Origin of the sequence: Aestuariispira insulae (assembly GCF_003385955.1) — a bacterium.
Classification (GTDB): Bacteria; Pseudomonadota; Alphaproteobacteria; order UBA8366; family Aestuariispiraceae; genus Aestuariispira; species Aestuariispira insulae.
The window spans coordinates 57,672-113,926 of sequence record NZ_QRDW01000012.1; the positions used below are offsets into that span (position 1 = coordinate 57,672).

The window sequence follows — 56,255 nt, forward strand, 5'->3', positions numbered from 1 at the left end:
CTTCAAAAACAAAACCCAGTCGGGATCAGATCAACTGGTCGGATAGGTTCTGGGATAATCCGTCTTACCCGACGGCGGCTCCGGCGAGGCCTTCTTCCCACAGGCGCCCAGCGGAACGGCCAGCATTAAGACAGCGATCAGAACCGTCAGCTTTTTGATCATAGGAAACGCTCCCGGGCGGCGCTGGCCGCCGCCTTCACATTGGCCGGTGCCGTGCCACCAAAACTGGTTCGGCTATTGACCGAGGCATCGGCAGAGAGGACGGAAAAAACATCATCGGTGATACGCGGCTCAACCGTCTGCATGTCCGCCAGGCTCAACGCATCCAGGGTCACCCCCTGTTTTTCGGCCAGCGCCACCAGGGATCCGGTCACATGATGTGCATCCCGGAATGGCAGGCCCAAGACACGCACCAGCCAATCGGCAAGATCCGTGGCGGTTGGGAAACCATCCACCAGGGCCGCACGCATGCTTTCCTTGTTCGGCTCCATATCCTCGACCATGCCCGCCATGGCAGCAACCGCCAGGGACAGGTTGTCCGCCGCATCAAAGGTAACCTCTTTGTCTTCCTGCATATCCTTGCCATAGGTCATCGGCAGGCCCTTCATAACGATCAGCAGGGCATTCAGCGATCCGATGATCCGGCCCGGCTTGGCCCGGATCAGTTCGGCCGCATCGGGATTTTTCTTCTGCGGCATGATCGAAGAACCGGTTGTGAAGGCATCGGTCAGATGGACAAAATTAAACTGCTGGGAGGCCCATATCACGATCTCTTCGGCCAGCCGCGAAAGATGCACCGCCGTGATCGAGGCAGCCGCCAGAAACTCCATGGCAAAGTCGCGCGCAGCCACCGAATCCATGGAATTGTGGGTCGGGCCGTCAAAGCCCAGCATCTGTGCGGTTGCGTGCCGGTCGGTCGGAAAGGATGTTCCCGCCAGCGCCGCCGCCCCCAGCGGGCATTCATTCAACCGCTTGCGGCAATCAGCGAGACGCCCCCGGTCCCGGCCGATCATCTCAACATAAGCCAGCAGATGATGGCCAAAGGTCACCGGTTGCGCGCTTTGCAGATGAGTGAAGCCCGGCATGACCACATCGGCATGTTTGTCGGCCTTGTCGATCAGGGCCCTGTGCAGGGTCTTCAACTGCGCTTCCAAACCGTCGATGGCGTCGCGCAGCCAGAGGCGGAAATCCGTTGCCACCTGATCATTGCGGCTCCTGGCGGTATGCAGCCGGCCCGCCGGCTCGCCAATCAGCTCTTTCAGCCTGGCTTCCACATTCATATGGATATCTTCCAACGAGGCTTTAAATTCAAATGCGCCGGCCTCAATCTCTGCCAGAACCTTGTCCAGGCCCTGGGTGATGGCGGTACCATCGGCTTCGCTCAAGATCCCTTGTTTCACCAACATGGCGCAATGAGCCTTGGAACCGGCAATATCCTGCGCATACATTCGCTTGTCGAATCCGATGGAAGCGTTAATCTCTTCCATAATCGCGGCGGGTCCGGCGGCAAAACGGCCACCCCACATTTCGTTTGCAGTCATTGAATAAAACCAGGTAGCTGATGAAACATTGTTATCCAAACCGGCTGAAACTCGCAGGCATCAAGACGGTTCTAGCCCTTTTAGCGATCTTGTCCCTGCTTGGCTACCCTGTGCAGGCGGATAATTACCCGCCAACAGTTGGAAAAATGCGCGGATTTGTGCTCCTGAAGGAACCGGTTGCCGCGCCGGAGACCCCGTTTTTTGATGAATCGGATGCCGTGCGCCATTTCAGCGACTTTGGCGATCAGGTCCTGTTGGTAAATTTTTGGGCCACCTGGTGCGCGCCCTGCGTTAGGGAAATGCCCGATCTGGACCGGCTGCAGGCTGACATGGGCGGTCCCGACTTTCAGGTGATCACCATCAACCAGGACATCAAGGGCGCGGCAATCGCCGGTCCCTTTCTGCGGGATCGTCTCGGCCTTGAAAACTTGACGCTTTTTATCGACAAAAAAATGAAACTGGGCCGCGCCTTCAAGGTTCGCGGCCTGCCAACCACCTTCCTGCTGGACCGGCAGCACCGAGTGATCGGAAGTTATGCAGGTCCTGCGGATTGGGCATCCGAAGATGCTAAAACATTGATCCAACATGTGATCGACAGTTCGCGGTAATATAATCCGATTATTCATAAATCGGGAATTTCTGCCCCTGAACCATTGCAATGGCATGGCAAAAACGGAGATAATGGCCACGAACCGGGAGGGGTTTGGAGCTACATGATCAGTCTTATGCCATTCAGCCACAACGGTGAAAGCAGGCGGTATCGCTTTGCTGCCCTTTCTTTCCTATTCTGTTTCCTGATCCTCACAGGGGCCGCTTCGGCCGGCCCCACTATGGACCGGGTCCGTGATGACGGCGTATTGCGCTGCGGCCTGACCCTTACCGGGAAAGGGCTGACAACCCGTGACGCAACCGGTCAATGGCGCGGGTTTTTCCCGGATTTCTGCCGGGTGGTTGCCGCCGCCGTCATCGGCGATGCCGAAGCCGTGGAATTCTACCAGGTGGATGTGGTCAGCCGGTTCGATGCCTTGAAAAATGGCGATATCGATATCCTGATGGCCAATACAACCTGGACCGCACAGCGTGACGGCGAGCAGGGACTGGCCTTTCCTGCCATTTATTATTACGACGGCACCGGCTTCATGGCACTGCAAAGTGTGGGAGCCGTCCAGATCTCCGATATTGCTAAAGCAACGGTCTGTGTCGGCAAAAACACCACCACGATTGAAAATGTCCAGGAACTGATTAACAACGGCAACAAGGGGCTGACCATTAAGGCCCTCAATTCTCTTGAGACACAACTGGAAGCCTTTTATCTTAAAAAATGCGACCTGATCGCCTATGACAGATTGGGCTTGATCGCCCATCAGGCCCGCTTTGACGGGCCGGGAGATCCACCGATTGTCTTTCCCGACGTAATTTCAAAAGAACCGCTGGCACCTGCTGTCCGGGATAACGACATGGCATGGTTCGATGCAGTGCGCTGGGCGATCCATGCGACCATCATTGCTGAGGAGCTGGCTTTATCGAGCCAGAATATCGAACATAGGCGCGACAGCAAGAGCACGGAAATCCGCCGCTTTATCGGTCAGAAAGATCAGATCGGTCATGGACTGGGCCTACCGGACGACTGGGCCTTCCAGATTGTCCGTCAGGTCGGCAATTATCGGGAGATTTTCGAACGCAATCTCAGCCATACCCTGTCACCAGCCGGTGGTCGGGGACTGAACCGGCTTTGGTCTGAAGGCGGTCTTCTTTTCGCGCCTCCTATCCGATAACACAAGGCGCGGGGCACATGCGTTTTTCAGGCGTTTCTCTTAAGCTCGGTGGCGGCATCAGCATCATTGTCGCGGCAACTATCGCTGCCGGAATAACAACTTTAATCACCCTCAACACCCTGCAAAACGGGTTTGAAGGCATTGCCCGCGATCGTCTGCCGGCCCTGGTGGCAGCGGGCCATCTGTCCGGCAGTGCACAAGCCTTGAAGGGTAAAGGGGTCGAGCTGATCGCAGCACGCACACCAACAGATCGCGAACGGGTTAAAAACAGCATTTCCGATCTCCTCAGGGCGCTCGAGGAAGATATTGCAGAGCTGCATTCCCTGGAACAGCAAGATTTGTTCAACCGCGCCGTTGCCGAAACGTCAGGCTCCGGTGCCTTCACCACCCGGACCATTCAACCGGTTCTTGACAGGCTCAAGGACAATTTCGACCGGCTGAATGAGGCATCTGCAACCATCCATGATGCCAACACCACATTCCAGCATCACAAAACACGCATCAGACAGCTTGCAATGGAATTGCAGGACCTCCGTGCCGCTATCGGAGATTTTGGTGCACCGGCCGGCGGAAATAGTCCTGAATCCAACTGGAGCCATCTGCAGCTTCGGGTGATCAGCATACTGGCCAATCTGGATGACCTGAACAGCCTACCCAGGCTGCGCAGACTATCCACCAACCTGGACCGCCTATCCGAACAGCTGGCTGCGGCTTTTGACCGCTTGGAGCCCCCCCAACAACAGGCACGCCTGCCCGCTCAACAGAAAGTTATTGCGATGATCCAGGCGCAAGACACCCCGCTCAAGGCACTGGAACAGCTGTTATTGCTGCGGAATCAACAGGCGGGGATCCTGGTGGCCAACCGCGAATTGTCCAATCAGCTGGCGTCCTTGGCCTCAGGATTGCTAACCTGGCAGGAAAACGAAATCATCCGCGAAGGCAACTCCTTTGCCGCGCTGATTTCCAGCCGCTCCAATATCGTGCTGATTTCCGCTGCTGCCTCTCTGCTGGTGGCGATGATGATCCTCGCCTATCTGCGCCGTTCCATTCTGCGCCGCCTTTCCTTATTGAAAAAGAGGATGCTCGATTTCATGCAGGCAACCTCGGATTCTCCCGATAAATTGCTGAAAAAGGGGGATGAGATTACAGAAATCGGCCATGTTCTCGATCATTTATATCAGCAGATCCAATTACGAGAGGACAATCTGCGGGCCGCGCGCGACCAGGCGGAAACCATGGCCAAGCGGGCGGACATGGCTAATCTGGCCAAATCTTCTTTCCTGGCCAATATGAGCCACGAACTGCGCACGCCGCTTAATGCAATCATCGGCTTTTCCGAAGTGATCAAATCCGGAATCCGCCCCGGCATGGAACAAGAATATGCAAACGACATTTATCAGTCCGGTTCCCATCTTCTCAGCCTGATCAATGGCATCCTTGAGCTCTCCAAAATCGAGGCCGGCCGACACGAGCTTGTACCGGAACAAATCAACTGCGAAACTCTCGCGATGGAGGTTGAACGCTTTTTCTCGCTGCCGCTGCAAGACAAAAACCTCAAGCTTGTCATCGACTTCGATAACGATCCGGTCATTCTGGCCGATGAGATGGCGGTGAAGCAGATCCTGGCCAACCTGATTTCCAACGCCGTCAAATTTTCCAATTCCGGCTGTGAAATCCGCGTTTCCGGTTCTCGCGATCAAACCGATTATCTGATCAAGGTCCGGGATGAGGGGATTGGCATCGCCGAAGAAGAGTTACTGTCCGTCCTGGAGCCATTCCATCAGGAAGAGCGCGGATATACGCGGGATTCCAGCGGTACAGGCCTGGGTCTATCAATCGTGAAAGGTCTTACCGAACTGCATGGCGGCCAACTGACCTTATCCAGCCAGAAAGGGTCCGGTACAACAGTGACCGTGCGCTTGCCGCTGCGCGACAGTTTCCCCGGCCCCGGCAATGACTAAGCTCTAAGCCTGTGTCGGATCATCAACGGGTTGGCCGCGGTTGATCCCCGGAATAGTCATAAAATCCACGACCGGTTTTCACGCCCAGCCACCCGGCTTCAACATATTTCACCAATAGAGGGCAGGGGCGGTATTTTGCGTCCGCCAAATCCGTATGCAGCACATTCAAGATAGCCAGACAGGTATCCAGCCCGATGAAATCCGCCAGTTCTAGGGGACCAAGCGGATGCTTGGTGCCAAGCTTCATGGCGGTATCGATAGCCGTCACCGTGCCAACCCCTTCATAGAGGGTATAGATGGCTTCATTCACCATCGGCAACAAGATACGGTTTACGATAAAGCCTGGGAAATCCTCGGAAATGGCGACCGTTTTACCCAGCTGTTTTTCGGCAAAATCCCGGCATTTCTCAAAGGTGTCCTCGGATGTCGCCAGGCCTCGGATAATCTCAACCAGCCGCATCGCCGGCACCGGTTTCAGGAAATGCACACCGCAAAACCGGTCCGGCCGGTCCGTATTGGCGGCCAGCCTTGTCACGGAGATAGAAGACGTGTTGGTGGCAATGATCGCGTCATCGCGAAGATGGGGGATGAGGTCGCGAAAAATCTCGCGTTTCAGCTCTTCATTTTCCGTAGCTGATTCGACAACAAGATCACAATCGGAGAACATCGCGTAATCGCTGCCGGTTTCAATCCGGGACAAGGCCGCGTCCTTGTCCTCAGGCGAGATGCTGTCCCGATCGACCTGGCGGTCCAGGTTTTGCGAGATGAGGTTAAGCGCTTCATCCAGCGGGGCTTTGTCCACATCCAGCATTTTTACCACCGCGCCGGATAATGCACAAATATGGGCAATGCCGTTGCCCATCTGACCCGCGCCGATCACCCCAATGGTTTTGAACATGCTTGTCCCCTGAAACCTAACCGTTTTTCAATTCTCTTATGCCCTTTGCCGGGACGGAAAATCTGGCATCCACCGTCCGACGGCCTAGCCTAACGGCTTCACCATGATGCGTCCATGTCCGAATTGCCGCAGGCCAGCCTTTTCACTTGCCTAGGCCCGGCCTCGGGGCGGTGATTTATACTGGCTGATTTCTTGGTGTTCCGCGACCACCTGATCCAGGATCATCTGCATAAAACGATGAGCAAAATCCCGATCCAGACCATATTCCATCGCCAATGCCGTCCGGTTTTCCATGATAGCGGCCTCCCGGGCCTCATCCAGGGCGGGCAGTCCGGTCTTGCGCTTGAATTCACCGATCAATCGGGAGATTTCAAACCGCTCCCCAAGCACTTCTATCAGCTGTTCATCAAGCTGGTTGATCTGGGCGCGCAGGTTTAGCAGTTGATCGGGGGGGGCAGACATGGGCACTCTCAACAAGGAAACGACAACAAAACAGTATTATGCCACTGATATACCAGATTTGTCAGCAATAGGGGTTGGTCGCGACAAGCTCAGCATGTTAGGAGAGAATGATTAAACATACCGGAGTACCCAATGACCATTACCGATGCCCAGATCGAAGCGGGACAGGCTGTCTATTCCAGTCGCACACTCAAAATATACGACATCCTGGTTCTGGGACTTTCAAACCGGTTTATCTGGCAATGCTCCACATCAACCATTCTCGCCTTCTACAACCAATTCTACAGCACCAATCATCTTGATGTCGGCGTAGGAACAGGTTGGTTCCCGGCGCATGCTAAATTGCCAGGCAGCGAACCTGTAGTCACATTGTTGGATCTTAACCAGGGCTGTCTTGATTTTGCCGCACAGCGCATCGCAGAGGCTAACCCGTCAATCAATCTGCAAAAAATCAAGGCGGATGTTTTCAAATCCCTTCCCAATGACGGCCCGTTCCAATCCATCTGCCTGGGCTATCTCCTCCATTGCCTGCCCGGCTCTTTGCCTGACAAGGCGATTGTCCTGGACAACGTGATGTCCCTGCTCGCGGAAGAAGGCACATTGTTCGGAGCAACCATCCTATCCGGCGGGGTGAAGCGCGGCTGGGCGGCCCGCCGCTTGATGGCATTTTACAATTCCAAGGGTATCTTTACCAATGACCGGGACTCACTCAGCGACCTGAAAAAACTGTTAGAAGAGCGATTTTCGCATGTAGACATTCGGATTGAGGGCTGTGTCGCCCTGTTCCAGGCTTCCGGACAACGTCGCGAAACCGCCTAGTCGATTGGACTGACAACGGGTAACTGAAATCGTTTCGCGATGTTTGAATAGGTGCCATTCTCCCGAATTCGCTGAAGACCCATGTTAAACGCCTGGATGATACCGGCTCCTTCCGGATGATCTTTTGCCACGATCAGATGCAAACGGTTTCGGCCCACGGGCGGCTCCAGCACTCTGAAATCTGAGCGCTCCAATCCAATCTCATCAAGCGTGTTGAACATTGGCAGCTCAACGTCATAGATCATATCCACCCGGCCGAAAGCCAGCTTACGCAGGTTTGACACCCGGGTTGGGGCCGAACGGAAGTCCAGATCGGCTTCCAGAAACCCCAGAGGGGCCGCATTATCCTGGATCACGCCAATTGAGAATCCCTTCAATTCATCCCAGTATTCGTATCGAACCAATGGAAACTGTGCCTGGACCAGCAGAACCCCACGAACTTCCCAGAAACTATCCGAATAGAGATAAACCTCTTCTCGTTCCGGGGTCCGGAAGGCAGCCGCCACGCCATCTACCTTGTGCAAACGCGCAGATACCAAAGCCCGGCTCCATGGCAACAAACGGATTTCGGCCTCACGGCCCGACGCCTGAAATGCAGCAATCACCAGCATATTCGCCATGCCCTGACCCGGCTGGTCCGCATGGGAAAAAGGCGGCCATGCGTCATCATTGGCAATGACGATATCCGCTGCCCGGCCCACTGACATCATCATAAGGCCAACCAATACCACAGCGAACAAACGACAATACATAGAACCCCCCCCGTGCCAGATTGGGTAGCGTTGATTCCGTCAACTTTAGCACATGACGGAAAATTCTGCCTCATTGTAGCTCATGCCGAATAAGATCGGTGAGTCTCACTACATCCAGCGGCTTGGTGAGATATGATTTGAACCCGGCATCATGTCCCAGTTGAATATCATCCTCCATGGCAGAAGCGCTGATTGCAACCACCGGGATAGCGCGTGTCTCCTCATCAGCCCATAATCGCGCTTTTGCCAGGAAACCGTTTTCACCGGGAAGGTTGATATCCATCAGGATCAGATCCGGCTTTATACTCTTTGCAAGCTCTATCCCCATCTCCGCATCAGGTGCCGAAACCAGGGCTACATCCGGTATTTCAGCCAGAGCCATCTCAACCAGGGCAATATTCGCAGGATTATCCTCTATATACAGGACCAAGCCACTGTTGGCTTCAATATGATGCTCCTCCTTGAATGAGTGTCCGTTATAGACCGGTTTTCCCAGCTTTGGCAGCAAGTCGTAAACAGGGAAGTCCATCCAAAAAGTCGTACCTTGACCCACCAAACTTTCACAACGGATCTCTCCCCCCATTTCTGTGACAAGCTTACGGACAATGGTCAAACCGATGCCCGTTCCCTCAATCGTTTCCCGATGATTAGGTAATCGGCTGAAAGGCTCGAAGATGGTCTGGATTTCATGCTCTTCAATGCCATACCCGGTATCGGAAACAAAAAGACAGACTGTGCCAGTAGGTTCTTCAAGGCATCCAAACTCCACCCTTCCCCCCTGGCGGTTGTATTTTATGGCATTGCCAATCAGGTTCACCATGACCTGTTTCAGGTGGTCCCGGTCCGCAAGAATCCTCTTGTCCGTGCGTCTTTTCCCCTCAAGGATAATCTCTTTTTCCTGCGCCACACTCCGCATCAGTTCTAGCACTTCCTTAAAAACCTCACTGGGCCAGATTGGTTCCATTTCCAGATCAATCTGACCCGCCTCGATTTTGGAAAGATCCAGCAAACCTGCAATCAACCCAAGAAGATGCTCGCCACCAATTCGGATTTGGCGCACACATTTTTCTTGCCGTTCCGAAAGGGGCTCTTTTCTGCTGTTTTCAAGGATTTGGGCAAAACCGATAATCGCGTTTAACGGCGTGCGCAATTCATGGCTCATCGCCGAGAGGAACTCCGTTTTTGCCTGGCTTGCTTTTTCCGCCCGATCGCGGGCCTTCTTTAAATCACGTTCAACCACATGCCTGCTGGCCAATTCCCTGGTCAGGTCATCATTCAGTTTTTCAAGCCCCTCATTGCGCTTGGCAAGTTCACCGGAAAGCAGCTTGTTCGTTGCCGCAAGATGGCCTTTGGCATCAAAAAGCCGCTTGAGCAAAATACGGCATTGCCGGGAAATGCTGCCTAACTCATCCGGGCGCGACAGCATTTCATTCGAAAAAACAACTTCCTGCATGGCGATACTGTCAAGAAGGCCGGAGCGAAGCTCGGCGAGGGGCAACAGAAACAACCGTTGTGTAATGTGGAGAGAAGCAAAAGTCAGGAAAGCCGCCACAATGACAACCAAAAACAAGACCATCCCAATATAGTCCAGAAGTTGCCCAAAAACGGGGGTGCTATCCAGGCGCACGACTATTTTCATGCCTTCCGGCAACGTTGTTCCGGTGATACCGAATTCAATGAAACCATCTTGATCCAGGATATTCCCGTGATGATCAAACGCCGAAAAATCAAAATCGGATTGAACCCGATCGCCAATGCTGATCACCGGATCATGCTGTGACGGCATGATGGCAAGGCCGACAATGCCATTCAGACCCAAAAGGTCGGAAATCAACCGTTCGATACCGCTTGAGTCCACATTGGAATGATCCACAGCCAACTCGACCAGATGTCCCGCCTCATGGATCAGATCTTCGCGCAATTGTTGGTAACGGAACACCGCGGAGGGAATAAGGATCATCACCTCAATGAAGATCAGGGACGCAAAAATATAGCCAGCATATCGCCAGGCCAGGCCGGAGGTTTTGGAAAACTGAAATGAGGTCATCACGTCGCCATGCGAGCCTGCACCCGTCAATCTGCGTAGTTTTCTTTGATGTTGACCATCTTATGGATCGAATCGCAGAAGATCTTTGCAAGCTTGGGATCAAAATGCCGCCCGGCCTGTTCCCCGATAAAGGCGAGGGTGTCCACAATTGACCAGGGTTCTTTGTAGGGGCGTTTGGAGGTCAAGGCATCAAACACATCACAAATAGCACACACCCGGCCAGCCAGGGGGATGGCATTGCTGGACAACCCATTGGGATACCCGCTGCCGTCCCATTTTTCATGATGGGTCAGCGCAATTTCCGAGGCGGTTTTCAAAAGACTTGAGCTATGCCCCCGCAAGATCTCCGCACCAATTATTGTATGTGTACGCATGATCTTCCATTCTTCATCATCCAATGGTCCAGGCTTCAGCAGGATGCTGTCCGGAATACCGATCTTGCCCACATCATGCATTGGGCTCGCCTGAAGAATAAGCTCGGCAAACTCCTCGCCGAGGTCGGCGTCCAGGGACAGTTGCCTGCACATCTCGCTCATCCGAACCACATGCATGCCTGTTTCACAATCCCGGTATTCCCCGGCGCGACCGAGCCGATTGATCACTTCAAGTTGGGTTTCCCGGATCTCGGTATAGGCTTCCTGAAGCTCTCGGGTCTTTTCATCCACCTGGCTGGCCAGATCATCCGCCTGCCGCTGTTTTCTATTATAGAGCGAACGGACCTCCAGCATATTTTCAATCCGGTTCAGGGCCTCAACCTGGTCAAACGGTTTGGTCAGAAAGTCCTTTGCCCCGCTTCGGAGCGCCTGCAGCTTGGTCTGCGAATCCTGCTGGGCGGTTAACACCAGGATGGGCAGATATTCGTCCACACAGCCATCCGACAGGTTTGACATAACGTCAAAACCGTCCATGCCGGGCATACGAATATCCAGGATCAGCAAGTCAGGTTTAAATTCTTTGTAAATGGCGATCGCTTGGGCCGGATCAGTGGTCGAGATCACATTGAGGTAGCCTTCCTCATTCAGCATCATCTCGATCAGTTCAACATTGGCAGCAACATCATCGAGGACCAGAATCTTCGAGTTTTTGTATTTTGGCTCTTTGCTAGACATGATTTCCTGTCCGCACTCCGCCTGGAATGGAATTACCGTCACGTCGCTCTCCCTTTGTCCCAAGCCAAAAGGAACCGACACTATATATTAGCAAGTCTTTAAAAAATGGTAACTGGGGCATAGCGCATGCCGCACAACGGAAAAGGGCCTCGGATCAAACCGAGGCCCTAAACCAATACAGATAGTCTTTGTCCGCCGAAAGCTTAGTCCAGCTCTGCTTCCAGGGCCGGGACCGCTTCGAACAGGTCCGCCACCAGGCCGTAATCCGCGACCTGGAAGATCGGGGCTTCTTCGTCCTTGTTGATAGCGACGATGACTTTAGAGTCCTTCATACCGGCCAGATGCTGGATCGCGCCGGAAATACCGACAGCGATATAGAGTTCCGGTGCAACCACCTTACCGGTCTGACCGACCTGGTAGTCGTTCGGCACATAACCGGCATCAACGGCCGCGCGGGAGGCACCAACAGCGGCACCCAGCTTGTCAGCCACTTTTTCCAGCATGGCGAAGTTATCGCCGGACTGCATGCCACGGCCACCGGAAACCACCACACGGGCAGAGGTCAGTTCCGGACGCTCAGATTCGGTCACAGCCGCGCTCACGAAAGAGGAGATGCCTGCGTCACCGGTACCGGCAACAGATTCAACAGCCGCGGAACCGCCTTCAGCCGCCGCCGGCTCGAACGAAGTGGTGCGGACGGTGATGATGTTGGTGCTCTCGGCGGATTGAACGGTCGCAATGGCGTTACCGGCATAGATCGGGCGCTCAAAAGTGTCCGCAGAGACAACAGCGGTGATCTCGGAGATCTGCTGCACATCCATCAGGGCCGCAACGCGCGGCATGGTGTTTTTCGCAGCCGTAGTCGCCGGGGCCCAAACATTTTTGTAGCCTTCAGCCAAGGCAACGATGACAGGTGCCACATTCTCCGCCAGCTGGTGGCCGTATTCCGCGCCATCCACGGTGACAACCTTGGAGACACCAGCCACTTTCGCAGCCTGTTCGGCAACAGCGGAAACGCCTTCGCCGATAACGGCGATGGTGATGTCACCACCGGCAGCCTGGGCAGCGGTCACGGTGTGAAGGGTGGCAGCTTTCAGTTCAGAATTATCGTGTTCTGCGATGATCAGGTTGGTCATTCGTCCCGCCTCCCTCAGATAACTTTTGCTTCGTTTTTGAGCTTTTCAACCAGCTCAGAAACGGAACCAACGATGATGCCTGCGGCACGTGCCGGCGGCTCGGAGACCTTCAGGGTCTTCAGACGCGGGGTCACGTCAACGCCGTAATCAGCAGCGGCTTTGGTATCCAGCGGCTTTTTCTTGGCTTTCATGATGTTCGGCAGGGACGCATAGCGCGGCTCGTTCAAACGCAGATCAACGGAAACAACCGCCGGCATGTTCACCTTAATGGTCTCAAGACCGCCATCCACTTCACGGGTGGCTTCCATGGAGCCGTCACCCAGCTCGATCTTAGAAACGAAGGTCGCCTGCGGCCAGCCGGTCAGAGCACCCAGCATCTGGGCGGTCTGATTGCTGTCGTCGTCGATCGCCTGTTTGCCCAGCAATACCAGGCCCGGCTCTTCCTCGGCGATGACGCCTTTCAGGATTTTGGCAACCGCCAGCGGCTCAACTTCGCCGTCAGCTTCAACCAGGATGGCGCGGTCAGCGCCCATGGCCAGTGCGTTGCGCAGAGTGTCCTGGGACTGGGCGGTGCCGATGGAAACAACCACAACTTCGGTCGCCTTGCCGGCCTCTTTCAGTCGGATGGCCTCTTCAACGGAAATCTCGTCGAAGGGGTTCATGGACATTTTCACATTGGCGGTTTCAACGCCACTTTCGTCGGCTTTAACGCGAACTTTGACGTTGTAATCAACAACCCGCTTTACCGGAACGAGAACCTTCATTGGCCAGACCTCATTTCAGCTGGATATTTCAAAACAGTTAAACTCGGCAGGATTTGTAGGACCCTGTAGAAGCCCAAGTCAAGTGCGGAATCCCAAGTTTACGCGGATTCGCTCAATGATGACGCGGTGAGATCAATCCGAGGCGTTCTCGGTATAATCCAGATAACCCGCCACCAGATTTTCCCGCCAGACCGGTCCGTCCAATTCGCCCATCGGCGCCACCGCCCAGCGCCAGATCCTGTCCGGACCCGGCATTTCAATGCCATAGAGCGGGTCACTTTGGGAAATCACCCGGCCAGTCGGATCTTTTTCCTCCCATCGGCGGTCGGTGATCAGGCAGCGAACCCCTTGGAAACCCTGGAGCCAATCCAGATGCGCCCGGATCAGATCATGACCGAATTGATCCAGCGCCTCATCCTCGGCCAGCCCCTCTTCCTGGAGCCAATCCAGGAAGGTCACCGGCAGCTGGCTGAGCAGATTGAGCGAAACCACCAGGTCGATATCGGGAAAAATATGATAAAGATCCGGCACCGGCACCGGGTCGGGCAGCGTTTTAAACGCGTATAATTCCTCACCGACACCTGTGATGTCTGCGACAATTTGTAGCACATTAGGTAACTTAGATGACCTATTGGTAATTGGGTGAACGATATCAAGCAGGATTACCCGATCGAATCGATCCGCCAGCTCTTTCAACGGCAGATCCAGGCACGCCCCCGATCCGGCCACCAGGGCGGTCCTTGTCTGTTCGCACCCCTCCACCGCCTGAAGGATGAATTTTTTGCATTCCTTCTGATGCGGTTCCCAGGCGGCGGCACAGCGTTTGGCCCGGGCATCAATGGCCACAGATTCCGCGACAAAGCCCATCTTCTTGGCCCATTTCGGACAGGGCGTCAGGGTGGATTTGATCAGCTCGACTAACATGGGATCTCTCCCGACAGGTTTTTATGCGTTGCTGTTGGAATAAAGAAGGGCAAAGGCCAGACTGACCAGCATCACCCCCACCGCCAGCTTTTTCTGAAGGCGGATATAGCGCATGCCCTCCGGGGTGAAGACCAGCTCTTTATGCTTGAACATGCTGTCTTTATGCATGAATTTCATCGCGTCTTCGGTCCGGTGGCGCATGGCCAGCAGCTGGCAGACCAGCGCACCCAGCACGAACAGGGCAAACAGGCCGCCCAGCGCGATTTCAAGCATCATCGTGATTTCCGGGTCCATGTCTCAACCTTTCCAAGAGATACTATTTGTGCCGTCACCGGTTGGCCCCCGGGATCCAGAGTACATCATCCCGGCCCTGATTATTACAATGGCGGCCCAGGACAAAGAAAAGATCGGACAGGCGGTTCAGATATTTAACCGCTTCCGCATTCACATCCTCCGCCGCCGCCAATGCAGTGACCAGCCGTTCGGCGCGTCGCGACACAGTGCGGACCAGATGCATCTGCGCACTGGCCCGCGAGCCGCCCGGCAGGATAAAACTGGTCAGTGGGGCAAGGGCTTCATTGTAATGATCGATCTTCTCTTCCAGCCAGGCCACCTGGGCCGCAACGATGCGCAGCGCGCCGTTTGACCGTTCGGTCCCTTCCGGCGTGCAAAGATCCGCGCCCAGATCAAAAAGATCATTCTGGATCCGGCTCAAGAGCGCATCCAGCTCCCCTTCGACCTCGAGCCGCGCCAGCCCGATCACCGCATTCACCTCATCCACCGTGCCATAGGCCTCGACCCTGAGGTCATGTTTGGGTCGGCGCTGGCCGTCGCCCAGCGAGGTTTCGCCCTTGTCACCGCCACGGGTATAGATCTTGGTAAGCTTGACCATCGGGGCCTCTCCAACCTGTCAGGAAAAAATGTTCACTCGCGGTGCGGTGTATGATCACCCGGCCGCTTGCCGCCGCGCAGCGATGGCGTACGGGACGCCCGGCTGCGCCGGTCAGCGAAACTCAAAACATTACTACGGTTCTCCGCCGCCGCCGGTTCAGCGGCCCGGGCCGCCTCCACTTGGCGCGCCAGCTCATCCAGCGCGATCTGGCCGACCACCGTATGCCCGTTCATCGGAAAGGAGGCATTGAAACCGCCATGTTTGTGCCGGGTCACCGAATTCGGCCGGCGTTTATAAACCCAGAGATCGGGCATGATATTCTCCAAAGGCAGCGCACTTGTCAGTCTGCTCTTAAACCTGATCAAGATTTGGCAGATTACCAGGGCCCAGACAAGAAAAAGCGTTTGGCGGCCTGACGAGCAACCCAAATAGGATACCTAATCAGATAGTTTAAACCCATCCGCTCCGGCTGAACCCATCCCAGATCAGTTTCGCGCCCGCCACGAACAGAAGCACATAGCTCACCTGGTAAAACAGTTCCTGACTGATCCGTTTGTGCAGCACTAGGCCCAGCCAGACGCCGAGCGGAACCAGAGGCGAGAGGATCAGGGAAGTGGTCAGGTTGGTGAAATCCAGCTGCCCCAGCCAGGCATAAGGGACCAGCTTGGTATAATTAACGATCAGGAAGAAAACCGCGTTGGTGCCGACAAAAAGGGTTTTATCCATCTTTTGCGGCAACAGGAAAAATTTCACCGGCGCGCCGCCCGCATGGGCGACAAAGCTGGTATAGCCCGCGGTCAGGCCGCAGAGCCGCCCGATCCAGCGTTTTGGCGCGACGCCTTCTGTGGCTTTTGCCGTGCGGAAACCGTTGAGCGAGAAAATCAGCGCGATTGTACCCAGCAGGATACGCAGGCTGTTTTCATCCACATAGCTGAAGGTCAGCGCGCCGATGCCGATCCCAATGAGCGCGCCCGGCACCAGGGTCCAGAGGTTCCAGCGATCCCATTGATGTCGATAATTGTAGATCACAAACAGATCGATCGCACACAGGATCGGCAGCATAATGGCCGCCGCCTGAACCGGGGAGATGGACACCGCCAGCAGCGGCACCGCGATCATCCCCATGCCGCCAGAAAGGCCGCTTTTGGAAATACCAACAAGAAGAACGGCCGGAATGGCCAATAGATAGATGAGCGGGTCAAAAGCGATCATGAATATCCTTGGGGCAGGATGGAGTGAAGGGGCACTATGTCCCTGAAAAACCTGTTCAGTCCAGATAGTTGTTCACGCAACAGCCGTCACCCCAGACCCGATCAAGGGTCCAGGGCGACAAACCGACTTGCAGCGGCAAATGTTACAGCGGCGGCTGACGGCTCAGCAGGGCCGAACGATAATCAGCCAGATCCTCAATCGGTGTGGGGACATGCCCCATATGAACCTCGCCCGACGCCGCCCGGCGGCGCCAGAAGATTTCCCGCAGCCGCCATGAAAGGGGCAGCATGGCGGAAAGTTTGATACCGCCCTGCGGACAGCTTGGGCAAATTGGGGCCTGGAGGGTTCCTGTTGTCATTTTTTGAACTCCTGCACTCAGTGGCAATCTCTGTGGCCTTCTTTATCGCGCAGCTTTAACCTCTTTAAAATTGACTAATTCCGTAAGTCAGTATTCATAATTGAATAACGGGATGATGCGGGGAACCCCCATGGACTGGAACCATATCAAGATTTTTGCCGCCGTCGCCAACCAGGGCTCACTGTCCGGTGCGGCCCGTTTGCTGGGCATGAGCCAACCGACGGTCGGCCGCCATATCGAAGCTTTGGAAAAGGCCTTGAACGTGCGCCTGTTCGACCGTGAGGCCAAAGGCTATGTCCTCACCTGCGCCGGGGAACGCCTGCTGCCGCAGGTGAGCGCCATGGAACGTGCCGCCATCACCATCGACGATATCGCCACCGGCACCGCGGACCGGCTGGAAGGGGTGGTGCGCATCACCAGCCCGGAAATGGCCAGCCGGTTTTTTGGCCGCCGCCTGGTGGGCCTGCGCCAGCAATTGCCGGATATCCAGATCGAGTTCCTGACCTCTAACAAAGTCTTGAACCTGTCCCGGCGGGAAGCCGATATCGCGATCCGGCCGGTCATGCCGGATCATGGGGATCTCAGGATCAAGCAGGCCTATATGGGCCAGCTGGCGGTATATGGCTGTTCAGACTATATCAAGGCCCATCCCCAGGCCCTGACCGAGGAACGGTATCAGGCCTGTGACTGGGTCACCATGAAACATGGCTTTGTCCTGAACCAGTTGGACCGGTGGCTGATGGAAACCAAGCGGATCCGGCATAACCCGATCCAGTGCACTTCCGTGCACACCCTTGTGGAGGCGGTCTTGGGCGGGGCCGGCCTGGCCATGCTGTTCACCAAACATGCCGACGAGATACCAGGCCTGATGCAGGCCTCGCCGGTGATACGCGAAATGGACCAGCAATTTTGGCTGGTCGCCCATGCGGAAGTCCTGGCCCAACCCCGTGTGCGGGCGGTTTGGGACTGGCTGGACACCATGCTGAGCGAGGAATTTGAGGATAGCTGACCCGGGTCAGCTGCCAAACTGGGTGACCGGACGATGCAGGTCCTCCTGGCCGGTATAGTTTTTGAAGGCCCCCACGGATTTCACCACCCGTTCCGCCACCTGCTGCGGGGTTTCATCAGGATGCAGGGCCATCAACACCTGGTTGGTATCCCGTTCCAGGGCCGATGCGGTTTCTTCCGCAATATCCTTAATATTATCAAGAATATCGGTCACATCCCCGCGCAGCTTGCCGCAGGTCTCCGAAAGTTCTCCATGGCCCGCCTCTTTCAACATCACTGTCATTTCAACGGAAATATCGCGTATCCGCTCCAGGTTACGGATCAGGAATTTATCCACATTCCCTTCCACCAGCGGATCCCGGCTGAGCGCTACCAAAAAAGCCATCTGGAAGGCATTGGCCTTTTGCCGCCGATTCTTCACCTGCGTCTGAACCTCGGCAATCTCACGGGCAAAGGAGACCGCATCCACCACCGCACCGATCAGTTTATTTTCCAGCATGTTCGGCACTTTGAACAATTCGGCACTATTGGCATTATTGCGTTCTTTCTTGCGCCGGTCCGGCCCCAGATAATCGCTGGTCACGACAAATTCCTTGCGGTCGAAGGCCACGGCATCAATCCGGTCAATCAGGGACTGGGTGGAAAAAGGTTTGACCAAAACCACATCGGGCCCGCTGTTAATCAGGTCGGTCACCTGGCGCTGGTCCGGGGTCCAGATGGTGGCGATGATCGGCACAAAGGGGTTGCGGCCCAGCTTTCCGTGCCGGATATCCCGGATCAGCTTCGGCACCGTTCGGCTCTCCCAGGTCAGGGATGAATCCAGAATCAGGATATCCGGCATATTGTCACCCGAAACCACATCATAAACCTGATCCAGGTTGCGCATGTCCCGGATCTGGCCATACCCCTGCCGGTGCAGGGCTGCACGCAGTTCCATAAGAAGCGGTGGCTGCGGTTCTGCAATAAGGAGGTCCACCCGGCTACGATTTTTACGATTTGATTTTTTCAATTGATTCTGGCCCCGACATGATACTGGTGTCACGCATGGCAATCGATTTCATGATCCCCTGCTTGATACCAAACTAACGGTTAGCGCTTAAAAAATATTTAACCCAAACAACGCGCCACCCTCCCTTGATCCCCCAACAGGGCAAGCCTATCTTTGATTGCAGAAATCAATCATGCAAAAGGGTTTGCTTCCCTGGAGATTGGAATCTCCGGGGGTTGGATTCCCCGGGGAATTGGACTCCGAGGCATGATATTCGGGGGGATGGCGCAATGACCGGTTTGATCCGGACGGTTCTGGTCTTGATGACCGCGGTTGTTTTATTGGCTGGCGGCGCTTTGCTGCTGGTGTTTGAAAATTTTGAGATCAGCGCCGCCCGGCAGGTGACCTTACCTTTCAAGCATGGCACAGACCGCTTGGAGGGGGACCTGTGGCTGCCAGAGGGCGAAGGCCCTCATCCGGTTGCCCTGCTGGTCCATGGCGACGGCCCCCAGGACCGGACTTCATCTGATGGCTATAATCCGTTGATCAACCATCTTTTGTCTCAGGGCATCGGCGTGTTCAGTTGGGATAAACCCGGCATTGGCCGATCCACTGGCAACTGGCTGACCCAATCGATGGCGGACCGGGCCGACGAAGCCCTGGCCGCGCTGGAGGTTGTTGCCATGCAGCCCGAAGCCCGGAAAGGGGCCATCGGCTTGATCGGCTTCTCCCAAGGCGGGTGGGTATTGCCGGAAATCGCGCTGAAATCCGATGCCCCCGCTTTTCACGTCATCATCGGCGGCGCGGTCACTTGGGCGGATCAAAGCCTCTATCTGACCCGCAAAAGAATGGAGGCAGAGGGCGTATCCGCAGATGAGATCACCCAGGCCATTGCGAAGGAACGCCAGGAAAACCAGCGCATTTTCGGTGACGCCCCCGCCGCCGACGGCCAGCTATCCGGCCGCGAAGGTTTTATTGCGCGCAATTTTCATGTGGATGCAAGGCCCGGCCTGGCCGCGCTGAGCCAGCCGTTCCTTGCCCTTCTGGGAAAAAAGGATCTGAATGTGGATACCCGGGAAAGCGCGCAGGTTTACCAGTCGATCCTGGCCCGGGCCGGTCATCCCGACTTCGAAATCCACCTGATCGATGGGGCGACCCACAGCCTGTTCCGAGCGGAAGACTACAATTTCCAAACGCCGGGCGCCTGGACCAGCGAAGCCCAGCTGCGTTTCTTGCTGGAAGGGCGGGACGCCTATGTGCCGGGAAGTCTGGAGACCCTGTCCGGCTGGGTCCGGCGTGTGACTGGAAGCCAGCCCCCTCCCAGCTAGGGTAAAACCCCAGATATCCGACATTTTATGTGATTTTCCACCCGGATTCATGATTTCACCGATACGCGAAACTGCGTTTAACTAGTCGTTGAATGATTGAAATTTCCGTGGGGGAAGAAATCATGTCATTGTTTAAACTGATCCGGTTTTGCGGCGTTATCCTGATCCTGGTTGGCGGCCTGGCCTATGTCACGTTGGATAACAAGGCCGATTCAAACATGGCCTGGAAAGCCTTCAAGACCGTTTGTGAACCCAATGTCGGCAAGGGCTATAACGGTCAGCGCCGGATGAAAACGGCTGCCTTGCAGATGGAACCTGGTGACGAGGGTGATAACCCGTTTGTGAAGGACAAGGAAGATGGCAGCCGCTGGTGGCGCTACGATCATGACGGGACCAACTTCAAGGTGGAAGTGGGCAAGCGCGCAAAATACTGCATGGTTCATGTGGATGTCTCACGCACGCTGTTGAAGGCAAAGATCCGCGAGGACGGCCATTATCGAAAGGCCGAGGGCTGCACCTTTGAAGGCGAGCGCATCAGCCGGCGAAAGCGCACCAAGGATATGTATGTGGAATTTTTCCGGCATAAGGAAGAACGTCGTCTTGTGCTGATCTCCATTTCCGGCAGCACCACGCCCGGCTGGTATCTCTACCGCGCGCCCTCCGCCGCGGCTGCCACCCGGGAGATCACCTCCGGCGGGCAATGTGACTGGCGGGATGAAGAAGGGGCTGCCTGAGGCAGCCCCATAACAATTTAGTTCATTAGGATTCCTGCACCCGTGCCAGCACCGCTTTCAAGCTGGCCACCGAACGGTCCAGGTTATGCAGTTTGTCCAGACCGAACAGGCCCAGGCGGAAGGTTCGGAAATCGTCCCCTTCATCGCATTGCAGGGGCACACCGGCTGCGATCTGCATGCCCTGGGCTGCGAATTTCTTGCCCGTCTGGATCTCCGGATCATCGGTATAAAAAACTGCGACACCCGGTGCGCCATACCCCGCCGCCGCCACCGATTTAAACCCATGATCCGCCATCAGGGCGCGCACCGCATCGCCCAGGGCCTGTTGTTCATCACGCACGCGGTCAAAACCATATGCCTCGGTCTCCAGCATGATGTCGCGGAATTTGATCAGGGCATCGGTCGGCATGGTCGCGTGATAGGCATGGCCGCCATTTTCATAGGCCTGCATGATCTGCAGCCATTTTTTCAAATCCACTGCGAAACTATTGGACTGAGAGGCCTCGACGCGGGCCTGCGCCGTCTGGTTCATCATCACCAGCCCGGCACAGGGTGAGGCACTCCATCCCTTTTGCGGTGCGCTGATCAGGATATCAACCCCGGTTTTTTCCATATCGACCCAAATCGTACCGGACGCAATGCAATCCAGCACAAAAAGCCCCCCCACCTCATGCACCGCATCGGCAACCGCGCCCATATACTCATCGGGCAGGATCATGCCCGACGAGGTTTCCACATGGGGCGCAAAGACCAGATCGGGCTTTTGATCCCGGATCGCCGCGACAACCTCTTCAATGGGGGCCGGGGCAAACGCGCCTTGCGATCCGTCTTCCACGCGCCTTGCCTTTAGGACCGAAGCACTTTCCGGTAATTCGGCGGCGTCCAGGATCTGGGTCCAGCGGTAGGAGAACCAGCCATTGCGGATCACCAGGCATTTCGCCCCGTCCGCTAGCTGGCGTGCGACGGCTTCCATGGCATAGGTGCCACCACCCGGCACCACAGCAACCGCATGCGCCTGATAGACTTTTTTCAGGGTTGCCGAAATATCGCGCATGGCCTTCTGAAAAGTCTGGGACATATGGTTAAGCGACCGGTCCGTAAAGACGACGGAATATTCCAGCAGTCCGTCAGGATCGATATCGGGCAGCAAGCCAGCCATTGTTTTTTTCTCCGTCTGTTCGATTGTTGTCTTAAATTTTTCCGCCTTCAGCAGTTACGGCCATCTTGAACCGCCCCATCAAACTCATCAGATCCGCTTCCGGCTTTGTCATGTCTGGATGAGACCTGGAACAACGGTAATCAAGGGGAAAACAAACCCGTTGCCCCCCTGGCAAGCACCTTTGTCTGAATCTGGCCCTAAAAAACGACTGTCATTTATTGGGCTTTTAATGCCAGATTAATTCACCAGATAGAAATGAATTCATACTGTTAACGGGGGGAATAATTATCATGCGGGAGATTTTCAGGTCCACCGCGCTTCTTTTAGCGACACTCATGTTGACGACAGTTGGGCATGCCAAGGATTACAACGCGGGATTGGCCAATATCGACATGACCGACCCGGAAACCCAAAAGCCGGTCCGCGCCCTTGTCTGGTACCCAACCCATGCCACCGGCCCTGCAGTGCAACGCGGCCCATTCAGGCTTGACGTGGTGGAAAATGCACCTGCGGCCTCTGGCCCGCATCCGCTGATCCTGCTCAGCCATGGCAATGCCGGCAGTCCGCTTGGCCACCGTGATACCGGCCAGGCACTGGCCGAGGCCGGTTTCATCGTCGCTGCGCCACTTCATGCAGGCGATAATTTTCAGGATCAAAGTTTGCTTGGCACCGATCTGCTACTGAAAAGCCGCCCCCGCAGCATCTCGGCCTTGATCGATAAAATAATCCATGATCGGCGGTTTCAGGCTGACGGGCAAAGGATCGGTTTTATCGGTTTCTCCGCCGGAGGATTCACCGGCCTGGCCCTGCTGGGGGCAAGACCGTCCCTTGGACAGATGGGGCTGCATTGCAAACTGCATACAGATGACGCCTTCTGCCAGTATGTGAAAGAAGATTTTGGTGCCCCTGACCCAATTGACGGCCTGGCGGATCCGCGCATCCGTGCCGCCGTGATCATGGCCCCCAATACCAGCCTGTTCAACGATGCGGATCTTCAGAAAATTGACAAACCGATGTTGTTGATGGCCGCGGAAAAAGACCAGATCCTGACCGCGCCATACCATGCGATCCGTGTCTCGCAGCTATCTCCGGGGGTCCGGGAATTCTGGATCATGGAAAATGCCCAGCATTTTTCCTTCCTTGCGCCTTTTCCGGAAGCCATGCGGGCGGAGCTGGGTGAGCTGGCGGAAGACCGCCCCGGTTTCGACCGTCAGGCAAGCCACCAGGAAATCAATCAGAAAACCACGGCTTTTCTTGAAGAGTTCCTTTACTGACAGAGCGCTGCGCTCAATGCGTTAAGATGGGAACAAGTGCTTTGACGCCCGTGCGGATTGTAACCTTCCTGTTTGCAGGATTAAGCTTTGCAACTGTCTTTCCCAGCGCGTGAGCCTGCCTGTCCATGGAAATCGTTGTTGAAATCGTCCTGCCCGTCTTTGGTGTCGTGATCCTGGGCTTTCTGGCGTCACGCCTGGGCTGGTTCAAAGGCGAGGCGGAAAGCGGACTGGCCAGTTTTGTTTTTAACTTTGCTGTGCCTTTGATGTTGCTCCGCTCCCTGGCGACAGCCCAGCTTCCGGAAACCGTACCCTGGGGCTTCTTCGGCAGCTTTTACATCGCCGCCGCCGCCATCGCGCTAACCGGTTTCCTGCTGGCGCGTTATCTGTTCGGCCGCACCTGGGGCGGACAGGTGATCAGCGGCATGGGCTATGCTTTCGGCAATAATGTCCTGTTGGGCCTGCCGTTGATCATGACCACTTTCGGGGACCAGGCGGCGCTGCCGTTTTTCATTCTTTTATCCATCCATGGCCTCTGCTTCTTCACCCTGACCACCCTGTTCCTGGAATTTGGCCAGAAACAGGCCGGATCCAGCCGCGCCGAGCTTGTCCGGCAGATGACCAAATCGGTTTTCACCAACCCGCTTTTGCTGGGTATTTTTGCGGGCTTGGCCCTGAACCTGACCAATATCAGCCTGCCGGTGCCGGTCGATGCCATTTGTTCCCTGATGCAGCAGGCGGTCACCCCCTGCGCGCTCTTCAGCCTGGGGGCCAGCCTGACCCGGTACGGCATTGCCGGGCGGCTCGGTCAGTCGGCGGTGATGATCAGCGCAAAGACAATCGTCATGCCCTTGATCGTCTACATGCTGGCGACACGGATCTTTGACATTGAACCGCTTTGGATGATGGTCGCCGTGATGATGGCAGCCCAGCCGACGGGCGTGATGACCTATATCTTTGCCGAGAAATACAAAACCGGCCAGGCGATTGCCACAACCTCCATTTTCCTCTCCACCGGCCTGTCGATTGTTACTTTGTCGGTGATCTTGTTCCTGTTTGATGTCCGCTGATTAAAGGGTTGCCAGCAACATTCCTGCCCGTTAACGTAATCGCCATGAAACACGCCTTCGCAATTCGGATTATTGGTCGAATTAGCAACCCGGCTCCCCGTGGGGACCGGGCAAATTGCTTTGACCAATATTATTCGGCTTGTGAAGGAAACGACCGTGACTGCTTCTAATACTTCTTTTTCATCTCATCCCGGCACTCCTCAGGGACTGCCCGCTCCTGTGGCCTGCTTTTCCGTGCATGCGAAAAGCGATCCCGGCAGCCTGCCGCGTGTGCTGGAACCCTTTGCCAAACGCGGCCTGGTTCCGGCCCAGGTCCATGTGACCCGGGACCGGGACGATAACGGCCTGCTTCAGATCGATCTGCAAATGGCGGATATGGACCTGGACACCGCCACCACCATCGGACGCAGCCTGAACCAGATTTTCGGCATCCAATCCGTCCTGGTCAGCGAAAAGGTAACCGGCTGAGCCCTCATGAGTTTCCTTGATCACATCCGGCACGCGAACAATGCGGATCTATCCCGTTACCTACCCTATCGGGCGGAGCACCGGACGCTGGGATGGATCCGCAGGGACCGGCTGGATCTTCTTCAAGGCTGGCCGGATGCCTTTCTGATCAGGGAGAGTGAGGTCCAACTGCCGGATTGCGGCGGTTTTGAGGGCCGCTCGGCCGCTCTGGCACAGGCGACCGGCCAATTGGAGGCGATGGGTGAAATTCCCGGTTGGCGGGAAGAACTTTATCCCGTAACCGATCGGTTTTCCAACCCTGCACTGGCCGCAGTGGAACGGGCCGCCTGCCCGTTCCTCGGCATCCGGTCCTGGGGTGTGCACATGACCGGCTTTGTGAAACGTCCCGACGGCTTGTACCTATGGATCGCAAGGCGTTCCGCCAACAAGCCGAACTATCCCGGCATGCTGGACAATATGGTAGCCGGTGGTCAGCCACTGGGGCTCAGCCCATTGGAAAATATGATCAAGGAATGTGAGGAAGAGGCCAGCATTCCCGATGACTTGGCCAAACAAATCCGCCCGACAGGTCTGCTGGCTTATTGCCACGAAGTTGACACCGGCCTGAAACCGGATCAGATGTTCTGCTTTGACCTGGAGTTGCCCGAGGATTTCACACCGGTCAATATGGATGGCGAGGTTGCGGAATTCATGCTGATGCCGGCACCGGAAGTCATGTCCATCGTCCGGGAAAGTGCGGCATTCAAGTATAACTGCAACCTCTGTTTGATCGATTTTTTCATCCGGCACGGATTGATCACACCGGAAACAGAACCGGACTATGCGGAAATCTGCCTTGGCTTGGCCGGCCTTGCCCACCAGATCGGGTGACTAACAACCGGCATCATTAGTATTATATTTTGATTAACCGTTATCCTTTACTCTCAGCATGCCTGATACGCCAACCCCGCAGGTCAGAATGAAAACCGAGATATTCAGGAAAAACAAAACCGCCTTGTTTCTGCTATGGGGCCTACTGTTGCTGTCATCAGTACCCAGCGCCTATGCGGACCATATATTGCCTGCGGCGGAGGGTCCGGTGATCTTGACCGTGACCGGCAACCTGCAACAAACAACCGATGGCCATCAAGCCTTACTGGATCTTGCCTTGCTGGAATCGATCGGGCTCACCACCATTGTCACAACCACGCCCTGGCATCAGGGCCGTGTGAAGTTTGAAGGCGTGCTGGTCCGTGATCTCATGGCCCATCTCGGTGTGGCCGGGCGCATGGCAACCGTCGGGGCACTCAATCAATATCAGGCCGACACTCCCGTGGCGGACTTCCTGGACCACGACGTCATTCTGGCACTTAAGGCCAATGGCAATTATCTGTCCGTTCGGGACAAAGGACCTGTTTTCATCATCTATCCCTTTGATCGTGACGAAAACCTTCGGAACGAAACCTATTTTGCCCGTTCTGTATGGCAGGTTAACAGCATGCGGTTCTTTGGGGATGGTGCCATTCTCCATAACGAAAAACACTGGTGGAACATGGAAACCATCCTGCTCGCGGCTGTCGCGGCTGCAATTGTCCTTTTGGCTGTTTTCCTTTTCCTGTCCCGTGCCCGGAAATCCTGATACAGGCGATCAAAGCATGGGGCATGACACAATTGTAAACTCAATAAAACGATTGATCCGGCCCTTACGCAGGCCCCTGGTCGGGTCAAGCATCACCATGCTGTTCACATTTGCATTGGGCATTCTGTTTCTGAGCGCCATTTGGATGGTGATTGTCCTAGAGCGAGATTCGAAGACACGGACATTCAGCGCCAGCGAAAGCACATTGTGGGCTTCGGTCCAACTGCAGACCGAACTCTACCGATTCCGGATCAATTTGGACGATATCATGGATACAGGTGAATTGGGGACTGTCGGCATCCAACAGCCATTTGATGTTCTGATAAGCCGCATGCCGATCCTCACATCCGGAGAGATCGGCGCGGATATTCAAAAAATTGTCCGGGCCCGGGAACTGTTCCACCAGATCCAGACCCAGCTCAACGAGATTGAACCTCTGGTGCCGCAAGTTCAGGCCGGAAAGTTGGAAGTCGGCTTTGTTATTGAACGCAAACTGCAAAATCTCGATTCCCTGGTTAACCGGTTCGTGCTGGCCGTGAATCAGGGCCATATGGAACGCATGGTTGATGAAAGGCGGCTGTTGACGGAAGATTTTTCTTTCTTGAAAAAGCTGATTTTCGGCTCCCTGGGCGGGATGAGCTTACTGCTTATCCAGCAGCTTTTTGTCCGGCGCAAACTGATACAGTCCAATAGCCTGGCGGAAAGATTGCGCCATCGTGCAGAAGAGGCCAACCAGGCCAAATCGGATTTTCTGGCGATCATGAGCCATGAGATCAGAACTCCCATGAATGGGGTGATCGGCATGGCCAGTCTGCTGCAGGATATGGACTTGGACAGCCGCCAGCGTTATTTGGCTAAAACCATCACCCATTCCGCGGAAGCCTTGATGAATATCATCAACGATATACTGGATATCTCCAAGATCGAAGCGGGCAAGCTGACCTTGGCCCCGGTACCATTCAGTGTGCTTGAAACCATCGAAAGCACCTTGGAGCTGATGATCCCGAAAGCGGCGGAAAAGAAATTGGGCCTCGCTTATTATGTCGATCCAGGCATTCCCGCATTTTTAAAGGGCGATGCAGGACGCATTCGCCAGATCCTGCTCAACCTGGTGGGCAATGCCATTAAATTCACCAAATCCGGATCGGTAACCGTCATGGTCACCACCCTGCCGGAGTTGGCGGAAAATCCTGACAGGCTGCGTCTGCGCTTTGCGATTCATGATACAGGAATCGGCATCCGACCGGAAAACAGGCATAAACTGTTTCAGAAATTTTCCCAAATCGATGTTTCCGATAGCCGTGAATTCGGCGGAACCGGCCTTGGCCTGGCCATCTCCAGGCGGCTTTGCAATCTGATGGATGGCCAGATCGGTGTGGACAGCCATTTGGGCAAAGGCAGTGAATTCTGGTTCACCCTGCCGCTGTCCGCCTGCGAGGTCGAAATCAGGCAACCGGATTCCTGGCCCGGACTGGGCAAGTCGATCCTGGTTCTGGATCAACAATTCATGGTCGCTGAATTGCTCGCACGCCAGCTGTCGGACATGGGCTGCCGGATCCATCCCATGCCGGTTCACTCTGCCGATTCGCTCAATGAGTTGCCCGATATGATACTGGTGGACAATGCCTCACTGGAACAGCCGGAACTCCACCAAATGATTGTTTCTTGGCATGCCCAGGGGGTTAAGACCCTGGCTTCGCACTCCGTTCCGAGCTTTGAACAGGCCGATGACGTGATTGACCGGGTCGTGCCACTGCCCTGCGGGCCGCTCACCCTTCGGCAGGCCGTTGCCGATCTGTATCTGGAAGGACCACAGTCTCAAAAAAAGGCTCCAGCAGCTGATCCGGTCAGCCTGCCAGAGATCAAACCCGCCAACCCCGAAGCCGACAAAGGCATTCATGTTCTTGTTGCCGAAGACAGTGTCAGCAATCAGGCTGTCGCCCGTCTGCTGCTGGAAAAGGCCGGCTATAAGGTAAGCTTGGCGGACAACGGGTTGGAAGCGTTGAAAGCCGTGCAAAGCCTACCCTTTGATCTGGTTTTGATGGATGCGCAAATGCCGGAAATGGACGGGTTGACTGCGACGAGACTGATCCGCGAGAGCGAAGCAACCGGACAACATATCCCTATCGTCGCAATGACAGCCAATGTGATGGACAATTTCAAACCGAAATGCATCGACGCGGGCATGGATGATTTCCTGACCAAACCTGTAAAGCCGGCAGAGTTGCGCGCCATGGTCCATCGCTGGACCAGTGGACGCAAAAACGGAACCGATGCAGACGAAACCGTAAACGATACAACCGCCCTTGAGGAACTGGTGGTGCAGCTGGGAGCTGACGAGGTCATGACCATGCTGCAAGATGTCCGGAATGATGCCTTGAAACAGTTGCAGGATATGGAAAAGAACCGCCGCCAGAAGAATTTCGGCGCGTTGGAGGCCAACGCCCATCGTCTGAAGTCCGCGGCGGCCTCTTTCGGTCTGGCCAGTTTGGCAGATCGGGCGCGGAAAATTGAGCTTTCCTGCCTGGAGAAGGATCACCAGCAAGCCCTGGCGCTTTGCGAGGGGCTCGGCAGCCTCCTGTCCAGCGATTACGATCAGATCATCAATCAGTTAGGCCAATAAGGCCAACCTGCTATAACTGTTGGAGGAAAGGAGAACGGGTTACGATTCCTTAACACCTCTCCCTTACTATCCCAGATATGGATACAGAGGCTGGCATGACTGACGACGATTTCCTATATTTCGCGGAGGATGAAGCGGATGAAATGCATCCGGTGTCGAAATCCGCGCAAAGCTGGAAAATCCTCGTGGTGGATGACGAACCGGAGGTGCACCGGGTCACCAAACTCGCCCTCGACAGCTTTACTTTTGCGGGCCGCCCGCTACAGTTCTTCAATGCTGAAAGCGCCATCGAGGCCAAGGAGATCCTTAATCAGCACAAAGATCTGGCCATGGTGCTTCTTGATGTGGTCATGGAAACCGACCATGCCGGCCTGGAACTGGCGAAATGGATTCGGGAAGATTTGAAAAACCATTTCATCCGGATCATTTTGCGCACCGGCCAACCGGGGCAGGCCCCGGAAACCGAAGTCATCGCCAATTACGATATCAACGATTACAAGGAAAAGACGGAGCTCACCTCCCGGAAGCTCTTCACATTGATGTATTCGACCCTGCGGTCCTACAGGGATATCATGGCAATTGACAGAAACCGCCAGGGGCTGGAAAAAATCATTGATGCCTCGGCCACACTGTTTGAACTGCAGTCGCTGCAGAAATTCACAAGAGGCGCACTGGAGCAGCTATCGGCCCTGCTGCATCTGAACGAAGGCGCGGTCTACGGGATTGAGGATGGACTGGCCCTCTCCACCAGAGGCGATGAAATCATCATCCAAGCGGGAACCGGAAAATTTTCCGATTGTGTCGGCTGTAAGTTGCGCGAAGTGATGGAGCCGGACCAGGTTTCCATGCTGATCCACTATATGAAACAGGGTAAAAACGTCCTGACTGACAAATATTATGTCGGCATTTACCCGACCCATACCGGCGGTAAAAATCTGCTCTATCTCAGCGGCCTAGAAAATGTCGAGGAGGTGAATGAGCATTTGATTGAGGTTTTTGGTCGCAATATCGGTGTTGCTTTTGAAAACCTGTATCTGTTGCGCCAGATTGAAGAGAATGAGCGCACCATGGTGACCAGCCTTGGCACCATGATTGAAGGCCGCGCCTCAAAATCCGGCGATATGTCGCGCATCGCCGACGTGGTACGTTTTCTCGCTAAAAAACTGGATCTGGGCGAACAAACCGTGGAGATCCTGGCACGGGCGGCCCCACTGCATGATATCGGCATGCTGACCGTACCGGAGGAGATCATCAACAAACCGGGTGATCTGACGGAAGAAGAACGCATTGCGATCCGGAAACATCCAGAGGTCGGATACGGCATTTTGTCCCAATCGAAACAGGATACCTTGCGCGCTGCGGCACTGATTGCCCGTGACCACCACGAACGCTGGGACGGCCATGGCTATCCGGCGGGCAAACATGGGGACAATATCCATATCTATGCCCGCCTGACCGCGATTGCCGATGTATTTGACGCATTACTCTGTCCTAGGGTTTACAAGAAAAACTGGAATATCGACGAAATTAAAAACTATTTCCGGCAACAGCGCGGCAAACAATTTGATCCCGACCTCACGGATCTGCTGCTGGCCCACGCCGATGAACTGGCCGCTTTTTATCCGGATAGACCCGAATGATCCTACTGCCTTAATCCGAACATGATTTCATGGTTTGGTCACATAGACTCTGTTGCCAAACACATGATTTATCTGGCATTCTGTGGAGGATACAATTTTAGTAATCTACTCGAACAGGTGGATCTACTGGGTAAAGAGGGGCATGACGCCGCAGCTTGGGGATGCGATTGGGGGAGAAATCAACTGACCATCATCACAGCATCGGCTCCAATTCTAATTAATTAACGAGGAGTGGTTACCGTGACCGTTAAATTCAGCGTTCCCGCCATTACACTGACCGCCATGTTGCTTGCCGGTTGTGCCAATACTTTCGAAAGCGTCAAAGAAAACCCGCCCGCCGGTGATTCCTTTGCCCGCTCACTCCATGCCGGCTATATCGAGCTCGCCGAATGGGAACGGGCGGAATATGACTGGATGGACGGCAGCAACTTCACCGACCGTGCGGCCATGGCAACTGCTGGAAACATTCCGAACCCGGAAGAGATTGCCGCACGCAACCTGCCGGGTGATAAAGTTGGTGAGTTGACCGATGCCCGCGCCCGCCTGATGGCAGCACTGGACGATGGCGCACGGACCAAAGCGCCGAAAACCGCCGCCCATGCACAGGTGATGTTCGACTGCTGGATGCAGGAACAGGAAGAAAACCGCCAGCCGGAAGATATCGATAACTGCCGTGGCGCCTTCCTGGCGGCCATGGACCGCCTGGACGAAATCATGGCACCGAAACCGATGGCAGAGCCGGCTCCGATGGAAGAGCCTGAAGAACTGCCGACCGATATCACGGTCTTCTTTGCCTTCAACAGTTCCGAACTGATGGGTGCTTCCAACTACATCATTGCCGAAGCTGCTGACGTCTTCAAAAACATGGGCGTCTCCCGGATCGTTCTGTCCGGCCATGCCGACAAATCCGGCGCGGATGACTATAACGCCAAGCTGGCCGAACGCCGCCTGGCAGCTGTCAAGGCGGCCTTGGTTGCCAAAGGCGTACCGGCCAACAGCATCGACACCCGATCCTATGGCGAAAAACAACCTGCCGTAGCGACCGATGATGGTGTGAAGGAACCGCAGAACCGCCGCGTTGATTTCCTTTTCATCAAATAAGCAAAACTGCTAAACAAAAAGGGGGGCTGGATACAGCTCCCCTTTTTCGTTTCTGCAGCAATTCAGGTATCCCATGTCCAACAGCGAATCCAACAACCGCAACGTCATCGGCACAGTCATCAAGCTTCTGGTCGCCTCGCTGGTTGTCGGCCTGCTCATCAATTGGCTGGAAATCACCCCTAAAGACGTGTTTGACAATTTTGGTGAAACCATTGCATCGATCTACCGTGCCGGCCAGAAAGCACTCAATTGGGCGTCCGATTACATAGTGACCGGTGCATTGATTGTTCTGCCAATCTGGGGTTTGGTGGTTTTGGTCAATTTCATCCAGAACAAAACCCGCCGCAAATAAAACCCGCGACTTCAAAGGAGCCAACCCATGCGACTGATCCTCGCCCTTCTTCTTCCCTGGCTGCAATTCTTCACGATCGGCCGGCCCTTCTCGGGCATTATCTGCCTGATCCTGCAGTTGACCCTCATTGGCTGGATTCCGGCAGCGATCTGGTCTGTTTATGCCTTAAGCCAGTATGAAACAGACAAAAAGATCCGTCAGTCGCACGGAAACTGAATGATGACATGCAGTTCCCGGATATAAACCGGGAACTGCATCATTCTTCAATTGGTCTATTTCCCGTGCTGGGATCAGGCCTCTACCAGCATCTGGATCGGCCCTTCGGCCTCGCCTTCAACCATCTGCATCAACGCAGCATGATGGCTGTCGTCAATTTCCGTCGTTCGGCCCTGCCACTGAATCTTTTGATCATGCAACAGGGCAACCCGGCGATATCTGTCTCGGATATTGTTCATTTCACCGGTGATTGCGATTGCCGTCACCTGGTTTTGTGCCACCAGATTGTCAACCAAACGGTCAATGGCATGGGCCAGGATCGGATCCAGACCGGCGGTCGGATCATCCAGGATCAAAATTTCCGGATTACCTGCGATGGCCCGGGCAAGCCCGACCCTCTTTTGCATACCGCCTGACAGATCAGCAGGAAACAGATCCGCAACCTCCGGCCCCATGCCGACCTGCGCCAGCAATTCCACCGCACGATCCTTTGCCGCCCTTCGCGTCAGCTGTTTTTCACTCAACAAGCGGAAACAGATATTCTCCCAAATCGGCATGGAATCAAACAGCGCGTTCTGCTGGAACAACACCCCGATCCGTTTCATCATCTCATCCTGGTCGGCCCGCGAAAGCCGCGTCACATCCTGGCCGTCAATTTCAATGGAACCGCCGTCGGCGTGATACAGGCCCAGCAAACATTTCAGCAAGACCGTCTTGCCGCAGGCGGATGGCCCGATCAACGCCAGCGAAGAACCGCGCGGCACCTCCAGATCCACACCATCCAGCACCACATGGTCATGGAAACGCTTCACCAGCCCTGTGACACGCACAGAAATTTCCCGATCAGCCGACATTGAACCCCTTATCCTTCTCTCCAATCCTGGTCCGAGACTATCCTTATTCACCGAGCCCGGAAAGTCCCTAACTATAGCGCCTTTTGCGCCGCTGCAACCGGCGTATCTGGAATCGCGCCGGATGAACCGCCTCCAGGAAATCCCGGGTCAGGCCACAGGGCCGGCCCACCATCAGGTCGACCAGCGCCGAGGCCAGGAACGGTGCCGTCTGCAAGCCCCGGCTGGCCAGGCCGGTCAGGCAATAGAGTCCCGGATGATATTGCGCCGCCGGATAGAGCCGCGCCGGTTTGCCGTGATGCAGATCACCGTAATTTTGGTCAAAGTAACCTTCATCCGGCAATGGCCCCATAACCGGCATATGGTCGGGTATCGTCGCCCGTAGCCCCGCGCGGCCAGGCATGCCGGACAGCGGCTGCAAATCTCCCAAGTTGGGAACAATTTTCCCTAACCCGTCCAGGTTCATCTGTTCATCTTCCGGATCGAGATCCCGCCAGCTCTCAGCTGCAGGGTCATCGCGCCAGTTGCCATAACTCGCCCCGGTGACATGGGCGACCTCGCCATCTATCTCCACCGGCGGACAGATATAGCCGCCGCAGGAAAGGCCGGTCTTCAACTGCGCGGAAAGTGTACTGGCCTTCACATGCGCGACCTGTCCGCGATTGGCATGAAGCGGCATATCCGCCATCGGCCAGAGACCGCGCATGAAAGCACCGCAGGCAATCACCACGGCGTCGGCTTGCGCAATCATATTTTCCGCCGCATCCAACAAATGCCAGTGCGTTCCTTCCCGCTGCAGCCGCTCGATCGTCCTGCCATAATGGACCGGACATCCCCCAATCAGGCCGGGCACAAGCGCGCGCGGTTTCAGGGCTCCCGCCTTTGGGAAATAAAGCGCTTCCCTATCAATCGGGATGCCCGCTTTTTCAGAGGCCTGTTCCGGTGACAACAACATCATTTGATCAACGGGCAGTCTTTTTTCCGCAATCAAACGGTTGAACCGATCCACATCCTCGCGCGCCCTGGCCAGTTGCATGACACCGCGCTGCGGCAGCCAAACCGGGTCGGTCCGGTCCAAACGGTCATAGTGGCGGATGGCAAACAGAAAGCTTGCTGCATTGAACCGGCCTTCCGGGCTGTTGGCCGCGGTAAGACGCGGCTGCACCAAACCGGTATGATTACCCGACCCGACGGTGGCAGCACGGTCCGCGCGCTCATAAATGGCACAGTCATAGCCGGCCTGTTGAAGGGCCTGAGCCACGGAAACGCCCGCAATCCCGGCACCAATCACCGCAACTGACGCGCCCTTTGGCAGGGGGATGGGCGGGGCAAACCAGGGACGACCATTCCAATTTGCTGTTGGTTCGACGAGACGCCCACGCAAACATTCCCGCTTGCGGCCAAAACCCGGCATTTTTGCCATGCCAAAACCGGCATCCGCCAATCCCCGGCGCACATGACCAGCCGCCGTGAAGGTCGCCAATCCAGCCCCGGGTTTAGAAAGCCTGGCCAATTGCGCATAGACCGCCGGCTGCCACATATCAGGGTTCTTGGAGGGGGCAAAACCGTCCAGAAACCAGGCGTCAACCGGTCCGGACAGTTGGTCCAGCATGGCCACCACATCACCAAACAGCAATGTTAGAGATACCCGCCCGCCATCCAGCTCGATCCGGTGAAAACCCGGATGTAGGGGAGGATAGGCCTCAATCAGGTCCGCCGCTTCCAGTGCCAGTTCCGGCCAGACAGCCAAAGCCTTGGCCAGATCCGCCTTGGCAAGCGGGAACCCCTCCACAGAAACATAGTTCAAGCGCGCTCCTTGCCGCGCTGTTTCCCGCCACAGATGCCAGGTCGCCAGGAAATTCAGGCCTGTGCCGAACCCGGTTTCACCGATGGAAAAATCCATCGCTTCCTGCCAAACCGCCGGTGCGCCAATCCCTTCCAGGAACACATAGCGGGTCTCTCCCAGGCCGGCTTCCGGATTGAAATAGATATCCCCGAACGCATTTGACTCCGGCATATTACCGGGCCGCCAGGTCAGGCTGGCGGGCTGGAGATCCGTTTTATCCCGTATCATTGTGTCGCGGTCTCATTCTGGGCGACCGGCTCTGTAGGTGCCTGCCCATCCGATCGTTTTCCCGTCAGGCCCAGTTCTTTCAGAGCCGCCTGAAAAGAAATCATGGGTACCGCCCGGCCGATTGCGCCACTCTTAATATTGCTGCTGTTCAGCCCGATCACCTTGAATGTCTCATCACGGGTCAGCATCAGCGGTCCGCCGGAATCCCCATGGGTGGTGAAACAATTATGTTCGATCAGCTTTTGCTTCATCGCCGCACTGCACCCCTGGTCGATGGAGATCACATGGCTGCGGTCTTTCGGATAACCGGTCAGCATGATTTTCCACCCTTCCTGCAAATGGCGCGCAATTGCATTGCCATCAGCCACCTGCCAGCCCAGATACCCCACCTGACGGCCGATCGGCTTTTCCAACTCGATCAGCGCCCAGTCGGTTTCCAGATTTTGTCTCGTCAGCCCTTTTGTCAGATCAAATCCCGGATGTTTCAAATAACGTACCGCAACAGAATGGGCCAATGGCTCTCCTTTATGATAGCCAGCCACAAAATGCACCAAGCCCGGCCGGATCCATTTTTTTGTCCGCATGCTGAACAGGCAATGGGCTGCGGTCAGAACAATCCTTTCCCCGATCAGAGCCCCCGTGCAATGGGCCCTGTCGCGGATTCCCGCCCATTGAACCCGTCCGACCGCGCTAAAAGGGTAATGCCTGGCATCCACCACATCACGGCCCTTGGTCAGACCGTCCGCAGAATTGCCGGCCAACACAGAGGATGCCGGGAAAAAACCAAAGAGAAGGAAAAGAAATAAGCGCATAAGGGCCGTCATGGCTGATACCCGATCAAACTCGCAACAGGGTGAGCACCTTACCCGATGTAGCCTGGCCGGTCACGACCACAGAAGCGGAAACGCACGAATCCCTCTCTAAGAGACTTTCGCTGTCACTTCCAAAGTGGAGATATCGAAACTGGTGTCAAGTTGCCGGATTTCCACATTGATCCCTTTGGATTCAAAACCATCCTCGGCAAAACCACCATAAAAACGTGCGACTATGGTATTGGTGTCGGACACATAAAGATCCACCACCGCCTCGTTCACCGTGCCATCGGGCAGGGTTTCATTCACGCGCAGCATAATCTTGCCCTGGTTGATCGCATCCAAAGCATCGGTGATGCCAAGGGAATTGATCCCGCTGAATTCCAGCCGGACCTCCTCCACCGCACCGCCGGTTTCCGCCAGGAAGGTCAGGTCGATATATTCCTCCGAATAGCCGGTGAGATTGCCTCGATCGGTCTGGCGGTTTTCCTCTTCCCCGGTCGCAACAGCGATAGTTTGATAAGTGCCGCGCCCATCATAGGTGCCATCCCCGCCCGGGTCGGTCAGTTCAATGATCGAAATGTGATCCAGGCCCGCTTCCGATGAGGCTTTGTAATAATAAGTCGAAAGCTCGGCTGCGGTCAGCACCACCGTGTCTCCAACCTCGGTCATGGTATTGTCCAACAGCGATCCGTTGGAACTGTCACCCAGCGCAGATCGCACGGAAACCGCATAATGGGTCGCCGCACCGGTTGTGGATCTTTCAATCAGATCAGAGAGCAGGATTTCCCGATCCGTCCGGATCCCAACTGAGCGCACAAACTGGCCGTTCAGGCTGGCATCAGTGGCCACCGATGAATAGGTGCTGCCAAAAACGGCTGTTTCCGAATCCCGTTTGGTAAAGTCCGATACCCGTGGGTCAACGTCATTTGCCGCTTCCTCAGCCTCTGCCGCGGCTTCTTCCGCCTCCGCCTGGGCCTGCAATTCCAGAAGCGCTTCCGCGGTCAGGGTGATCTGGACAGCGGTATTAAAAGGCGCAGACATCAAAATTCTTTCCGCATCATTCAGCAGGAAAGGTAGCCGGTCGATCGAGGCAAATTCCTGAAGCGTGAACATGGCGTTGCTAAACGCTGCATCCGGATCCCCAAAGCCACCATCCAAACCGGTATTCAGCTCGGCCAACAGCAGGAAATTCTGCAAACTCAGATTGTTGGGATGATAGAAAAGGGCGGGGGTATCAGCACTGAACCCGCGGCGTTCCACAGGCTGATTCAGCAGCCCCAGCGGTGCCATGGGGTCCAACGCGACCCGGAGCCCGCGCGCAATTGCTGATAGCCCGGATTGACGCAATCCGCTGCCGGCCAATGTGGAAAACACATTGCCTTGCGAAAACAGCGTCAGACTGGATGTCTCGACGGCCATTTGACTTCTGCCTTTTTATCCGGCGTTTCTGCCGGTCTCTCCTCAAGGGGCGCTTCTGTCCCCGGACGTAATTCTTACGTCTGCTATCTACTATAGCAGTTGAAAGATCAAAAAGCGAATCGCCCACACGGGGTTCCGTGCGGGCGATCGGCAGAAATATTAGGATACTGTGCGTCAGCCAAATCAGCTGCAGAGCGATCCGACTTTGGCCAGGCTGGCCGGCATGGCGTGGCCGTATTTTTCCGTCAACGGGCGCAAGATACGCTCCACCTCGGTCTGGCCCAACTCATCCATCAGGGCGCAGGGCGCCTTGCCAAAACGCAGTGCCAGGGACGCCCCCATATCGATATCGGCAGCAGACGCCACATCCTCATCAATGGATTGCAGAACCGGGAAGAAAGTGGCGGCACGCAGACGATCGGCAATCACCGCATCATTCGCAGCATTACCGGTCGCATCCTCTTCAATTTCAAACGTGTAATCGCTGTCGCCGCGCTCACTCAGCGTTTTGGAGATTCCATAAAATTCACCATGGGGCCCAAGATTGCGCTGGGCATGGAACATAATCTTCGGTTTGACCAGGTTCATGACCACAAAGGGCCCGGCCGCCACATCCATGCATTCCTGGGCAACACGATCGATCTGAGCCGCCGTGCCCAAACCTTCGTCCAGCAGACGCACCGCCTCATTGCCATAAGGCACAAAGAAACGGTTGATGGCAAAACCGAAACTGTCCTTGCAGGCAATCGGCTTTTTCGCGGTGTTGCGGCAAAACTCCATGGCCTGGTCAAAGATGGCCGGATCGGTCTTATCACCACGCACAACCTCGACAATCGGGTTGATTGCCGCCGGATTGAAATAATGCAGCCCCAGGAACCGGCTCGGATTATCCACCGTTTCCGCCAAATCGGATACGCGCAGGGCGGATGTGTTGGTGGCAATCACGGCATCTGCGGACACAACCGCGTTCAAGCGGCCAAAAAACTCCGCCTTCACGTCGAATTCCTCAAAGATCGCTTCTATGACCAGATCACAATCGGCAACAGCCGCCAGATCCGTGCTGCCGGACAGGCGCGCGTTGGCGGCATCGGCATCCGCTTCGCTCATTTTCGCCTTTTCCACGGCGCGTGCGTAAAACTTCGATGCCGCAGCCAGGCCACGATCAACGGATTCCTCGGTGGTATCCACCAGATATACTTCCACGCCCTGCTGAGCCAGACTGGTTGCAATGCCGGATCCCATGGTGCCGGCACCGACAATTCCTACCCGCTTGAATGTCATGATTTCTCCCTCTCACCCTCTGGCGGTTATTCGGTTCGCTGATATATGCGACGCGGCATCTTAATGCTGCGTCGCAACAGTGTCGAGGGAGAACAACGCTTGCAGGCACCGGACCCGCCGCTCGATGGAAGGCTGCCACACGCAATGTCGTTGATTGACAACCATGATTAAGTGTATCCAGAGGCATCATGAAAAAACCCGCCTCTCCTGTGAAGATCCTTAAAGACCGGGCCCAACTGCTCCATGCACGGGGACAGACGGGCGAGGCAGTAATGATCTGGCGCAATATCCTGCTGGCCCGACCGGATGATGTGGATGTTTTGCTGGCCATGGGACGCGCGCTTTTCGAGGCTGGCCGCATTGCCGAAGCGGAAGCAAGCCTGCGCGTCGCCGTCGAGCGCGCGCCCCAGCGGCCCGAAATCTGGATTGCACTGTCACAATGCCTGCAATCCTGGGGCAGTTGGCAGGAAGCAGAGGACTGCCTCCATAACGCCACCGCCCGTGCGCCAGACCGGTGGGAGGCTCACCAGGCCTTGGGCGCGTTGAAACTGGCCCAGGGCAGTATAATGGAAGCGATGGCTGCGTTTCAGGCAGCGCTGGATCGGAACAGTGATTTCGCCCCCGCCCGGATCGGTCTTGGCCGGGGCTGGTGGCTGCGTGGTCAGGCGGAAGAAGCCATCCGCCATTTCAAGGAAGCTGCGGAAAGCGCCCCAAAAATGCCCGAAACACAATTGCAGCTGGGGCTGGCATTATTATCCCAGGGCAAAGGGGCGGAAGGCTGGCGTGCCTTGGAGGGCCGCATGAATGCGCAAACACAGCTGAATGATCCTCCCATTCAACTGGATCCAAAGATAAAAACCCTGCCCTTGTGGAACGGACAGCCACTGACACATGAAACCCTGTTGGTCACCCATGAGGGCGGCTTGTGTGAAGCTCTGCAATTCAGCCGCCTGTTGAACCGGATTCCGGCGGAAAGGGTGATCTATCATTGCCCGGCATCTTTGAAGGCACTGCTCCAGGGATCGCACAGCAAAGCGGAATTTGTTTCCGATCATGAAACCGCCCCCGCCGCGGACCGGCGTGTGCCCCTGCTCAGCCTGCCCCATCTTCTCAATCTGGACCGACCGGACGACCAGAAACCCTATCTCCGGGCCGATCCCACCCTATTGTCCCCTTGGCGATCGCGGTTGGAAGGCGGGGTTAAGATCGGGATCGCCTGGAAAGGCGGCAGCCGGCCCTTTGACGCCGGTGAGCGTTATGTTCCGCTTGAGGCTTTCCGTCCGCTAAACGAATTGGAGGGGGTCTCCCTGGTATCGCTTCAAAAAGGCGATGGCCGCCAGGAAATGGACGCGGTTCCCTTCCCGGTCCATGATTTTGATTCCGAAATGGATGAAGAGCAGGACGCCTTCCTGGACAGCGCCGCCATGATCCAGGCCATGCCCCTGGTGATTGCCGTGGACGGTGCCATCGCCCATTTGGCGGGCGCGCTTGGCCGGCCGGTCTGGTGCCTGCTGCCACCGGATCTGCCCGAATGGCGTTGGCAGGCAGAAGGCCGCGACACCCCCTGGTATCCGACCATGGATTTGTTCCGCTGCCCCGACAGCGGCAACTGGGAAAACCTGATGCAGGAACTTGCCACCAGACTGCGCAGAATGATGGCGGGCGAAGATCCCGATACTCCCGCCCTTCCCCTTGATCTGCCGGAAAACGGGAAATAAATTCGGCTTGTGAACCCGGTTTACGCAAAGGGCAAATTGGGTCACAATCAGGCCACAAAACTCATTCATATAAATGTGTTAAGCAGTTGAGGACCGGCTCGCCGGTCCCTTTTTCAGAACAGGTTTAGGGAAAGATGATAGAACTCGATCACCTGACCAAGAAATTCGGCGATTTCACCGCTGTCGACGATATCTCGTTAAATGTGGAAAAAGGCGAGGTTCTAGGCTTTCTGGGCCCGAACGGCGCCGGAAAATCCACCACCATGAAGATGCTCACCGGCTATTTGGTGCCCAGCGCCGGCACGGCACGGGTCTGCGGCCATGACGTGCGTAAATCACCGGTCAAGGCCAAGTCCCATATCGGATATCTGCCCGAAGGAGCACCCGCCTGGGCGGACATGACACCCGACACATTTTTGAATTTCGCCGCACGCATCCGCGGACTGTCGGGTGGTGAGGCCGCCAGGGCCATTTCCGCAGCCATCGAGAATACCAGCCTGGACACCGTGTTAAACCAGCCGATTGAAACCCTGTCCAAAGGCTTCAAGCGCCGGGTTGGCCTGGCCCAGGCCCTGCTGCACAATCCGGATGTCCTGGTATTGGACGAGCCGACCGACGGCCTGGATCCGAACCAAAAACATGATGTGCGCGAATTGATCCGCGAAATATCCGCCAACAAGGCAATCATCGTGTCCACCCATATCCTGGAAGAGGTTGAGGCAGTCTGCAGCCGCGCTGTCATCATCGATCAGGGCCGTGTGGTCGCCAACGAAAGCCCGGCAGAACTTGAAGCGCGATCAGAGCGCCATAATGGGGTATCCGTGACCGTCCGCCCGGCCGATCTGGAGCGGGCCAAGTCCGCCATCTCCGGTGTCACCGGCATCGCGGGCATGAAAAACGAGGGCGAAGGTCAACTGTTTATTACCGTTCAGGGCCGCAAGCCTGTCGCTGCCGAAGTGGCGGAGACCTTGAAGGCCCATGGTATCGCCCCGATCGAATTTCTGGTCGAACGCGGACGCCTGGAAGAGGTGTTCCGAACCCTGACCCACAGCGACACCGCAGAGACTGCAAGCGCGGAGCAAAATTCATGAGCAAGACACTCACCCTGTTCCGGCGGGAGATGAATGCCTATTTCGCGACCCCGCTGGCGTATGTTTTCATTGTTATTTTCCTGATCATGGCCAGCAGCCTGACCTTTTTCCTGGGTAACTTCCTGGAGCGCGACCAAGCCGATCTGATCCCGTTTTTCCAGTTTCATCCCTGGCTGTTCATCCTGCTGATCCCGGCAATTTCCATGCGGCTTTGGGCCGAGGAAATCCATTCCGGCACCATGGAACTGTTGCTGACTTTGCCGGTCACCACCGCCCAGGCGGTGCTGGGCAAGTTTCTGGCGGCCTGGATTTTCATTGGTGTGGCTCTGATGCTCACCTTCCCGATCTGGGTCACGGTCAATTATCTGGGTGAACCAGATAACGGCGTGATCCTGGCCAGTTATATCGGCTCTTTCTTCATGGCAGGCGGTTATCTGGCGATGGGTGCCTTCATTTCCGCCATGACCAAGAACCAGGTCATCGCCTTTGTGGTCTCAGCCGCTTTCTGTTTCCTGTTTACCGCCAGCGGTTCCCCCATCGTGCTCAATCTATTTTCCGGTTGGGTCGGTGATTCCGCCACCCATTTCATCGCGGGTTTGAGCTTTCTGACCCATTTCCAGGATCTGATGAAGGGGGTCATCGATTTCCGCGATGTCCTTTATTTTGCAAGCCTTATTGTCTTTTTCCTGTATGCCAACACGGTCGCGGTCGACCGGGCAAGGGGGGCCTGATCCATGCCAGAGAATTTCAACAGCCGGCGGGTATTGCTGGCGATCCTCGCGGTCATTGCCTTCGTCGCGGTCAATGCCGGATTTTCCAATCTCGCCGGATGGCGGCTGGATCTGACAGAGAACCGTCTTTTCACCCTGTCCGACGGGTCGAAAAACATCCTGACCCAGCTGGACCAGCCGGTGGAACTGACATTCTATTATTCCAGCAACCTGGGTCGGGAAGTTCCCGCCTACGGCAGCTATGCCGACCGGGTACGAGATATGCTGAGCGAGTTTTCCGCGGCCAGCGGCGGCAAGCTGCGCTATCGCGAAGTGGACCCGTTGCCTTTTTCCGAACAGGAAGACGAGGCCGTGGAAGCCGGTATGCAAGGTGTGCCGCTGGATGCGTCCGGCGAAAAGGTCTATCTGGGCCTGACCGGCAGGATCGTCGGCGCGGAAGAGACGGATAGATCCGCTCCGGCCATCCCCTTCTTCCAGACCCAGCGTGAACGGTTCCTGGAATATGATCTTTCCAAGCTGGTTTACAGTTTGAGCCATCCCGAACTGCCCGTGGTCGGTGTAGTCACCGGCGCACAGGTCTTTGGCGATTACGGCATGATGATGCAGGGCCGGGAACCCCAGCCCTGGGCCGCCATCGCGCAGGCACAGGAGTTTTTCACTGTCGAGCAGCTCTTCACCCCGGAAGATTTCCTAGAATATCAGCCGGAGATCCTGATGGTGATCCATCCGCGCGAATTGGGCGACGAGATGCTCTATGCCATCGACCAGTTCATGATGCGCGGCGGACGTGCGGTCATGTTCCTGGATCCCTGGTATGAAACCGCGGCCGGCGGCAGGCCCGGCATGGTCCCGGAAAATTCCGAGACCGCGCTGACCAAACTGTTCGACAAGTGGGGCATTTCGATCGAGGCCGGAAAATTCGCGGGCGACATCAAAATCGGCCGCGAAGTGAATGCCGGTGAGAACGGGCAGGTGATCCCCGCCCCTTATGCCGCCTGGCTGATGCCGAAGGATGAGAATTTCAATCGGGACGAAGCGGCCATCGCGGATTTGCAGCAGATGCTGATCCCCAGCGCCGGGATCATCCGGCAGGCGGAAAATTCCCCGCTGACCATGATCCCCCTGATCGTCACCAGCGATCAGGCCCGTGCCCTGGATGTTGCTGATCTGCGTCAGCCGAAGGTCTTGGATCTGCTCAAAAACTGGCGAGATACCCCGGAAGGCAGTGAACAATTCACTCTGGCTGCCCGCTTCTCCGGTCCTCTGGCAACCGCCTTCCCGGATGGCCCGCCGGAACCGGAAAAGGATGAAGCGGCAACCGAGGAAACCGGGGACGAAGGTGCAACCGAAGAAACCACCGAGAATGCTTCCGATGAAGATACAACGGCGGAAGAGGAAAAACCCAAATTCCTGCCCCACCTGGAGGTTACCGAAAAAACCGCCAATATCATCCTGGTGGCAGATGCGGATCTTCTGGTCGACCGTTTCTGGGTCCAGGTCAGCGAGTTTTTCGGACAACGCATGATGATCCCGTTTGGTGACAATGGTTCCCTGCTGGTCAATGCGCTGGAAAATATGAGCGGCAGCACGGATCTGATCTCCCTGCGCAGCCGTGGCACCGGTCAGCGTCCCTTCACCATGATGGCCGATATCCGCCGGGCCGCGGAAGAACGCTATCGCGAGCAGGAACAGCAGCTGTCCAAACAATTGATCGAAACCGAACAGAAGATCGCTGAATTGCAGGGCGGTGGGGCCGATGGCCAACAGGCGGTGATTGAATCCACCCCTGAAACCGAAGCCACCATCCAGCAATTCACCGAGGATTTGCTGGCAACCCGCAAGGAATTGCGGGCCGTCAATCACAAGCTGAGACAGGATATCGAGCAACTGGAAGGGCGGGTGAAATTCGTCAATATCGCCGCCGTTCCCTTAATCGTAGCACTGGCTGCTTTTGCGCTCGGCTGGGCACGGCGGCAGCAAAGACGCCGGGTGCGTTAATCCGCACCGTTCCCTTAAGCAAGAGACAACAAGGCCGCCGGTTATCCTGGCGGCCTTTTCTTGTTCGCGGGATGCCCGTTGTTTTAATCTTTCGGCATCAATAGGCCGATCCATCCTCTCCCGCCAGATTATGCCGCTCCGTTCCTTTAAGGGGCGGATTGAAAATACTCACCAGAACCAGATCTTCGTCACGGCCGCCTCGCAGAAAATGTTTGTCGTGATTGTCCAGGACATAAATGTCCCCGGTCTTGATGGGGTGAATATTACCCCGCATATCCTCCACCTCGCCGCTGCCGCCAATGCAATAGCAGGCCTCCAGATGATTCCGGTATTCCAAAAGGGATTCGCTGCCCTTTGCCACAACCGTATGACAAACGGTGAATCCCATGCCGTCTGTTTCTGTCAGCAGCCGGTGGCTGGTGCCATTCCCCCAATGCACAAACCGGTCGGTCTTTTCCACTTCTTCCAAATTGCGAACAAACATCTCTCATTCCTGTAAATTATCTGAACATATTTTCCCAAACACCCTTCCTAATCGTGGTATCACTTAGATTTGGAACCCGACAAATGATCAAAACTTTCTATATTTGTAAGTTTTTTTAACATATGAAACTTCCGCCTCTAAACGCTCTGCGGGCTTTTGAATGCGCCGCACGCCACCTCAGCTTTTCCAAAGCCGGCGACGAACTATGCGTCACCCATGCTGCGATCAGCCATCAAATCAAACTGTTGGAAAGCTGGTTCGCACGGCCTTTATTTGTGCGGGAAAATCGGCAGGTCCGGCTCAATCACGCCGGAACGGAACTCTATGAACATCTGGCTCACGCCCTGCCCGAACTCGCCCGGCTGTGCCATCGTTTGAAACAAGGTCCTCACCCGGTAAAAGTCGGTTGTATTCCCTCCATTGCCAGCCGGTGGTTGATCCCCGGCCTTCCCGATTTCAACAAAAAACACCCGGAGATCCAGGTAAGCATTCTTTACGCCCGGGCTGAGGAAAAGCTAACTGACGGTGATTATGACCTTCTGGTGACCTTTCGCCGGGACCCAGACAACCACACCAACAGCATGCCGCTCTTTTCCCGCGCCAGCCGGCCCGTTTGCAGCCCGCATTATCTGGCAGGCCGCCCGAAACCCGAAACGGCCGATGCCATCTTACGATCCGACCTGCTGCATGATGAGAATGAGCGTGACTGGCGGGACTGGGCCAATGCTGCTGGCACCTCCGAACAAACTGTAGCCGATCACCATGGCCCCGTTTTCCAGGATTCCAATCTTATGATGACCGCGGTGATTGCCGGACACGGCATTGCCCTTTGTCCGGTCGATATTTTCCGTACCGAGATTGACCGGGGAGACTTGGTGGTTTTATCCGATATCGCCACGCGACAGGATGAACACTATTATTTGATAGAGCATCAAGATTGCCGACAGGATGCAAAAACCGTATCACGTTGGTTCCTTGACTATATTCATCGGCAAATTTGAACCGGGCCGGTTCAACCGCCCAACAAACCGCGTATCTGCAAACAGTAGCTCTCAAACGCCTTCATGCCGCTGGGAGACAGATGATAAACCGTGTTGGAACGGCCCTTCAAAACAGTTTGGCTATGGAGAAATCCGGCGGCCGCGAATTTCTTCAAATGCGCATCCAGGTTGCCGTCGGTGACCCCCAGCCGATTTTTTAGATCAGTGAAACTGATTTCCTCGCGTGCAAGCAATACCGCGATCCTTGTCCTGACCGGCTGATGAAACAGAGGATCAGGTGACGGCAGATCCACCATCTTCAGATTCCCGCCCGGATCAGCCGCTGCCCGTCCGGATCCCACTGCCAGGCGGCTTCCGGGCCGGAGAGATGCACACCACCCATCCAGTCATCGCGTTTTATTCCGGCTCGTTTTTGCCCCGCCAAAACAGCCCGGCCATGATCACTCAGCAAAAGGCGCTGGGCTCGAAAATCCTCCAGCTCAATCTCGTCCTTGGGCGGATAGCGGAAAGGGGTTGGCTGGCAAGTTAGCAAGGGAAATTCTGCCATGCAGAGCCGTTCCAGAATGACGAAACTTTGCCAGTCCCCCATGAAAAGATGGGTTTCAAAATCCATATTGCGCATAAACAACCGCGCCGGGTCTTCTGTTCCATCCGCCACCAGCTGCAGAAACTGCCGTTCTGATCGGGTCAGGCCATCACTGATCCAAGGGAATTCTTGCAGCTGCCGTTCCAGGCAGGGTTTGAGATAGGGCAGAGGGGAAAAATCCGCTTTCAACAGAAAATTCTGCAACGCCAATGGATCATCACCACAAAAAGCTGCCCAGGCGCTGCGTGCCAAAGCAATCTGGGATTCACTCACCGTCCGGCGCTGATCCATCAGGCCTGCCGCCTGTTCCAGGGTGAGCTGCCCCAGCCCCCGGAAAGGCTCGATACCCGGATATTCCCCAATACAGATCAGACTAACGGTTGTCTCGTCCCTCAGGCCCAGCTTAGAAATCAAGTCCAGGATCTGGACCAGCTGCAGCTGGTCCAGCAGATCATGTTCGAACCACAAGACCAGCTCGTCATAGCGCCCGGCACCTTGGAAATGCGCATCCCGGAGGGTGAAACCGACAATAACCTCCCGCCGGTCAAGTATTTCGCCCGCCAGATATCCCCCCCGGATCTCTGCCAGCGCCTCCAGGGATTTATCCGCCGGAAACGGTCCATGATGCATAACATCGCGCCAGGGCAACACATCGCCCGGCACCGTTGAATGCTTGATCAGATCCGACGCCCCATCGCCATTTGTCACATGCAGCCAATTCACGTTTTCTCGCTCCGATAACACCAACACTCTGCATTACAGAGTATCTCTGTTTTGCAGAGTGTCAATCCTTTCATCATCACCGGACCTGCATCACCCCGCCGGCTGAGGGGACAGAAAATTTCGGATTAATCGCAGGATTTTCCGATGCACCTCTGCCCTGTTGCCGCCCGGCGGCTCGTCACAGATCGGGTCCTCGCCTTCTTCCCGCAGGATCCTTGCCCCCTCATGCTTACATAGCGCCAGGAAGGAAAAATGGTTGGCCGCCGGAACCACATGATACCGCATATCCGGCACAAGCTCCGAAAGGCGGTTGCCATCCGGCCCTGAATTGGCGGCGAACAACCGATTGGTTCCTGTGCCAAGGTTAATCACCAGCGAAGGCAATTTGATCGACCGAATGCTGTCTTCCGCCATGCCAAAAATCAATCCGGGATCAATCCCGATCAGGCGCTTGATCCGGCGATCGGCCAATTCCTGCTCAAACTCCGCCTGAGGCAAAGTGGCCAGATCAACCCCGCCCCTGACAAAATGCAGGCAATCCTCCGCCCTGTTCCGGTTGGTCCGGCAATAGTCCAGATAGCGGGCCAGATCCATCCGCCCGCCCCCCAGTGAAAAGATGCTGGCACCACCGAGAGAAAAACCAAGTCCCGAGATGTCATCCCGGTCTATGCGCCCCGACAATTCACGATCCGCCAGGATGTAATCCAACGCAGCGCTGAGATCCTTGGGTCGGGTCCAATGCCGAACGGCTCTTTTGGGATCGGCATTGCCTGTGGTACTGCCGGGATGATTGACCGCCAGAACCATGCCGCCGTCACGGACCAGGGCCGAAGCCAGCCAATTCATATTTTCTGCACTACCGCCCGATCCATGGGACATCAGCACAAGCGGAAAGCGGCCTTGCGCCATTTCCGCATCCCTTTGCACCGGTCCGCCGGAAAAAACGGCATTGTCCCCCACAAGCGCCTCCCGCCCGTTGGAACTGGTGGGATACCAGAGGGAGGCCCGGATTAATTGTTCCCGATGCTCTGCCGGTATCTGCAATTCGCGATACCCAATGGTTGGATCTGATAAGGCCGATGAGATGGTCAGGCAGAATAAACCAACAGATGCTATTGGCAGTGTACGCATACGCATGATGATCTCCTGTTTCATGTAAAACCGGGACCAGATAAGCGGCAATTGATCGGTTCGGCGACCTTGAACCGGTTTTAGGTCGCCCGGAACCGGTTTAGGGTCTAGAAGAAGGGAAAGCACGCCACTGTCAAAGATCTGATCTTCATGCCTGTCCTGCCATTATCTCTGTTTGTAGCGCTGATCCTGCTCTATTTGCTGGCTCGAGCCCATATTCGAGGCGAAATCCCGCCTTTGATGCGGGCCGGTATCGGGCTTTGTGCCCTGCAGGCGATCATCATTGCAGGCAACCAGCATTATCACCTCACCTGGCTTGGGGCGGTTCAACCGGTTACAGCCGGTGCCATACCCGCCCTGCTCTTCACCGGCTTCCTGTCGGCGGCCCGTCGCAGGCTGAGTTGGGGCCGGGATAGTTGGCATTTTGCCGGTCCCGCACTTACTTTCTTCACCGCGGTCTTTGCCACCCCGGCCCTGGATATTGTCATTCCCTTCCTCTTCCTGAGCTACGGCAGCGCCATCCTGATCATCTTGAAAGACGGTCCCGATGCCGCCCTTCAAGAACGCTTGGAAGAAGTCGGCATATCCATCCGGGTCTGGCGGTTGCTCGGAACTTTTCTGATCCTATCTGCCTTTGGTGACATGCTGATCGCGCTCGATTACCTTTACGGGCAGGGTCATTATGCCCCCTTGATCCACGCATTTTCCAACAGCCTGACCCTTCTGGCGCTTGGACTGGCCGGTTTAAGCGCCAGTACCAGGCCAGTTCTGGAAACATCGGCTCTAACCACGCCAGCAGGCGATGAGCGCCACGGCACGGACGAGGAAATCATCACGCGCCTGGAAAAACTGATGGAAAGCGGACAGGTCTATCAGAACCCGGACCTGACATTGGCACAGTTAGCCCGCAAGCTCACCCTGCCGGTAAAAGCTTTGTCCGGGGCGATCAACCGCCAAACCGGCATGAATGTCTCACAATTTGTCAACGGATATAGGATCAAGGCAGCCTGCCGACTGCTCGAACAGCCCGAAACCAATGTTACGGAAGCCATGCTGGCCTCAGGTTTCCAGACAAAATCCAACTTCAACCGGGAATTCAAGCGCGTCACCGGGAAAAGCCCCAGCGCTTGGCGCGCTGTGTCGAACACAATATCTTAGTTGGTCAGATACTCCGCCTCAATCGTCTGCAATGTGCCGTCAACACGCATCGCGTCCAGCTCCGCCTGCCAAGCAGCAACAATCTCGGGCGCGGTACCATTGGAAAAGGCAATGTAATGATCAGATTGCTCCAGTTTCAAAACTGGTTTGATCAGATCCAGCGACAGGCCCTGGTGGCGCATTTGATGGGCCACCGTCAGGTCGTTGAGCAGCAGCAACGTCCCGCGACCGGAAAGCAACATCTGAAGATGTTTGTCCACATTGCTGTAGGGCAGCAGATTGGTGAAACCTTCGGACGACAACAGCTGGAAATGCGCGCCGCCATCCTGAACCAGGATACCTCGAACCGCCTTGGCCTGTTCCCGCGTGATGGCATCCTGCTCGTACAAACTGCTGGTATAAAAATATTCCCTGACCGACAGAATGGGCCCGACCCACTGGAAACTGCCTTCACGCTCGGCGGTCCGCACCATGGAGAACAACACCATATTCGGCTCATTTAAGGTCAGATCATAGGCATGTTTCCACCCCATTACCTTGATCGGCCGCTCCGCCTCCAGCCGCTGCATCAAGGTTCGGACCACTTCGGGGCCCATCCCCTTCAGACTGTTGCCTTCGACATAATTGAAAGGCGGAAAATCTTCGGTCATGATCGTAAGATCATCCGACGCGCGCAAGCCCGACCAGGGCAAGGCAATCAAGATCACCCCTGCAAAAAACCTAACCAGTGACAGCACAGACAATCTCCCCAAGGATCACTCAACCCAATAATCTATATCACGGTTTTCCAAACTATGGAGCGTTACCTGAAAGCAAACCGTGACCGAAAGAATTAATAGGGCAGATGGGTGCCACGGCTGATCGCACGGCCACGTTGAAAATCTTCCACATCCATCGGCTTCTTGCCCGGTCGCTGCAGACATTTGATTTTCAACGCGCCTCGCCCACAGCCCACCGTCAGTTCTTCATCCATGACAAAGCCCGGCGTGCAGCAGCAGGGAATGGCTTCTGCTTTGATGACTTTCAACCGTTCGCCGTCAGCCTCGAACCAGGCTCCCGGCCAGGGGGTAAAGGCGCGCACTTTCCGGGCCAGTTCTTCCGCGGTCACATTCCAGCAGAGCCTGGCCTCCGCCTTATCCAGTTTTTCCGCATATGTGACGCCTTCCTCCGGCTGCGGCACGGCTACCGCGCTGCCGTCGGCAAGACTGTCCAGCGCAGGGCAGATCATCGCGGCCCCAAGGGTAGACAATTCATCATGCAGGCATTGCGCCGTCATGTCCGGTGAGATCCTGACCACTTCACTGGCTAGCATGTCACCGGTATCAAGCCCTTCATCCATGGCCATGATGGTCACACCCGTTTCTTCGTCGCCCGCCAAAATCGCACGCTGGATCGGTGCCGCCCCGCGCCAACGCGGCAGCAGGGAGGCATGCACATTCACGCAGCCCAGTTTCGGCGCGTTCAAGATCATTTTCGGCAAAATCAGGCCATAGGCGACCACCACGGCGGCATCCAGATTGAGATCCGCAAAAGCCTGCTGATCGGCGGGATCACGGAAATTGACCGGGCATCGCACCTCAATGCCATGCTGTTCCGCCAGTTCATGCACGGGGCTCGGCCGTAGCTTTTTGCCCCGGCCTGCGGGGCGGGGCGGCTGGGAATAGACACAAACCACATCATGCCCGGCATCCATAATCGCTTGCAGGACCGGTACGGAAAAATCCGGGGTTCCCATGAATGCCAGGCGAAGTTTCGTCATTTGGTTCCCATCTGCTGCTGCGTCCTTGAAACCGGCTCAGGCCGCTTTGGTTTTCATCAATTTCTTGAGCTTGCGCATGATCATCGATCTCTTCACCGTGGAGAGGTGATCCACGAACACCACCCCATCGAGATGGTCGATCTCATGCTGAACACAAGTTGCCAGCAATTCATCCGCCTCAATCTCACACGCCTCGTTCTTCTCATTGAGGTAGCGGACCTTGACCTTGGCCGGGCGGATCACTTCAGCATATTGATCCGGGAAAGACAGGCAGCCCTCTTCATAGGGCGCGGTCTCATCGGATTCCCAGATGATTTCCGGATTCGCCATGCGGATCGGTTCCGGGGCATCGCCTTCGCGCGCGATATCCATCACCAGAACACGTTTGGAGACACCCACCTGGGGCGCTGCCAGTCCAATGCCCGGCGCGTCATACATGGTGTCCAGCATATCATCCATCAGCTTGACGATCTCCGCATCAACTTCGGCCACCGGCTCCGCCTTTTTCTTCAAAACGGGATGCGGGGCGACAAGGATCGGCAAAATGGCCATGGCAATTCTTCTTTCCAACTGTCATAAGAAGCCTTAGCAATACGGCTTCCCATGGGCGCAATTTCTTTTCCGGTTTCCGCACGAAAAACCGGCTCTTCTGTTTAGGTAGGGTTTCAACCCCCATACGTCAAGCAGCTTGGGTCAATCGTGCGAATCGCCTTATCCTAGGGATAATAACAGTTTTGGGGTTAATTCATGAGTATTGAATGGATCATCATCGCAGCCCTTGGCGGGATCTCGCTCTTGAGCTTGGTGGGCCTGATCCTGCAGGTCCGCCGCACACCGGCCACCGTAACCGATCCTGAAACCCTGCGCGATCTTGTGGAAACCCAAACACGTCTTGAACATCTGGAAGGCCAGCTGGAGGAAGCCCATGGCCAGCTCCGCCTATTGGATCAAAGCCGCGACCAGCTGCGCCAGCAGGTGAGCGAGCTGCAAACGGCGCTCGCGCTCTCCCGCCAGGAAGTGGCCGAGGCGGCAAAGCGCCTGTCCGATTGGGATGAGTTTAAAAAGCAGGCCCAGAACACCGCCCAGGCCGCCACGATCGAGGCCGCCAACAAGCTGAGCAGCAAGCTGTTGGAAGACCATAAGCGGGAAAATGAAGAGGCCAAGAAAGAGGCGGAAAAACGGGTTGCCGAAACCACCAAAACCCTGACCGAACAATTGAGCAATGTGGTGAAATCCGTGGCGGCACTGGATTCCCAGGTCAAGGTGACCGACCAGACCATGAATGTCCTGCACCGGGCACTTTCCGCACCGTCAACGGCTGGCTTGGCGGCGGAAACCGTTCTGGAAAACACATTGAAAGCCTTTGGCCTGACCGAGGGGCGTGATTTCTCGCTCCAGCATACGGTGGATGACGGTGACGGAAAAAGAAAACGGCCCGATGCCCTGGTCTTCCTGCCCGGTGACAGCCTGCTGGTGATTGATGCCAAAGCTTCGAAACATCTGCTGGATCTGGCCGAGGCAGAGGAAAAAGGCGAGGACACCGCCCGGATCCACGCAGATTTCAAATCCACCATGGGCAAGCATTTGCGCGATCTCACCACCCGTGACTATGCCCAGGCGATCCGCAACCAGTTCAAGGATATGGACACAAACCGAGATATCCGCCAAGTGACCACCTTCATGTTCCTGCCCAATGACGGCGCGGTCGAAAAGCTGATCGACATTGATCCTGAAATCGCCCAAAAAGCCGCGGCCAGCGATATCATCCTGGGCGGCCCCAGCAGCCTGTGGGCCGCGGTCGGCGTGGCCAGCATGCGGTTGAAATTCGCCAAGTCCCAGGAAAACCAGCAGAAAATTGTCGACGAGGTGGAAAAACTGGTCGCGGCGATCGCAACCATGGCCGAACATGGCACCCGCCTGGGCAATGGGCTGAAAACCGCCCTTTCGGCCTTTGACAAGATGGCCGGATCGGTCAATCGCAACATCCTGCCCAAGGCCAGCCGCATGGTGCAGATGGGCGTTTCCGCCCCGGCAAAAGGCCTGGATTCAAAATTTCCCAGGCTTTCCGTCCAGACCGACGCGATTGATGCCGATGTCAGCCCGGCAGAAGAACGGATCAACGGCGGCGAACTGCCCCTGCTGAAGGCGGGCGACGACTGACTATCAGCGTCACCCTGCCACTATCCGACTTTGTAAGGATCAGGGATTTTCAACCCGAACCTTATAGCGCAGCACCGTTTCGCCCTTTGCCGGAACAGCAACCGACCAGACCGCCCGGTAGGCGTCCTTTTTCGCATGGCGCGCGCTTTCTTCCAGGATTCTCCATTCGCCGTTGAACCCTTCGATCACGTCGACCACGACCCCGGCCGGGCGGGCATTACGCAAGGTGATTTCATAAGTGGTTTCATAATTGTTGCTGCGGCTGCCAGCGCCAAGCTTTTCAAAATCCACCTGTTTCCGGTCGGCGGAGATATCAAAGGCCTGGCCATATTCAACCTCGCCACGCTCGCCTTCCGCCAAGGCCTTCAAGCAGTTTTCACCCAGAAACTGGTTGCCGTTTTGGGCATAGATCCGAAACAGGCCTTCCGGCAATGGGCGGCCAAGGCCGCTTTCTGCGTCATTTTTCAGCTCCAGCCGCAGGGCCGGACGCAAATCCGCCTGGACCGGGCCCCGATACCAATGGCCGTAATCCCGATTTTCCAACACATAGCGTTTTTTCACCCGGAGATCACGGGCACTGGCAAAGGGGATCTTGATGCTGCCGCCATCCGCCAGATCCATCGGATAAGGCACGGTATAACTCCAATAGTCATGGGACGAGACACCGGAGATATCCGCTTCATCTGCCAACATCGGCGCCGCATTAAGCTCCATCCGGCCCATGGCAGCCTGGGGTACCGGTCTGGCGGCACTCTGCCGGTTGACCGACCCGGCAATCACCTGGACCCTGGCACCCTCATAGGCACGGCCACTGCGGTTCTCCAGCATGATCTCACCGGACAGCCTTAACCGGCTCTCATCATCGGAGAGGGTCGCATTATAAACCGCCTGCCAACCCAGCCCGTCGGCCAGATAGCGGACACGGGCAGGCGTTTCCCCCTTGCCCCTTGTCTGCAGGGTCACCTGCGGCAGGCGGCTGCCCAGTGATTGAAACTGATCCTTGCTCAGGATCGGGCGGCCCGGCGGGTTCATTTCAACCCGGTCGCCAAACTGGATGACCGGCCCGTTTTCCATGGACAGTAGGATACCGTCACGCCGGTCATCCTTGCCCGTGGCCGGGTTCCGGTCCGCCCAGGTGATGGCCTGGCCGACAAAACGGGTCAAAATGTCATGCATGCCAAGGCCGTCCGGCAGGGTCAGCGCATTGACCACCGCCACATCCTCGGTCTGTGGGGAAACCGACAAGCTGTCCGCGATCAGGCCGCGGCCCAGCCCCGGCAAGGCAATGCGGTTGGTGCCGCTGTCATGCACCAGCACACGTTCTTCATCCACCAGGCCCAGACCATTTTGGTAGGCGGTCACTTCCAACTTTTCCAATGCCCAGGCCGGCAACGCGGACGCTACCAGCACCAAAGCGGTCATGCCTGTGAAAATTTGTTTTCCCTTACCCCAAGCCATACTGCATCCCCCTAACAGGTTTCTGTCTAGATCAGGCCGGACCCTTTCAGGAAATTGCGCAACATCTTCGGCGCGTCCGGCAGTTCATGATAATTCGCTACATATTCCGGATGATTGTCGGACCAGGCCCCGGCAAACACCTGGCAATCCGCCTCCGGATGAAACTGTACTGACAGCCGATGGTGGCCATAATCCAGCGCCATTGCGGCCATTTCAGGGCGGGTCGCCAGAACAACGGCATCATCGACCGGAGCCGCCACCTGTTCATAATTGCCAAAGTGGAATTCCGGTGCAGCGCCCAACCCGTCAAACAGGTAATGATCGCGCCCCGCATCGGTTATATCGACCGGCAGACTGGCCGCCATGGGCCCGCCTTCCACGGGGATCACGTCACCGCCCCTTGACACCGCCATCAACTGATGGCCGCCGCAAATGCCCATCAAAGGCTTGCCGCTGTCCCACCAGTTATCGAGCCAGTCCAGCAACGACAGTTGGAACGGGCGTTTTTCATGGACCGAATGATAACTGCCCCCCAGGATAACACCATCCGCATCCTCCGGCCCGGGCAATCCGTCACCACGGCAGGCATGCAGGCCGTCATAATCGATATGATTCAGCACCCCCGCTTCATCCAGCTTCAGCGACACCCAATGAACCTCGTTATCGCCGCCGGGCGCATCCGCATAGCGATGATCCGGATAGCGGCCGGGCTCGGCAATCTGGGAAATGAAGAGGATGCGGTTTTTTGCCATGATTCAGGATTCCAGCGCATGACGCGCTTTCAGGGCCGCGCTCAGGGTTCCGTCATCCAGATAGTCCAGCTCACCGCCCACCGGCACCCCATGGGCCAGCCGTGTGACCGAGACACCGCTGGCCGCCAGCCGCTCGGTCAGGTAATGCGCGGTTGTCTGGCCATCTACCGTCAGGTTGGTGGCCAGGATCACCTCTTTTACCGGCTGGTCCGGGCCGACACGGCTCAACAGGCTTTCGATATTGAGATCCTCCGGCCCGATGCCATCCAACGCGGACAGGACACCGCCCAGGATATGAAACCGCCCCCGGAAAGCCCCGGTGCGTTCCAGCGCCCAGAGGTCACCCACCTGTTCCACCACACAGATCTGCGTGTCATCCCGTTTGGGATCGGTGCAGACTGAACAGGGATCATGGGTGTCGATATTGCCACAGGTGGCACAGATCCGGATGTTTTCCACCGCCCGGTCCAGGGCGTCAGCAAGTGGCCGCATCAGGCCCTCGCGCTTTTGGATCATATGCAATGCCGCCCGTCGGGCCGACCGGGGCCCCAGCCCCGGCAAGCGGGACAGCAACTGTATCACCTGCTCAATCTCATTCATGGAAGATCAGGCCTTCGCTGCTCAGAAAGGCAGCTTCATGCCGTCGGGAAGCTTCATGCCACCCATCATTTCCTGGGTTTTTTCCTGAACATAGGCCTCAACCTTCACCTTGGCGTCGTTATGCGCCGCCGTGATCAGATCTTCCAGGATTTCCTTTTCATCCGCTTTCAACATGCTGGGGTCGATGGAGACCCCTTTCATCTCGCCCCGGCCATTCAATGTGACACTGACCATGCCGG

At 56.1% G+C, this 56,255-nt stretch carries 57 protein-coding genes (1 of these 57 only partly in view); 24 read left to right on the forward strand and 33 right to left on the reverse strand.

Annotated elements, in window-relative coordinates; all coding sequences use genetic code 11:
- Positions 1-30: 30 nt before the first annotated feature.
- Positions 31-162, reverse strand: a complete 132-nt coding sequence (locus DFP90_RS23365; protein ID WP_281269706.1) for a hypothetical protein — start codon at positions 160-162, stop codon at positions 31-33.
- Entirely contained in the window at positions 159-1,541 is a 1,383-nt protein-coding gene (gene argH, locus DFP90_RS19550) for an argininosuccinate lyase (protein WP_115938587.1), read from the reverse strand. Before argH ends, DFP90_RS23365 begins: the two co-directional genes overlap by 4 nt.
- A gap of 20 nt (positions 1,542-1,561) precedes the next feature.
- Between argH and DFP90_RS19555 the strand changes: the two genes are divergently transcribed.
- From DFP90_RS19555 to DFP90_RS19565, 3 genes are all read left to right on the forward strand, one after another.
- Positions 1,562-2,149 (forward strand): TlpA family protein disulfide reductase, encoded by a 588-nt coding sequence (locus DFP90_RS19555; protein WP_115938589.1) that lies wholly within the window; start codon positions 1,562-1,564, stop codon positions 2,147-2,149.
- A gap of 105 nt (positions 2,150-2,254) precedes the next feature.
- Positions 2,255-3,316 (forward strand): amino acid ABC transporter substrate-binding protein, encoded by a 1,062-nt coding sequence (locus DFP90_RS19560; RefSeq protein WP_115938591.1) that lies wholly within the window; start codon positions 2,255-2,257, stop codon positions 3,314-3,316.
- A gap of 17 nt (positions 3,317-3,333) precedes the next feature.
- Positions 3,334-5,277 carry an ATP-binding protein gene (locus DFP90_RS19565; RefSeq protein ID WP_115938593.1) on the forward strand — a complete coding sequence of 648 codons (1,944 nt, stop codon included), beginning with the start codon at positions 3,334-3,336 and terminating at the stop codon, positions 5,275-5,277.
- 22 nt (positions 5,278-5,299) lie between these two features.
- Here DFP90_RS19565 and DFP90_RS19570 read toward each other — a convergent pair whose 3' ends face one another.
- Positions 5,300-6,175, reverse strand: a complete 876-nt coding sequence (locus DFP90_RS19570) for a 3-hydroxybutyryl-CoA dehydrogenase (protein WP_115938595.1) — start codon at positions 6,173-6,175, stop codon at positions 5,300-5,302.
- Positions 6,176-6,325: 150 nt separating this feature from the next.
- Complete coding sequence (locus DFP90_RS19575; protein WP_115938597.1) at positions 6,326-6,637, reverse strand: chorismate mutase; 312 nt, start codon at positions 6,635-6,637, stop codon at positions 6,326-6,328.
- Between the two features lie 132 nt (positions 6,638-6,769).
- Between DFP90_RS19575 and DFP90_RS19580 the strand changes: the two genes are divergently transcribed.
- Entirely contained in the window at positions 6,770-7,456 is a 687-nt protein-coding gene (locus DFP90_RS19580) for a class I SAM-dependent methyltransferase (protein WP_115938599.1), read from the forward strand.
- Here the strand turns inward: DFP90_RS19580 and DFP90_RS19585 are convergent.
- The 11 genes from DFP90_RS19585 to DFP90_RS19635 all read right to left on the reverse strand — a co-directional run bounded on the left by DFP90_RS19585 (position 7,453) and on the right by DFP90_RS19635 (position 16,650).
- Entirely contained in the window at positions 7,453-8,169 is a 717-nt protein-coding gene (locus DFP90_RS19585) for a substrate-binding periplasmic protein (RefSeq protein WP_218044751.1), read from the reverse strand. The genes DFP90_RS19580 and DFP90_RS19585 overlap by 4 nt on opposite strands.
- Before the next feature lie 109 nt (positions 8,170-8,278).
- Positions 8,279-10,255, reverse strand: coding sequence for an ATP-binding protein (locus DFP90_RS19590; RefSeq protein WP_115938603.1), 1,977 nt, complete (start codon positions 10,253-10,255; stop codon positions 8,279-8,281).
- Between the two features lie 26 nt (positions 10,256-10,281).
- On the reverse strand, positions 10,282-11,364 hold the full coding sequence (locus DFP90_RS19595; protein ID WP_115938605.1) for an HD domain-containing phosphohydrolase: 1,083 nt from the start codon (positions 11,362-11,364) through the stop codon (positions 10,282-10,284).
- Positions 11,365-11,567: 203 nt separating this feature from the next.
- Entirely contained in the window at positions 11,568-12,500 is a 933-nt protein-coding gene (locus DFP90_RS19600) for an electron transfer flavoprotein subunit alpha/FixB family protein (RefSeq protein WP_115938607.1), read from the reverse strand.
- Between the two features lie 14 nt (positions 12,501-12,514).
- A complete protein-coding gene (locus DFP90_RS19605) occupies positions 12,515-13,264 on the reverse strand; it encodes an electron transfer flavoprotein subunit beta/FixA family protein (protein ID WP_115938609.1) in 750 nt (249 codons plus the stop codon).
- A gap of 132 nt (positions 13,265-13,396) precedes the next feature.
- Positions 13,397-14,188 carry a hypothetical protein gene (locus DFP90_RS19610; RefSeq protein WP_115938611.1) on the reverse strand — a complete coding sequence of 264 codons (792 nt, stop codon included), beginning with the start codon at positions 14,186-14,188 and terminating at the stop codon, positions 13,397-13,399.
- A 21-nt stretch (positions 14,189-14,209) separates the two neighbouring features.
- A complete protein-coding gene (locus DFP90_RS19615) occupies positions 14,210-14,464 on the reverse strand; it encodes a hypothetical protein (protein WP_147301067.1) in 255 nt (84 codons plus the stop codon).
- A 52-nt stretch (positions 14,465-14,516) separates the two neighbouring features.
- Entirely contained in the window at positions 14,517-15,080 is a 564-nt protein-coding gene (locus DFP90_RS19620) for a cob(I)yrinic acid a,c-diamide adenosyltransferase (RefSeq protein ID WP_115938615.1), read from the reverse strand.
- 32 nt (positions 15,081-15,112) lie between these two features.
- A complete protein-coding gene (locus DFP90_RS19625; RefSeq protein ID WP_115938617.1) occupies positions 15,113-15,394 on the reverse strand; it encodes a hypothetical protein in 282 nt (93 codons plus the stop codon).
- Between the two features lie 136 nt (positions 15,395-15,530).
- Positions 15,531-16,292, reverse strand: a complete 762-nt coding sequence (locus DFP90_RS19630; RefSeq protein ID WP_115938619.1) for a sulfite exporter TauE/SafE family protein — start codon at positions 16,290-16,292, stop codon at positions 15,531-15,533.
- A gap of 142 nt (positions 16,293-16,434) precedes the next feature.
- Positions 16,435-16,650 (reverse strand): hypothetical protein, encoded by a 216-nt coding sequence (locus DFP90_RS19635; protein ID WP_115938621.1) that lies wholly within the window; start codon positions 16,648-16,650, stop codon positions 16,435-16,437.
- A 130-nt stretch (positions 16,651-16,780) separates the two neighbouring features.
- On the opposite strand from DFP90_RS19635, the gene DFP90_RS19640 reads away from it, so the two are divergent.
- A complete protein-coding gene (locus tag DFP90_RS19640; protein ID WP_181905467.1) occupies positions 16,781-17,659 on the forward strand; it encodes a LysR family transcriptional regulator in 879 nt (292 codons plus the stop codon).
- Positions 17,660-17,665: 6 nt separating this feature from the next.
- Here DFP90_RS19640 and DFP90_RS19645 read toward each other — a convergent pair whose 3' ends face one another.
- Positions 17,666-18,595 (reverse strand): response regulator transcription factor, encoded by a 930-nt coding sequence (locus DFP90_RS19645; RefSeq protein ID WP_147301068.1) that lies wholly within the window; start codon positions 18,593-18,595, stop codon positions 17,666-17,668.
- A 341-nt stretch (positions 18,596-18,936) separates the two neighbouring features.
- On the opposite strand from DFP90_RS19645, the gene DFP90_RS19650 reads away from it, so the two are divergent.
- Together DFP90_RS19650 and DFP90_RS19655 are read left to right on the forward strand one after the other, a co-directional pair.
- On the forward strand, positions 18,937-19,974 hold the full coding sequence (locus DFP90_RS19650) for an alpha/beta hydrolase family protein (protein ID WP_115938628.1): 1,038 nt from the start codon (positions 18,937-18,939) through the stop codon (positions 19,972-19,974).
- A gap of 122 nt (positions 19,975-20,096) precedes the next feature.
- A complete protein-coding gene (locus DFP90_RS19655; protein WP_147301069.1) occupies positions 20,097-20,708 on the forward strand; it encodes a hypothetical protein in 612 nt (203 codons plus the stop codon).
- Between the two features lie 25 nt (positions 20,709-20,733).
- On the opposite strand, the gene DFP90_RS19660 is transcribed toward DFP90_RS19655, so the two are convergent.
- On the reverse strand, positions 20,734-21,867 hold the full coding sequence (locus DFP90_RS19660) for an aminotransferase class V-fold PLP-dependent enzyme (protein WP_115938632.1): 1,134 nt from the start codon (positions 21,865-21,867) through the stop codon (positions 20,734-20,736).
- Between the two features lie 335 nt (positions 21,868-22,202).
- Between DFP90_RS19660 and DFP90_RS19665 the strand changes: the two genes are divergently transcribed.
- The 10 genes from DFP90_RS19665 to DFP90_RS19710 all read left to right on the forward strand — a co-directional run bounded on the left by DFP90_RS19665 (position 22,203) and on the right by DFP90_RS19710 (position 32,226).
- Complete coding sequence (locus DFP90_RS19665) at positions 22,203-23,141, forward strand: alpha/beta hydrolase family protein (protein WP_147301070.1); 939 nt, start codon at positions 22,203-22,205, stop codon at positions 23,139-23,141.
- 125 nt (positions 23,142-23,266) lie between these two features.
- Positions 23,267-24,208, forward strand: coding sequence for an AEC family transporter (locus DFP90_RS19670; RefSeq protein ID WP_115938636.1), 942 nt, complete (start codon positions 23,267-23,269; stop codon positions 24,206-24,208).
- Positions 24,209-24,364: 156 nt separating this feature from the next.
- Positions 24,365-24,676, forward strand: coding sequence for a hypothetical protein (locus DFP90_RS19675; RefSeq protein ID WP_245957127.1), 312 nt, complete (start codon positions 24,365-24,367; stop codon positions 24,674-24,676).
- Between the two features lie 6 nt (positions 24,677-24,682).
- The gene (locus DFP90_RS19680; RefSeq protein ID WP_115938638.1) at positions 24,683-25,546 is read left to right on the forward strand and encodes an NUDIX hydrolase; all 864 of its coding nucleotides are present in this window, start codon (positions 24,683-24,685) and stop codon (positions 25,544-25,546) included.
- A 148-nt stretch (positions 25,547-25,694) separates the two neighbouring features.
- Positions 25,695-26,294, forward strand: a complete 600-nt coding sequence (locus DFP90_RS19685; RefSeq protein ID WP_181905468.1) for a putative pterin-binding protein — start codon at positions 25,695-25,697, stop codon at positions 26,292-26,294.
- A gap of 97 nt (positions 26,295-26,391) precedes the next feature.
- A complete protein-coding gene (locus DFP90_RS19690; RefSeq protein WP_181905469.1) occupies positions 26,392-28,917 on the forward strand; it encodes a hybrid sensor histidine kinase/response regulator in 2,526 nt (841 codons plus the stop codon).
- A gap of 95 nt (positions 28,918-29,012) precedes the next feature.
- Complete coding sequence (locus DFP90_RS19695; protein WP_181905470.1) at positions 29,013-30,557, forward strand: DUF3369 domain-containing protein; 1,545 nt, start codon at positions 29,013-29,015, stop codon at positions 30,555-30,557.
- Positions 30,558-30,797: 240 nt separating this feature from the next.
- Positions 30,798-31,658, forward strand: coding sequence for an OmpA family protein (locus DFP90_RS19700; RefSeq protein ID WP_115938647.1), 861 nt, complete (start codon positions 30,798-30,800; stop codon positions 31,656-31,658).
- Positions 31,659-31,731: 73 nt separating this feature from the next.
- Positions 31,732-32,010 (forward strand): DUF6460 domain-containing protein, encoded by a 279-nt coding sequence (locus DFP90_RS19705; protein ID WP_115938649.1) that lies wholly within the window; start codon positions 31,732-31,734, stop codon positions 32,008-32,010.
- A gap of 27 nt (positions 32,011-32,037) precedes the next feature.
- The gene (locus tag DFP90_RS19710; RefSeq protein ID WP_115938651.1) at positions 32,038-32,226 is read left to right on the forward strand and encodes a YqaE/Pmp3 family membrane protein; all 189 of its coding nucleotides are present in this window, start codon (positions 32,038-32,040) and stop codon (positions 32,224-32,226) included.
- 74 nt (positions 32,227-32,300) lie between these two features.
- On the opposite strand, the gene DFP90_RS19715 is transcribed toward DFP90_RS19710, so the two are convergent.
- From DFP90_RS19715 to DFP90_RS19735, 5 genes are all read right to left on the reverse strand, one after another.
- Positions 32,301-33,080, reverse strand: a complete 780-nt coding sequence (locus tag DFP90_RS19715; RefSeq protein ID WP_115938653.1) for an ABC transporter ATP-binding protein — start codon at positions 33,078-33,080, stop codon at positions 32,301-32,303.
- 67 nt (positions 33,081-33,147) lie between these two features.
- Entirely contained in the window at positions 33,148-35,151 is a 2,004-nt protein-coding gene (mnmC, locus tag DFP90_RS19720) for a bifunctional tRNA (5-methylaminomethyl-2-thiouridine)(34)-methyltransferase MnmC2/FAD-dependent 5-carboxymethylaminomethyl-2-thiouridine(34) oxidoreductase MnmC1 (protein WP_115938655.1), read from the reverse strand.
- Positions 35,148-35,975 carry a trypsin-like serine peptidase gene (locus DFP90_RS19725; protein ID WP_115938657.1) on the reverse strand — a complete coding sequence of 276 codons (828 nt, stop codon included), beginning with the start codon at positions 35,973-35,975 and terminating at the stop codon, positions 35,148-35,150. The genes mnmC and DFP90_RS19725 overlap by 4 nt, the downstream gene beginning before the upstream one ends.
- Positions 35,976-36,071: 96 nt before the next feature.
- The gene (locus DFP90_RS19730) at positions 36,072-37,385 is read right to left on the reverse strand and encodes a hypothetical protein (protein ID WP_115938659.1); all 1,314 of its coding nucleotides are present in this window, start codon (positions 37,383-37,385) and stop codon (positions 36,072-36,074) included.
- A 183-nt stretch (positions 37,386-37,568) separates the two neighbouring features.
- A complete protein-coding gene (locus DFP90_RS19735) occupies positions 37,569-38,666 on the reverse strand; it encodes a 3-hydroxyacyl-CoA dehydrogenase family protein (RefSeq protein WP_115938661.1) in 1,098 nt (365 codons plus the stop codon).
- Between the two features lie 188 nt (positions 38,667-38,854).
- Between DFP90_RS19735 and DFP90_RS19740 the strand changes: the two genes are divergently transcribed.
- The 4 genes from DFP90_RS19740 to DFP90_RS19755 all read left to right on the forward strand — a co-directional run bounded on the left by DFP90_RS19740 (position 38,855) and on the right by DFP90_RS19755 (position 44,204).
- Positions 38,855-40,384 carry a tetratricopeptide repeat protein gene (locus tag DFP90_RS19740; RefSeq protein WP_115938663.1) on the forward strand — a complete coding sequence of 510 codons (1,530 nt, stop codon included), beginning with the start codon at positions 38,855-38,857 and terminating at the stop codon, positions 40,382-40,384.
- Positions 40,385-40,518: 134 nt separating this feature from the next.
- Positions 40,519-41,475 carry an ABC transporter ATP-binding protein gene (locus DFP90_RS19745; protein WP_115938665.1) on the forward strand — a complete coding sequence of 319 codons (957 nt, stop codon included), beginning with the start codon at positions 40,519-40,521 and terminating at the stop codon, positions 41,473-41,475.
- Positions 41,472-42,206, forward strand: a complete 735-nt coding sequence (locus tag DFP90_RS19750; protein ID WP_115938667.1) for an ABC transporter permease subunit — start codon at positions 41,472-41,474, stop codon at positions 42,204-42,206. The genes DFP90_RS19745 and DFP90_RS19750 overlap by 4 nt, the downstream gene beginning before the upstream one ends.
- Before the next feature lie 3 nt (positions 42,207-42,209).
- Complete coding sequence (locus tag DFP90_RS19755; RefSeq protein WP_115938669.1) at positions 42,210-44,204, forward strand: GldG family protein; 1,995 nt, start codon at positions 42,210-42,212, stop codon at positions 44,202-44,204.
- Between the two features lie 97 nt (positions 44,205-44,301).
- Here the strand turns inward: DFP90_RS19755 and DFP90_RS19760 are convergent, their stop codons facing one another.
- A complete protein-coding gene (locus DFP90_RS19760) occupies positions 44,302-44,688 on the reverse strand; it encodes an ectoine synthase (RefSeq protein WP_115938671.1) in 387 nt (128 codons plus the stop codon).
- A 122-nt stretch (positions 44,689-44,810) separates the two neighbouring features.
- Here DFP90_RS19760 and DFP90_RS19765 point away from each other — a divergent pair, with 122 nt between their 5' ends.
- On the forward strand, positions 44,811-45,689 hold the full coding sequence (locus tag DFP90_RS19765; protein WP_115938673.1) for a LysR substrate-binding domain-containing protein: 879 nt from the start codon (positions 44,811-44,813) through the stop codon (positions 45,687-45,689).
- An 11-nt stretch (positions 45,690-45,700) separates the two neighbouring features.
- On the opposite strand, the gene DFP90_RS19770 is transcribed toward DFP90_RS19765, so the two are convergent.
- The 3 genes from DFP90_RS19770 to DFP90_RS19780 form a co-directional block, all read right to left on the reverse strand.
- Positions 45,701-45,985 carry a transcriptional regulator gene (locus DFP90_RS19770; RefSeq protein ID WP_115938676.1) on the reverse strand — a complete coding sequence of 95 codons (285 nt, stop codon included), beginning with the start codon at positions 45,983-45,985 and terminating at the stop codon, positions 45,701-45,703.
- 2 nt (positions 45,986-45,987) lie between these two features.
- Positions 45,988-46,998 carry a hypothetical protein gene (locus DFP90_RS19775; protein WP_115938678.1) on the reverse strand — a complete coding sequence of 337 codons (1,011 nt, stop codon included), beginning with the start codon at positions 46,996-46,998 and terminating at the stop codon, positions 45,988-45,990.
- 90 nt (positions 46,999-47,088) lie between these two features.
- Positions 47,089-48,135 carry an alpha/beta hydrolase family protein gene (locus DFP90_RS19780; RefSeq protein ID WP_147301071.1) on the reverse strand — a complete coding sequence of 349 codons (1,047 nt, stop codon included), beginning with the start codon at positions 48,133-48,135 and terminating at the stop codon, positions 47,089-47,091.
- Between the two features lie 144 nt (positions 48,136-48,279).
- Here DFP90_RS19780 and DFP90_RS19785 point away from each other — a divergent pair, with 144 nt between their 5' ends.
- Positions 48,280-49,287, forward strand: coding sequence for a helix-turn-helix domain-containing protein (locus DFP90_RS19785; RefSeq protein WP_115938682.1), 1,008 nt, complete (start codon positions 48,280-48,282; stop codon positions 49,285-49,287).
- Here the strand turns inward: DFP90_RS19785 and DFP90_RS19790 are convergent.
- The 3 genes from DFP90_RS19790 to def form a co-directional block, all read right to left on the reverse strand.
- Complete coding sequence (locus tag DFP90_RS19790; RefSeq protein WP_115938684.1) at positions 49,284-50,024, reverse strand: substrate-binding periplasmic protein; 741 nt, start codon at positions 50,022-50,024, stop codon at positions 49,284-49,286. The genes DFP90_RS19785 and DFP90_RS19790 overlap by 4 nt on opposite strands.
- 95 nt (positions 50,025-50,119) lie before the next feature.
- On the reverse strand, positions 50,120-51,046 hold the full coding sequence (fmt, locus tag DFP90_RS19795; RefSeq protein WP_115938686.1) for a methionyl-tRNA formyltransferase: 927 nt from the start codon (positions 51,044-51,046) through the stop codon (positions 50,120-50,122).
- A 36-nt stretch (positions 51,047-51,082) separates the two neighbouring features.
- Positions 51,083-51,598, reverse strand: a complete 516-nt coding sequence (gene def / locus DFP90_RS19800; RefSeq protein WP_115938688.1) for a peptide deformylase — start codon at positions 51,596-51,598, stop codon at positions 51,083-51,085.
- Between the two features lie 195 nt (positions 51,599-51,793).
- On the opposite strand from def, the gene DFP90_RS19805 reads away from it, so the two are divergent.
- Complete coding sequence (locus DFP90_RS19805; protein WP_115938690.1) at positions 51,794-53,206, forward strand: DNA recombination protein RmuC; 1,413 nt, start codon at positions 51,794-51,796, stop codon at positions 53,204-53,206.
- A 39-nt stretch (positions 53,207-53,245) separates the two neighbouring features.
- On the opposite strand, the gene DFP90_RS19810 is transcribed toward DFP90_RS19805, so the two are convergent.
- The 4 genes in view from DFP90_RS19810 to DFP90_RS19825 are tightly spaced (at most 26 nt apart) and all read right to left on the reverse strand, a layout consistent with a single transcriptional unit that may run on beyond the window.
- The gene (locus tag DFP90_RS19810) at positions 53,246-54,664 is read right to left on the reverse strand and encodes a DUF4139 domain-containing protein (RefSeq protein ID WP_115938692.1); all 1,419 of its coding nucleotides are present in this window, start codon (positions 54,662-54,664) and stop codon (positions 53,246-53,248) included.
- A 26-nt stretch (positions 54,665-54,690) separates the two neighbouring features.
- Positions 54,691-55,416, reverse strand: coding sequence for a type 1 glutamine amidotransferase (locus DFP90_RS19815; RefSeq protein ID WP_115938694.1), 726 nt, complete (start codon positions 55,414-55,416; stop codon positions 54,691-54,693).
- Positions 55,417-55,419: 3 nt separating this feature from the next.
- Positions 55,420-56,016: a recombination mediator RecR gene (recR, locus tag DFP90_RS19820; RefSeq protein ID WP_115938696.1), complete on the reverse strand. Its 597-nt coding sequence runs from the start codon at positions 56,014-56,016 to the stop codon at positions 55,420-55,422.
- 21 nt (positions 56,017-56,037) lie between these two features.
- Positions 56,038-56,255, reverse strand: the 3' portion of a protein-coding gene (locus DFP90_RS19825) for a YbaB/EbfC family nucleoid-associated protein (RefSeq protein WP_115938698.1). Its footprint extends 118 nt past the window's final position; only the last 218 of its 336 coding nucleotides appear in the window; the start codon falls outside the window, past its right edge; its stop codon occupies positions 56,038-56,040.

What these genes read in the sequence shown, in the direction of transcription:
- DFP90_RS23365 (WP_281269706.1), bottom strand. Translation starts at nt 162, where the DNA reads ATGATCAAAAAGCTGACGGTTCTGATCGCTGTCTTAATGCTGGCCGTT.
- argH (WP_115938587.1), bottom strand. Translation starts at nt 1,541, where the DNA reads ATGACTGCAAACGAAATGTGGGGTGGCCGTTTTGCCGCCGGACCCGCC.
- DFP90_RS19555 (WP_115938589.1), top strand. Translation starts at nt 1,562, where the DNA reads ATGAAACATTGTTATCCAAACCGGCTGAAACTCGCAGGCATCAAGACG.
- DFP90_RS19560 (WP_115938591.1), top strand. Translation starts at nt 2,255, where the DNA reads ATGATCAGTCTTATGCCATTCAGCCACAACGGTGAAAGCAGGCGGTAT.
- DFP90_RS19565 (WP_115938593.1), top strand. Translation starts at nt 3,334, where the DNA reads ATGCGTTTTTCAGGCGTTTCTCTTAAGCTCGGTGGCGGCATCAGCATC.
- DFP90_RS19570 (WP_115938595.1), bottom strand. Translation starts at nt 6,175, where the DNA reads ATGTTCAAAACCATTGGGGTGATCGGCGCGGGTCAGATGGGCAACGGC.
- DFP90_RS19575 (WP_115938597.1), bottom strand. Translation starts at nt 6,637, where the DNA reads ATGTCTGCCCCCCCCGATCAACTGCTAAACCTGCGCGCCCAGATCAAC.
- DFP90_RS19580 (WP_115938599.1), top strand. Translation starts at nt 6,770, where the DNA reads ATGACCATTACCGATGCCCAGATCGAAGCGGGACAGGCTGTCTATTCC.
- DFP90_RS19585 (WP_218044751.1), bottom strand. Translation starts at nt 8,169, where the DNA reads ATGATGATGTCAGTGGGCCGGGCAGCGGATATCGTCATTGCCAATGAT.
- DFP90_RS19590 (WP_115938603.1), bottom strand. Translation starts at nt 10,255, where the DNA reads ATGACCTCATTTCAGTTTTCCAAAACCTCCGGCCTGGCCTGGCGATAT.
- DFP90_RS19595 (WP_115938605.1), bottom strand. Translation starts at nt 11,364, where the DNA reads ATGTCTAGCAAAGAGCCAAAATACAAAAACTCGAAGATTCTGGTCCTC.
- DFP90_RS19600 (WP_115938607.1), bottom strand. Translation starts at nt 12,500, where the DNA reads ATGACCAACCTGATCATCGCAGAACACGATAATTCTGAACTGAAAGCT.
- DFP90_RS19605 (WP_115938609.1), bottom strand. Translation starts at nt 13,264, where the DNA reads ATGAAGGTTCTCGTTCCGGTAAAGCGGGTTGTTGATTACAACGTCAAA.
- DFP90_RS19610 (WP_115938611.1), bottom strand. Translation starts at nt 14,188, where the DNA reads ATGTTAGTCGAGCTGATCAAATCCACCCTGACGCCCTGTCCGAAATGG.
- DFP90_RS19615 (WP_147301067.1), bottom strand. Translation starts at nt 14,464, where the DNA reads ATGATGCTTGAAATCGCGCTGGGCGGCCTGTTTGCCCTGTTCGTGCTG.
- DFP90_RS19620 (WP_115938615.1), bottom strand. Translation starts at nt 15,080, where the DNA reads ATGGTCAAGCTTACCAAGATCTATACCCGTGGCGGTGACAAGGGCGAA.
- DFP90_RS19625 (WP_115938617.1), bottom strand. Translation starts at nt 15,394, where the DNA reads ATGCCCGATCTCTGGGTTTATAAACGCCGGCCGAATTCGGTGACCCGG.
- DFP90_RS19630 (WP_115938619.1), bottom strand. Translation starts at nt 16,292, where the DNA reads ATGATCGCTTTTGACCCGCTCATCTATCTATTGGCCATTCCGGCCGTT.
- DFP90_RS19635 (WP_115938621.1), bottom strand. Translation starts at nt 16,650, where the DNA reads ATGACAACAGGAACCCTCCAGGCCCCAATTTGCCCAAGCTGTCCGCAG.
- DFP90_RS19640 (WP_181905467.1), top strand. Translation starts at nt 16,781, where the DNA reads ATGGACTGGAACCATATCAAGATTTTTGCCGCCGTCGCCAACCAGGGC.
- DFP90_RS19645 (WP_147301068.1), bottom strand. Translation starts at nt 18,595, where the DNA reads ATGGAACTGCGTGCAGCCCTGCACCGGCAGGGGTATGGCCAGATCCGG.
- DFP90_RS19650 (WP_115938628.1), top strand. Translation starts at nt 18,937, where the DNA reads ATGACCGGTTTGATCCGGACGGTTCTGGTCTTGATGACCGCGGTTGTT.
- DFP90_RS19655 (WP_147301069.1), top strand. Translation starts at nt 20,097, where the DNA reads ATGTCATTGTTTAAACTGATCCGGTTTTGCGGCGTTATCCTGATCCTG.
- DFP90_RS19660 (WP_115938632.1), bottom strand. Translation starts at nt 21,867, where the DNA reads ATGGCTGGCTTGCTGCCCGATATCGATCCTGACGGACTGCTGGAATAT.
- DFP90_RS19665 (WP_147301070.1), top strand. Translation starts at nt 22,203, where the DNA reads ATGTTGACGACAGTTGGGCATGCCAAGGATTACAACGCGGGATTGGCC.
- DFP90_RS19670 (WP_115938636.1), top strand. Translation starts at nt 23,267, where the DNA reads ATGGAAATCGTTGTTGAAATCGTCCTGCCCGTCTTTGGTGTCGTGATC.
- DFP90_RS19680 (WP_115938638.1), top strand. Translation starts at nt 24,683, where the DNA reads ATGAGTTTCCTTGATCACATCCGGCACGCGAACAATGCGGATCTATCC.
- DFP90_RS19690 (WP_181905469.1), top strand. Translation starts at nt 26,392, where the DNA reads ATGCTGTTCACATTTGCATTGGGCATTCTGTTTCTGAGCGCCATTTGG.
- DFP90_RS19695 (WP_181905470.1), top strand. Translation starts at nt 29,013, where the DNA reads ATGACTGACGACGATTTCCTATATTTCGCGGAGGATGAAGCGGATGAA.
- DFP90_RS19705 (WP_115938649.1), top strand. Translation starts at nt 31,732, where the DNA reads ATGTCCAACAGCGAATCCAACAACCGCAACGTCATCGGCACAGTCATC.
- DFP90_RS19710 (WP_115938651.1), top strand. Translation starts at nt 32,038, where the DNA reads ATGCGACTGATCCTCGCCCTTCTTCTTCCCTGGCTGCAATTCTTCACG.
- DFP90_RS19715 (WP_115938653.1), bottom strand. Translation starts at nt 33,080, where the DNA reads ATGTCGGCTGATCGGGAAATTTCTGTGCGTGTCACAGGGCTGGTGAAG.
- mnmC (WP_115938655.1), bottom strand. Translation starts at nt 35,151, where the DNA reads ATGATACGGGATAAAACGGATCTCCAGCCCGCCAGCCTGACCTGGCGG.
- DFP90_RS19725 (WP_115938657.1), bottom strand. Translation starts at nt 35,975, where the DNA reads ATGACGGCCCTTATGCGCTTATTTCTTTTCCTTCTCTTTGGTTTTTTC.
- DFP90_RS19730 (WP_115938659.1), bottom strand. Translation starts at nt 37,385, where the DNA reads ATGGCCGTCGAGACATCCAGTCTGACGCTGTTTTCGCAAGGCAATGTG.
- DFP90_RS19735 (WP_115938661.1), bottom strand. Translation starts at nt 38,666, where the DNA reads ATGACATTCAAGCGGGTAGGAATTGTCGGTGCCGGCACCATGGGATCC.
- DFP90_RS19740 (WP_115938663.1), top strand. Translation starts at nt 38,855, where the DNA reads ATGAAAAAACCCGCCTCTCCTGTGAAGATCCTTAAAGACCGGGCCCAA.
- DFP90_RS19745 (WP_115938665.1), top strand. Translation starts at nt 40,519, where the DNA reads ATGATAGAACTCGATCACCTGACCAAGAAATTCGGCGATTTCACCGCT.
- DFP90_RS19750 (WP_115938667.1), top strand. Translation starts at nt 41,472, where the DNA reads ATGAGCAAGACACTCACCCTGTTCCGGCGGGAGATGAATGCCTATTTC.
- DFP90_RS19755 (WP_115938669.1), top strand. Translation starts at nt 42,210, where the DNA reads ATGCCAGAGAATTTCAACAGCCGGCGGGTATTGCTGGCGATCCTCGCG.
- DFP90_RS19760 (WP_115938671.1), bottom strand. Translation starts at nt 44,688, where the DNA reads ATGTTTGTTCGCAATTTGGAAGAAGTGGAAAAGACCGACCGGTTTGTG.
- DFP90_RS19765 (WP_115938673.1), top strand. Translation starts at nt 44,811, where the DNA reads ATGAAACTTCCGCCTCTAAACGCTCTGCGGGCTTTTGAATGCGCCGCA.
- DFP90_RS19770 (WP_115938676.1), bottom strand. Translation starts at nt 45,985, where the DNA reads ATGGTGGATCTGCCGTCACCTGATCCTCTGTTTCATCAGCCGGTCAGG.
- DFP90_RS19780 (WP_147301071.1), bottom strand. Translation starts at nt 48,135, where the DNA reads ATGCGTATGCGTACACTGCCAATAGCATCTGTTGGTTTATTCTGCCTG.
- DFP90_RS19785 (WP_115938682.1), top strand. Translation starts at nt 48,280, where the DNA reads ATGCCTGTCCTGCCATTATCTCTGTTTGTAGCGCTGATCCTGCTCTAT.
- fmt (WP_115938686.1), bottom strand. Translation starts at nt 51,046, where the DNA reads ATGACGAAACTTCGCCTGGCATTCATGGGAACCCCGGATTTTTCCGTA.
- def (WP_115938688.1), bottom strand. Translation starts at nt 51,598, where the DNA reads ATGGCCATTTTGCCGATCCTTGTCGCCCCGCATCCCGTTTTGAAGAAA.
- DFP90_RS19805 (WP_115938690.1), top strand. Translation starts at nt 51,794, where the DNA reads ATGAGTATTGAATGGATCATCATCGCAGCCCTTGGCGGGATCTCGCTC.
- DFP90_RS19810 (WP_115938692.1), bottom strand. Translation starts at nt 54,664, where the DNA reads ATGGCTTGGGGTAAGGGAAAACAAATTTTCACAGGCATGACCGCTTTG.
- DFP90_RS19815 (WP_115938694.1), bottom strand. Translation starts at nt 55,416, where the DNA reads ATGGCAAAAAACCGCATCCTCTTCATTTCCCAGATTGCCGAGCCCGGC.
- recR (WP_115938696.1), bottom strand. Translation starts at nt 56,016, where the DNA reads ATGAATGAGATTGAGCAGGTGATACAGTTGCTGTCCCGCTTGCCGGGG.